The sequence below is a fragment of the Butyrivibrio sp. INlla21 genome (assembly GCF_900116875.1).
GTDB lineage: Bacteria > Bacillota > Clostridia > Lachnospirales > Lachnospiraceae > Butyrivibrio.
Window position 1 is genome coordinate 1 of the sequence record NZ_FPCC01000019.1, and the last position, 57,671, is coordinate 57,671.

Consider the following 57,671-nt stretch of genomic DNA (forward strand, 5'->3'; position numbering starts at 1 on the left):
TTTAGACAATATGTAATGACCTCCACTATGTAGCAACGTGGATTTTCCTGTATACTAAAGATGTTGAGTCAATGGTAACAGGGATTACCGCATACAAAGGGAGGTCACTAAATGAATAATACCACAGTTTACGTAGGAATGGATGTACACAAGGAAAGTTTTACTCTTTGTGATTATTTAATCGAAACAGAGAAGTCATCTCACACAAGGCGCACACCCGCTGATTACAAGGAAGTCCTTAAATATCTTGAATTCCTTAGAACTATCTACGGAAATGATACAAACTTTATATGCGGTTATGAAGCCGGTTGTCTCGGCTACACTTTATATCATCAGTTAACTGATCGTAACGTTAACTGTGTGATACTTGCACCTACCACCATGTTAGAACCACGTAGTGGTAAAAGAATAAAAACCGATAAACGTGATGCTGAACTGATTGGAAAGTGTCTTGCTCAGCACAACTACAGTCCTGTTTATGTTCCATCTGCTTCTGATGAAGAAACAAAAGAATTTCTTCGAATGCGGGATGATCATAAGCTAGCGCTTAAGAAAGTGAAGCAACAGATTCTTTCTTTTTGTCTTCGCCACGATTATCGATATGAAGGAAAAAACCACTGGACAGCAGCACATGTGAACTGGCTAAAATCATTGAAGCTTGAGTCTCTGTATAAAGAGATTCTCGATGAATATCTGCTGACCTATACAACTCTAAGTGATAAGCTTGAGCGTTTAGATAAACGAATAGAGGAACTTGCTTCCAAAGATGAATACAGAGAATCAGTTAAAAAGCTCTGTTGTTTCATCGGAGTTCAAACTCATACAGCGTTATCTGTACTAGTTGAAGTCGGTGATTTTAAACGTTTTGCTTCCGCCAATCAGTTTTCTGCATATCTTGGGCTTGTGCCTGGAGAAGATTCCAGCGGAGATGACAAGGCAAGGCTTGGTATCACAAAAGCTGGTAATCGTCATGTAAGGCAACTACTTATTGAATCATCACAGTCATACAGCAGAGGCCAAATAGGTTATAAATCAAAAGTACTTAAAGCGCGCCAGACTGGTAACACACCTAAAGTCATCGCATATGCTGATAAAGCTAATGAAAGGCTCAGAAGAAAGTTCTACAAAATGGTTCTTGGTAAGAGCAAGAAACACAATGTAGCTAAAACAGCAGTAGCAAGAGAACTTGCATGCTTTATGTGGGGTATGATGACCGATAATATAGCATAATCAGTTATAACATCGCGTTTCCGATATCAAGGCCGAGCCGCCAAGGGCGGTGCTTCGCAGCCTTGACATCTTCACCCCGCTGTTATAGTTCGTAATCAAGCAGATGTAAGATGGCTTATGCCATTTACATCTGGCCATAACAAGTAACAACTGAAGACATCTTGAAAGGGCTTCGGCCATTTCAAGGTTCGAGCTATCTACGAGACCACTATGTCGGCACAGAGAAATCTGTGATCCACGCTGTTAGAAGGTAGAGCTCACGGCGGACCATTGACCTGTCGGTAACCAATCCACGTATATCAGAGTGGCCAATGCCGGGAACTGATACTCCGAGGCTCTTTCAAGGTGCCTTCAGCAACAATTAAATAAGTTTGTGGTGATCCCTATCATTTTTTGCTTGACAGGAGGTCATTACATATCAGCCAATGAACTAAAGGGGTGTGTTTTTTAGTGTCAAAAATGATATACTATCGAGGTATAAGTTAATAAGAATTCAGGAGGAAAAGAAATTGGCTCAGAATCCTATTGTCACATTCACAATGGAAAACGGCGATGTAATCAAGGCAGAGCTATATCCCGAGATTGCACCCAACACCGTTAATAACTTTATTTCACTTATCAACAAGAACTTCTACGACGGACTCATCTTCCACAGAGTCATTCGCGGATTCATGCTTCAGGGCGGCGATCCCGAAGGAACCGGAATGGGTGGCCCCGGATACGGCATCAAGGGAGAATTTGCTTCAAACGGCTTCAAGAATGATCTTAAGCACACAGAAGGCGTTCTTTCAATGGCAAGATCAATGATGCCCAACTCAGCAGGCTCTCAGTTCTTTATCATGCACAAGAATGCACCTCATCTTGATGGCGACTACGCTGCTTTCGGTAAAGTTACTGAAGGAATGGATGTAGTTAACAAGATTGCCGAAGTAGATACAGATTATAACGATCGTCCCGTGACCAACCAGGTTATGAAGACCGTTACAGTTGAGACATTCGGTGTAGATTATCCCGAACCTGAGAAACACTAAATAAAAAAGCTTCCCTACAGTATTGATATGTACCCAGAATCCTGGACACATATCATATAAACACTGTTCGGGAAGCTTTTATTATTGCTATTCTTTACTGAACCTTAGTTCCGTAAATGGGATCTGTACACTCTTCATCAAGAGAACTTACATATGAAAGGATCAATGTATTCTCGTCGTCAAAAGCCTTTTCAAGCTTATAATACTCGGATCCCTTCTTAAACACGATAGTTTCTGAGCTGCCGCAGTATCCGTATACTTCGAGATCGCTCATAATATCGCCGCCTGTGATCCATACGGTCCAGTTACTATCGGGTATTCCGTACTCGCATTCGCTTGATCTCTGTACACCGATAACTGCCCCTCTTTTCTCATCAAACATCCACTCTCCTGACAGAGCTTCAAATGTCTGATCAAGGGTCTTTCTGTTATCAAATATCTTCTGCACTTCAGCAGGAACAGAGAAGCTCTCTCCTCTTGCCTCTGCCAGATATCCGGCAAGAACATAGACACGCTCATGTGTCATCTCTTCCATCTCTCCTGCTTCGAGCATAGCCTGCATCGTTCCGCCGAGAGCATATAATCCGGCAACCTTAGAATTGGCCTCTTTCTCGGCATTCCATGCTTTTTGTTCTTTTACAAGCTCATCCTTCTTGGAAGCATCCACTTCTTCAGTAAGCCTGTCCCAAAGAGAATTAAGCTCATTATCCCAAATATTAAAAGCATCCACCTCAAAATTGTTCATATCAGTCTGAGAGGCATTTTCTGAATTAAAGCTATCATCATGCTCCTTGGCCTTAGCCTCAACCTCGGCTACCTCGTCCTGAATGCTTTTTCCGGCCTTAGGTGTATTGTCTTTATCTTCTTTCTTATTGCTATCGGAATCGCTGACATCGCTATCATCTACATCTTCCGTGAAAGCATCTTCAACCTTTCCTACAGTAGTTTCGCCCTGAGTTGAAAATAAAAAATAGGCTCCTCCTACTACCGCAATTCCTAAGAATATAAGAACACCCAAAACCACTGTCAAAGTGCTTGCCGCACTTTTTTTACCACGTCTGCTCACTTTTTTCTCTCCTTTATAAGCAAATTATTCTGAATTAGCCCCCAAAAACATATCAGCCTACTATTATAGACTTTGCATGATAGTATCCGTCATTACCTCTCTCACACTCAACCTTTAAGTTAGTGTTGTGAACAATAACGGGACATCTCGAGAAGTTTGTTGAAGAATCAAGCTTGATCTGCATTACTCCGTTGCTTAACTCAAGGAACAATATCTCCTCTGTAGTCTCTGATGTAACACGTCCGGATACCACAGCATTGGTATTTGAATCGGTTTCAACCTTGGATGCACAAGAATCATCATCATTGATTAGCTTGGAAATATGATTTTTATCATCCTTACCCTTGTAATAAAAAGCTGTAATATGCTCATCGGGAATAAGGACTCTGCACTCGGTCGCATCAGTTGCAACATCAAGAACATATTCTTTGGTTCCGTCTGAAGTCTTAAGTATAAGGTTAGAGGTTGTTGTTCCCTTAACGACCTTACCGGAAATCTCGGTTCCCTTTGCATTTATTGTGCTCATGCTTCCGCTGCCTTCCGAATTGGCTACGGAGATTGCGTGCATATATGCATCGCTTCCTCTTGCACATACAATTTCAACTTTTTGATCAAGAACCAGATATCTTACTTTGCTAAGATCGGTTGATTCATCGATCTTGATCTCCATGGTTCCGCTGTTCGTCTTAAGATAGATCTTGGAACTTGTTGTTCCCTTAGCTATCTTACCTCTTACTGTGGAAGACTTTCCCTTATCAACGTCGGCGTTTTCCGACTTATTGCCACCTTTAAGCTTGGAAGCGTGCCAATACTCGTCATCACCTCTGTAGCATTCTGCAGTAACTTTATCTCCCTTGAAGATAAACTTTGCTTCGGAAGTATCGGTATTGGAATCAACCTTGATCTCCACAGTACCGCCGGATGTCTGAAGATATAATGTATCCGCTGTAGTCTTATCAGTAGCTTTTCCCTCGAATGTGATCTCGGTTGCGGCAACAGCCTTAACAGGCATAAAGAATGCACCGGTCGCAGCCATTAGCATTGCAAGCGTAACGCTCAATAATGCCGATAATCTCTTTTTCATAACATGTTCCCCTTTCAAACACATAAAGAAAAATTAAACTCTAATTAAATAGAATCATCAAAAATACAAAATATCTGTATTTTCACCCTCTATTATACATCATCTTGTGGCAATGTGTGCACTTTTCATCAAAAAAACATAAAAAATGCAGGTAAAAACTAACTTTTACCTGCATAATGTCAAAAAATTACCTGAATTTACCACTGTTTGATGTAAACATCACCTTCAGATTCCCCACCGGAGCCGCCTGAACCTCCTAAGCTTTGATCATTACCTCCGGAGCCGCCACCATTTTGCTTATCATCATTTCCGCCGCCCTGATCATTCTGATCTTCATCGCCGGAACCGCCGTTATTCTGCTGATCGTCTCCGTTGTTTTGATCGTTCTGATCATCGCCGTCCTGATCCTGACCACCGCCGTTTTGGTCGTTCTCTTTATCTTTCTGATTGTTCTCGTAGTCTTTCTGCTCTTTACGGCGTTCTTCCATTGCGCCTTTTTTATTGTTCTCAAGCTTTTCTTTCTGCTTGTTCTCTTTACTTCCGCCGCCACCGCCGGAACTGCCGTTATCCTGATCGTCCTGGTTGTCCTTTTTATCGTTCTGTTCATCACTTGATGAAGACTGATCGGGATTCTTGAGCTTTTCGATCATCTTATCGATATCTTCTTTTAACTGCTGAGCATCCTTATCTCTGTAATCATCACCTTCATCGACAGCCCATCCGTTTTCAAGAAGGGTATCTCTTGCCATGTTCAGGATAAAAATAGCCGTATCGATCTTTTCCTGAGTATCGAGATCGTAAAAATCTATCGTATTGCAAAGCGCGAGCGCCAGATTGATCCTTATTGAGCATTCTCTTTTGGCATCGGGATAAAGCGTAAGCGCCTTCTTATAATAGCCTACCGCGGCCTGATACTCTTTTCTCTCGTAGCTCACATTTCCGAGGTTATAATACGGAATAAAGCTCTCGGGGAAATTTAAATATAAAAGTTTACTCTCGCTCTCCGTCTTATAAACGGAATCGTCATATGCCTTTACAAAGCTGTGGTTGATCGCAACCCTTCCGATCACCGAAATAGCCAAAAGCAGTATCGGCACGGAAAAAATAATCATAAGTATGTATTTAAGAGGAGCTTTTTTCATGATCATAACCTCCCTCTTCTTACAACAAAGCAAGCTTCTACAAGCAGCATCAATGCAAGCATTGCCGCAAAAATATAATAAATATCTCTGTACTTCTCGACTCCCGTCATCTGATCATCAACCGTCTTGGCCGATTCCTTGATATAACGGATAGAGCTCTCAAGTGCGGATCTGCCGTTATTCATATTGTTATATATAAGTCCGAGATCCTTGGCGATATTCTTTAAATTATCCTCATCGATCATCGAGAGAGCCTGCTTTCCCGTTGATTCATCGATAATATATCCGTAACCGCTTTGTTTCATCTTGCCGCCTTCGCGTGTTCCGTAACCAAGAACAACTCCTGCGTCGACGTACTGCTTAAGCGCTTCGTATGAAGTAAGCTCATTACCGTTAGTTATCTCTCCGTCACTTATAAATACAAGTACGGTCTTTCTGTTCTCTTTCTTGGAAGAAGAAAGAAGCAGTGCCTCCATGTCCTTGTAAGGGAGGGACATATCACTTCCCATCGCATAAGAACTGTCAGGCGGAGCCAAAGTATCGATAAGGCTCTCAACATAATTAAGATCCTGAGTATAAGGCGAGATAACATGAGCCTGATCGTCAAAAGTCACAAGTCCGAAATTGCTTCCGACCAGTTCATCCGCAATGTACTTGGCATCCTTGATGACTCCGTCGATCCTGGGATTCTTGCCGTCATAATCCTGTGCCCACATACTGATGGTGGTATCTATGACAAACAAAACATCCAGGTTCTTAGTCGTAAACTCATACTTATCGTCTTTTATTACAGGTCTTAATCCCACGATAAACGCCAAAAGATATATCAGGGTAAGCCTTATGATCGTAAACATCTTTTCTTTTTTGTCGATATGACTCTTTCCTGCGGCATATATGGTGACTGTGGCAAGTGCCGACAGTATTAAGAGCAATATCAAAACAGGTAAAACAGGTTGAACACTCATTTTTGCAACACCAATCCCGCCAAGCTAAAGAATGCAAGGCTAATCAAACAAATAATAAACGGTACATAGGGCATATCTACGGGCTGTCTGGCCATGACGAGTTTGACAACCATTGCCTCCTGCTTCTGAATATCTTTAACGATCTCAGATACAGGCTGCTCGGGAGTTCTGATGTAGAACTTACCTCCCGTCATCTCAACTGCCCTCCTAAATTCCGTAGAACACTCTTCATAGTCATATTCGTCCGGAAGATAGAATTTATCTTCACTGGGATAAATACCAAAAATCGTAACCTTGTGGCTCTTACATGCTTTTGCCGCCTCATCAAGATCCATGATCTGAGGCATGTAATCATTGAGCTCATTGTCGGTACACATTATGATAACTCTTGTTCTGTCGGGTTCATCTATATAGGGAAAAGAAAAAAGCGCAGAGCCGAGTCCTTCTCCTATGAGTGACGATCCCTTGAGATAACTGTTATAAGTTGTTCCCGCATCAAAATACGTGAGCTTTTCCACAAGTTCGTCAAATCTTTTCTGCTCACTTTCGGGAATCTGTCCGTAATAGCCGTACTTTTCTTCAAAGTCCACACAATACTCTTTTTGAAGAGCAAAATACTCTCCGAGTTCATCAAGCTTTTGAAGCACATAATCATAATCGTCCGTAAGCGGAACGTATGTGACCGTGGAAGTATTGAAGATACTGATACCGATCCTGTCGCCCTCAAGTCCCTGAACAACGCCTTTCAGATAATCCGTGAACTCCGAATTAAGATCATAGAGCGAATAAGAAACATCGAGACAAAGAATGATATCTCTCTTCTTAACTCCGCTCATAATGTCATCGTTTCTGTAAGGTCTTGCTGCCAGAACCAATGCCGAAAGCATACTGCCTATAAGTCCCGCGGCAAGCACTATCCTGAAAACTTTGTACTGCATTGAAAGCGACTTATAAAGCTTGGTGGATCTGATCTTAGACGTATTTGCAACACGGATTCCCGATTCAAAATCCGTCTTTTTCTTTTTTTGAATGCTTACTACCAGAATGATCGTGGTTGCCATAACTGCAACTCCGAACGCGATCATCCATTTATACATCAGCTCCATTCTCTGATCACCCCTACTGCCGTGTTACACGAAGTAACAAAATCTCTGTTCTCCGATCTGTTTTCCTCGGCAAACTCCGGCACATAATACTCTTCCATAAGCTTATCAAGATGTCTGATTCCCATCTTCTTTACATCATTAAGTGTGCTCTTCTCGACATCGATACCCGTCGCCTCATGCACATATCCTCTTATCATAAGTGAAAGCTTAAGATAAGCGTCTCTCTTTGCCAGTTCCTCTTTTTCATACTGAGTTCTGAGCTTGTTGATACCGGCAATATATTTCTTTTTGATGATAAAAAGATGCTGTGGCATCGGCTTTTTATACTCGGCCGGCTTTTGTTCTTCAACCGCCTTGGGTGCTTTTTTCTTGTAAAAGATCTTATAAAGAGCCCTTATCAAAAGAAAAAGTCCCAGAGCCGTAAGCGCTATGCCAATTGCAACAACCCACCAGCTGTACTCAAACGGTGGTCTTAATGTAACCGTAGTTTCCATGTCTGTACCTTTCAAACAAAACTATCGACGAATCTATTATCTCGCTCTGAGAAGAGATTCCGACGATCGACACCCTGCTGTGCTTGGTGTTGTCGGATACGATATCGTATATCATGTTTCTCTCTTCAAGCTCCAGCTTATGAAGTCTGTCATTAAAAGAAAGAAATCTCTTTTCATATCTTCCGAGATCATTATCAAATGTATTGCCGCCCGTGAGCATGGCATCTTCTATGCCGAATGCCAAAAGATCATGCTCTGAAGTAACGGCTCTCATCACATTTCCGCTTATACTTGCGATGCCTTCCATGTCGGATATAAGAACTATTATCATCTTCTTGTGTACGACACTTATAACGTTCTTAAGCGCATCTTCGAGCGAAACTACGCCGTTGTCTCCGACATGCTTCTCATACTCATACAATAACGCTTCCAAATGTTCGGGGCCCGATTTAAAAATACTGATGGACATATTGTCGGAGCCCGGATACGCAAGCGCAAAATCGGCACCGTTTCTGCCTGTAATATAGGCAAGCGTACCAAAGGTCATAAGTGCCAGTTCCTTCTTGGATTCTCCTTTCGGAGTGTCTCCCAGCATCTTACGACCGCAGTCGCAAATGAACATAACATTGTGACGCCTGTCGGTAACGTATCTTCTTACAAGAGTCGTTCCCATTCTCGAAGAAGACTTCCAGTCTATATCGTGAACATCGTCTCCCAAGTTATATTCCTTGAGGTCGTCGAATTCCATGCTTCTTCCTTTGTGAATTGAATGGAAATCGCCGTCCAGAATATTTGAAGTTTTTCTGTTGGTATAAAGAGCAACCGCTCTTCTTATCCTGGATAAATACTCGTAATCAATATTCATAGTTTTTCTTTATCACGGAGTCTTTACGGAATTAACGATTCCGTCAATAACAGTTTCAACAGTGATATTGTCGGCTACAGCAGAGTAATTAAGACCGATTCTGTGTCTGAGCACCTGATGTCTTACAAGCTTAACATCATCGGGTGTAACATAGGTTCTTCCCTGCATAAGTGCTGCTGCCTTGGCCATTTTAAGGAAAGCGATTGAAGCACGCGGGCTTACACCGATCCTTACATATCTTCCAAGCTCAAATCCCGGAATCTGATTGGCTCTTCTGCTGGCAACAACAATACTTGAAATGTACCACTTAACCGACTCGTCCACATAAACCTGATCGACGATATCCTGCACCTTATCGATATCTTTGATTGAAAGAACCGCAGGTGTTGACTCTGAGATTGCGCCTGTCTCAATACGGCTTAAGATCTCAACCTCCTCAGCTGCTGTGGGATATGAGATAACCTCTTTTATCAAAAATCTGTCGGTCTGAGCTTCGGAAAGAGGATATGTTCCTTCCTGCTCTATAGGGTTCTGTGTAGCAATTACTATGAAAATATCTTCCGGCATACGATAAGTCTTTCCACCGATCGTAACCTGCTTCTCCTGCATGGCCTCAAGCATGGCTGACTGTGTCTTGGCACTTGAACGGTTAACCTCGTCAAGAAGCACAAAGTTTGCAAATACGGGACCGAGCATAGTCTCGAATTTGCATGTCGCCTGATTGTATATCTGAGTTCCTATGATATCACCGGGTAAAAGATCCGGTGTACACTGTATACGTGCAAACTGTCCGTCTACGGCATCGGAAATAGCCTTGGCTGCAGTTGTCTTGGCAAGTCCGGGAACAGACTCGATAAGAATGTGTCCATCTGCGATAATGGACGCAATAAGAGAGAACTTAAGCTGTTTCTGTCCAACAACTTTTGCCTCAAAGTACTCTGAAAGTTTCTTTATAACCTCCTGGGAATAGTTGAAATCCTCGGGAGTTATGTTGCTTTGCTGTTCGTTAATCTCCATAACTCTTTCCTCCAAACATTAACGTATAATAGACGCAAGATTACGCATCATTCCGGCTGCTATATCCGGTTTGTTCATTGAGTAAACGTGAATGTGGCTTACTCCGTTTGAAATAAGATCTATTATCTGATCACAAGCATATATAATGCCTGCTTCCTTCATCTTCTCAGGGTTGTCCGCAAATCTGTCGACCATGATCTTCATCTTCTGCGGAATAGTTGATCCCGACAAAGCTACGCTTCTTGCGACCTGCTTGGCATTGGTGATCGGCATGATACCGGGAAGAACCGGAACATCGATACCCTTCTCCCTTATACGATACAGGAACTGATAAAGAGTAGAATTGTCAAAAAACATCTGTGTTGTAAGGAAATCACAGCCTGCTTCCACCTTTTCCTTAAGGTGCATAATGTCCTCAGACTGTCTTGCACACTCAACATGTCCCTCGGGATAGCAAGCACCGCCGATACAAAGGCTGTCATCTACAGACTTGATATCATAGATGAGCTGTGTCGCATGGTCGTAATCATAGCAGACACGACCTTCCTTGGGAATGTCTCCTCTAAGTGCCATGATGTTCTCAATACCCTTTTCCTTATATGTGGAAATCATGGACCTCACATCTTCCTTTGTTGACGAAACGCAGGTAAGATGTGAGAGAACGTTGACGCCATATTTATTCTGAAGATCTGCCGATATGTTAGCGGTATTCTTACTTGTTCCGCCGCCCGCTCCGTAAGTCACGCTCATGAAATCGGGCTTAAGCGCCGCTATCTCGGCTGCAGCTTCTTCGACAGCTGCATAACCCGCATCTGTCTTGGGTGGGAAAACCTCAAACGAAAGAGTCACTTCCTTTTCCCTGATAATATCGATTATTTTCATACTCGCTCCTTAATAAGGCATCAAACGTTGATCTCTGCTGTTACTCCCAGAGCGTCTTTGTTCGCCTCTATGATTGGATTGACAACATCGTTTAAGAATTTCTCAACCTGATGTGCACTACATCCGACATACTTGGCAGGGTCCATAGACGCCTTGAGCTCATCGAGGGAAAGAGGGAAAGAGGGGTCTTCTGCGATGAGTTCAAGGAGGTTATTGTCTTTTCCTTCAACCTTGACTGTCTTGCCGGCTTCCATTGAAAGCTCACGAATCCTCTCGTGAAGCTCCTGCCTATCTCCGCCCGCTTTTACGGCATCCATCATGATATTCTCGGTAGCCATGAAAGGAAGTTCCGACATCAATCTCTTTTCAATAACCTTAGGATATACAACAAGACCATCCACTACATTAATACACAGATCAAGTATGCCATCCGTTGCAAGGAATCCTTCGGGAATTGAAATTCTTTTGTTTGCGGAATCGTCGAGAGTTCTTTCAAACCACTGTGAAACCTCTGTAATTGCGGGGTTGAGTGTATCTATTATCACGTATCTTGCAAGAGAGCAGATACGTTCACTTCTCATGGGATTTCTCTTATATGCCATTGCGGATGAACCGATCTGGCTCTTTTCAAAAGGCTCTTCAACTTCCTTAAGGTGCTGAAGAAGTCTGATATCCTGCGCCATCTTGGTCGCAGATGAAGCAATTCCGGCAAGTACGTTAAGTACCTTCATATCGATCTTACGGCTGTAGGTCTGTCCTGAAACTGCCATGCATCCCTTGAATCCAAGCTTTTCGGCAAGCATGGGATCGAGTTTGTCAACCTTGGTAAGATCTCCGTCAAAGAGCTCAAGGAAAGATGCCTGAGTTCCTGTTGTTCCCTTTGATCCGAGAAGCTTCATGTTATCAAGAACATAATCAAGGTCCTCAAGATCTATTGTGAAATCCTGAAGCCAGAGTGTAGCTCTTTTACCTACAGTTGTAGGCTGAGCAGGCTGGAAATGAGTAAAGCCGAGCGTGGGCTGTGCCTTATACTTGTCGGCAAACTTAGAAAGCTCTGCGATAACGTTGATGAGCTTCTTTCTTACAAGCTTAAGTCCTTCTGTCATGATAATGATGTCTGTGTTGTCACCAACGTAGCAGCTTGTTGCACCGAGGTGGATGATTCCCTTAGCCTTGGGGCACTGCTGACCGTATGCATATACGTGGCTCATTACATCGTGACGAACTTCCTTCTCTCTGGCTCTTGCAACATCATAATTGATGTCCTCGCTGTGAGCCTTGAGCTCATCGATCTGCTCCTGTGTGATGTTAAGACCGAGGTCTTTCTCGATCTCCGCAAGTGCGATCCAGAGCTTTCTCCAGGTCTTGAACTTCATATCCTGTGAAAAGATATATTGCATCTCCTTACTTGCATAACGCTCGGAAAGTGGGCTTGTATAACGATCTGTACTCATTTTAATCCTCCAAAAACTGTTTATTTTAATTTACTTATCATATTCTCCGCGGATATCTTCGCTTGGCGGATCTATCGGGTAAGAGCCTGTAAAGCAGCCCTCACAGATACCGAGATCGCCGCCTATCATCTCTTTTAATCTGTCTATTCCAAGATAAGCAAGTGAATCAGCACCGATTATCTTGCAGATATCATCAACGTTCCTGTTATAAGCAATAAGCTGCTCTCTTGCCGGAACGTCGGTTCCGAAGTAGCAAGGCCACAAGAACGGAGGTGAAGAAACTCTCATGTGAACTTCTTTGGCACCTGCATCTCTGAGCATCCTCACGATCCTGTCGGAGGTTGTTCCTCTTACGATCGAATCGTCGATCATTATGATCTTCTTACCAGCAACAGCGCTCTCAAGTGCATTTAGCTTAACCTGAACACTTGATTCTCTGTTCTTTTGCTTGGGTTTTATGAATGTTCTTCCTATATATGAATTCTTTACGAAGGCCTGTCCGTATGGGATTCCGGATTCAAGCGCATATCCTAAAGCCGCAACGTTACCGGACTCCGGTACGCCGACTACCATATCCGCATCAACCGGTGAATCCTTGGCAAGGAATCTTCCGGCTGCGATCCTGGCATCATATACGCTGATACCGTCGATGGTACTGTCGGGTCTTGCGAAATAAATATACTCAAATATACATCTTGCGTGCTTCTTGGGATCTATGCACATCGATCTGTCTGACTGAATGCCAAACTCGGGAGAAATGGTAACGATCTCACCGGGTTCTACGTCTCTTATGAATGTAGCTCCTATCGTATCAAGCGCACATGTCTCCGACGCAAGAACATAGCAGTTCTCTCTTCTACCGATAACAAGTGGCTTAAAGCCGTAAGGATCTCTGGCTCCGATGAGCTTTCTGGGGGACATGACAACAAGGCTGTATGCACCCTTTATCTTAAGCATAGCTTTTGCAACAGCTTCCTCAACCGACTTGGTCGCAAGGCGCTCTCTGGCTATGTGATATGCAATTACTTCAGAATCAATGGTTGTTTGAAAGATCGCACCGGTATAAGAAAGCTCATGACGTAGCTCCGGTGCATTGATAAGGTTACCGTTGTGCGCGAGCGCCAAAGTACCTTTTACATAGTTAAGAACAAGCGGCTGTGCGTTTTCACGCGTACTGCTGCCTGCTGTAGAATATCTGACATGTCCGACACCAATATCCCCTTTCAGGGTATCTAAAATATCCGGCGTAAAGGCTTCATTCACAAGTCCCATGTCCTTGTAACTTGAAACTTTGCCCTTAGGTCCGTTTGTGTCGCTGACAGCAATTCCGCAACTCTCCTGTCCTCTGTGTTGCAAGGAAACAAGTCCGTAGTAAATAGATTCCGCGACGTCTCCGCCGTCAAAATCGTACATACCAAAAACTCCGCACTCCTCACCAAGACGCTTGTAATTCTCAGTCCTACCTTCGTAATTCATTTGTTCTCCTAAATGCTACAAAAAAGAAATACCTCAAACACCGAACATTTTATCATCATACGGTGTCTGAGGCAATCATAAGTTATACGCCCGGATATTTATCCTCATAGCGGGATACCATGTCCAAAATTTCCTGTGCATACTCGGGATATTGGCGAGCCATATCCTCAACCTCGCTCTTGGCATTGCCTGCGACGATATCCCTGTTGTACTCCATTCTCTTTCTAAGCGATTGTCTCTGAACATTGAGACTGTGCCTTATCTCTACCTCTTCATTATGGTCCAAAAGAGCTTGCGGCTGATGTATCCAGATTTCGGGATCACGCACTCTGTAATGCCTTAGCATATACACAAGATCTCTTTGGTTTGAATCAAGCAGCCTTCTGGCATCCTCGATCCTCTCCCTCTCTTTTCTCTCCTTGAGGTATCTGTTATAAAGATCCGAAAGCTCACCCGAATTCATTACTCTGTACTTAAGGCACAGATAATCTATCAGGTTTGTGTTGTTTACGTATCTTATCTTTACCTGATTCTGCAGCATGATAAGTCTTGAGATCGACTTTCTTACAGTCTTTTGCTCAACAAGCGCACCGGTATACTTCATATATAAAGAAACTGCGGACACCGCGCTCAGTAAGATTGCTATCATATAGCCGTATACAACATTAAGCTTAAAAGCAAACTGAAGTATCATCAAAAAGACGATGACAAAAGCAAGCGACACGGCTATAACGCTTATCAGCTTCTTGGAATTTTCTATTGTATTCTCAATCTCTTCCTCTCTGTACAGATAAGCCTCATGCTCACCGTCGAGTCTTTTAAGATCGTTTCTTATCTTCTTTTGGAAGCTTTCGGCTTCATGGAGTTTCTCCGCGCCTTCCTTGGCTTGTTCCCTAAGCATCTCCATATGCTCGAACTCATCGTCCGTCATACGGTTCTTTCTTCTGTCGAACTTATCCTGTTGCTTAAGAGAATCCAAGATCTTCTGCGCACAGTCGTTGATCTCCGCCCTCTGTTCCGGCGGAAGCGCATCGATTTCCTCGATGTCTCGAAGATGGCTTGTGACATCGTTATATTCATACTCAAGAGCTTCCAGTTCTCTTGAAGCCTCCTCCATCTGCTGAAGGCAGCTTCCGATATACTCTCTTCGCTGAACCGGATCGTCCATATCAACTTCTTTTCTTGTATAGACGATGTCGTTCCAATTCTCGAGCTCAGCTTGTTGCTCCCACTCTTCGTCTCTGTTACTTCCAAAAAACTTGTTCCAAAGTCCCATCTTAAGTCCCCTCAAATACCTCTTCCAAGGCGATGTATCACGTATTGATAAAAGCTCACCTTACAGCTGCGGCAGTCTCTTTTACAAGTCCCCTGTAATCAGCCTTTAGCTTCTCGGTCATCTCTCCGACCTGAGTGTAATACTCATGCATGTTTCCTTCCGCTTTATATACGGAAAGCGCTCTCATTGTGATATTGTCGCCGCTCGCGCCGTAGAGTTCTTCGCTCTCCTTAAGCCTCTTTTCTATCTCAAGCGAAGCCTCGTAAGCAACTTCGTTCTCTGCGATATATGCAACATACTCCTTATCGTCATACTCCATTCTGACAGCCATCAGATACTGGATATAAGACTCCTTGTTGCCGCTGTCCTCATATGCCCTCATGAACATATCTTTTGCCTTGTTGAAAAGAAACAGCCTTGCGTACATAACGCCTTCGTTGTGCTCAATGCCCGCTCTCATATTGCGATCCATCTCAGGCATATTGGTTAAAAGAAATTCATACTCGCGAAACGACATATTGTATCTTCCGCTGTTCATAAGGAAATCCGCTCTTGCAAGCTTCTTCCTATATATATCCATTCCGGCGTTCTCTCTTAATATCTCCTCGGTCTCATCGATCTCTTTGCGGGTATTGTATCCGACATAATCAAGAAGTGTCCCCACAAGTGAAGCAAGGGAGCATCTCTTAGCCGCCATGCTCCTAAGTTCATCGGCCAGCCTGACCAAAGAACACTCTTTTTCTATCCAGTCAAAAAGATCCTGAACAAAGCACTCTTCGTCTATCAAAAAAGCATTGTGAACGAGGCAGTAGCACAGCTCTTCTATGCAGTAGACATTTCTGCCCACTTTTTCTATATGATATGGATTTTCTGCATATGTTCCGATGCATAGAATCGGTTTAGTCATATAAATAACCTCTCTTAAGTTGCCACATCAAATTATAAGCAACTGTATTTACAGTTCCACTACCTGCTCCCAGACTTTTCCGGTCGCGGGATAGATCTCTCCGAATCCCATATCCGTAACCTTAAAATTCACTTCATTAACGGAATTCATGTTTACGGAGAGCCTTAGCCTTGTTGTTCCGATCGGTCTGTTCTCAAGCCCGTCCAGATACAGCTGAACCATTCTCGGTTTCTTACCCGTAAGCGGTGTGACTTCTATATTCAGGATACCGCTCTGATCCATTATGATATCCATGCCTGTCTGAGCTTCGTACCAGTTGATACCTGCATCAAGGATCGCACAATACACTTCCGTTCCGCATTTCAAAAGATGTATTCCGAGATTGGACTTAAGCTTATCTTCCCCAAGGAAAACTATCTTGGAAGCCTTGTCTCCCGGTTTTATCCTCTCTCTCGCAGCGATGCTCGCGCCCTTGCTGAACATGTTGTTGCCCTGGAACACACGCCTTGTCCTGCACAAAAACTCAAGTGAACGCTTCGGCCACTTTTCTCTGAAGCCGTCGCCCAAAAGAAATACCGTAGAGATGATCTTTTCACTGCAAACCTTCTGCATTACGGTAAGGAATTCATCATCAAGCTTTTCACATGTTTTATGATAAGCGGTCACATCCTTGGGAAATCCCGCACTTCCTAGCTTGAGGTCGTCAAAGCTTTTAACGTCTATTGTCGCAACCAGAGGAGTTGTGTTCCTATTGATCGCCATCTCATACACATGCAGCTCATCAAGATCATAGTCACATGCGATGACCGAATGATTCATCAGATCGTCGGGCTGATACAGCATGTAATTGTAAAAGCTCTCTTCGTGGCTCTGGTAATAAATATTGTTCGTTTTAAGTTCAAGCGCAGAAGTCACCGCGTTTAGAACCTGTATCATTCTGTGATCGAGAGATCTTGTGGTAAACATGATAGCATCGACGTTATCAAGTGACAATTCCATGGACAGAAGCGATAAGCTTCTTTTTACAAACAGAGTTAAAAGAGCTATCGGGTCATACTCCGCATTGCCGACAACCACAGGTTTACCTTCCCTTGCACTGCTCACAAGAGAGTAAACGGGAATACCGTCTCCCTCCTCAATGTGACGAACAGCCTCTTTGCCGTAAAACCACTGGTTGACGTCATTTCTTTTGCAAAGGACGGTAGGAATGTTATAAAGTTCTGATCCCGCCAGTACCGACAGTGTCTCGGGCATGTCCGCATCAGATGCCAAAAAACTTATCTGAGAGACCTTCTCGCCCAAGTCATAGCCAAGCACAAAGCGCTTTTCATCGGAATTTCCAAAAAGCATCTTTTTATCCCTTATTATTTATTCTGTAAAAGACTCGCTTTGAAGCGGTCCAAACAACTTATTGCACATATAGTTCTTCTTATGATATTCGGAAAGCAGCTTATCGACAGTGTCATAATCCTGCAAAGTCTCTCCGATCATAATGTCGTTGATCAGATTGTATCTGCTCATTCCGGTCTGACTCTTAACTATATCGCTCTTCTGGATGGTTCCGCTCTCTGTAAGAGCATCCTCATCATCGGGCTTTTCTTCCGTAATGTAGTACTGCAGCTGCTCACCAAAGAAAAGAACAAACGCAGTTACATAGATTCCGTCGTACATCTCCTGCATTGCAAGTGAATGGTATTCGTTGTCATCCTCTGTCGCAAGTCTGTAGTGGACAGTACAACGTGTCCCCGGAGCAGTCCTGTACTCGAGCATGGTCTTGTCGCTAAAGGAAACCATATCCGGAATGATATCCGCATACTCCTGATAAAAAGGAAAATAGATTCCCTTTGTCGAAAGATCCTTAAGGAACATCTCCGCAACATCCGGATTGACACTCTCTTCGGAGCTCTTTTCCGCAGCATAATATCTTAGATATGCAAGCTTGCAAATATCCTGAAGCGGAGCATTCTGAATCGCAAGCACCTCTGTCCTGTCAAATATATACACATCGGTGATATTGCCGTGCACAAAACTGTCGTAAGCATTCTGTGCAAGAAATGCCATCTCAACCTCAGTGTTGGCACCGTTTTGAACATATGACCTGAATATCTCCGTGCGCTCTCCTATATAGGATCCGCAGTAGAGCATTTGCACGATCATCTTTTCACAGAGCGTGTATGTATCTATTCCGAATGCCTCGGCGGCTTTCCAGATATCTCTCATCTCCTTGAGTGTTCCGGAGAAGAACCTTACAAGATAGATCAAAAGCTGCTCATCATATTTACCGTTTACAAACGAATAATGCGCAACCTCTATCGCATCACCCTCGGTGGGATACATATCTCTGTCAAGAAGCCTTCCGCACATGCGAAGGATGATCTTGGCATCAATGCCATAGCAGCCGTACACAAGGATCCACTCAAGTGCTTTCTCGTACAGCCCGCCCATTACCATAAGCTCTATAAGCTCATTTCTTTCCTTGGCGGTCATATCGGTCGGATCTATATCCACAAGATATTCAGTGAGCTGCCTCGTAAAATCATTCTCATAATAAAATCTGATAAGATTATTGCGGATCTCATTTCTGCAAGATTTACGCACAAGCTCCGACTCCGCAAGATCTCTGTATCTTCCGACATTGTCCATATCGATCGTGTAAGCGTTTTTGCCAAGATCGCACAGGAACAGATCCAGGTTTTCTTTTCCCTTTTGAATATAAGGAATGGCGTAGCCCGCTATCTTGCCCGGAAGCATCATCTTTACATTGTTATAAGGAATGCTCTTAGCATATCTGTTGTCATCATGATCTATCAAAAGGACCGTATAATCGCTTCCGTACAGCGGCACATATGCACGTCCGTTTGTAACGGGATATCTCATCTCTTTTTCGCACTTATCATATACGACCAAAACGCCGCATATCTTGGGATCCTCAACCGTGATCTCGCAAGTATAGAGCGCTGTCAAAACCTTGGATGCATTCGCGGCATCCACCATCTGCTTGGTGATAAGGTTCTTGTACAGATAGCCCAGATCCTTGCCGACTCTGCCCTTATCAAGCTGTGCCATGAGATACTTCTCGATCTGAGGAACATAAGCATCGTAAAGCTCAGGATACTCATCTCTTCTCTCATGAATATATCTGTAAAGGATCGCATTCTTATCATATTCAAGATCGCTCTGATATGAGAAATACATAAGAACCATCTTGTTGATGTCGCAAGGAAGCAGTCCGTTCTCATCGGTATAAATGGACATCATATAGTACTCATACAGCCTTGTGATACGAAGCTCTCTCTCGACGCCCTTTCTATACCACTCAAACGTGTACTTGCCGGTTTCACCGCCCTTGATCAAAAGAGCTACGATAGCCTCAAGCACGTCATCTCCCTGCTTGATCTCATAGCAGGACTTAAGTATCCTAAAGAGTCTCTTGTCATAATTTCTTACTCTTGCCGACAAATAAACTATCTGATCGATAAGATTAAGACTTATCATCTGCTTTTTGGCGCCGTATTCAAGTATGCACAGCTCCTGATCTTCAAGACGCGTCAAAATAGAAGGCGAATCATTCAAAAGATTCATCGCCTCAAGGTAGAGTATCGGACTCGTGCATCCGTATGAAAACTGCTCGCTGAGCATCATCCACTTTCTTGAGCCGCTCATCGCGGATTCTTCGGAAACATATTGTAAAAGCCAAGCTATGCGCCAGTTATCCTTGTTCCTTCTGTATATACCTTCAAGCCTGTCGGAAATATCGTTGACATAGCTGTCCTCTTTACTGCACAAAGAAGAAAGGTACAGGTAATAGCTGTAAAGCTCATCTCCGGGTGCATCCTCAACTTCTCTTGCAAGCTGATCGAGTATCCATTTGCCCTCATTTACTCTTCCGGCGGTGATATAGTACTGCGCCGTGTAAAGCCTAAACGCAAGGTCTTTTTCATCGACCGCATTCATGCGTGCGATCACTTTACCCGTCTCGGAAAGCCACGCCTTAGACGATATCTTTTTACATCTGAAATTCTCATATACCTTAATAAGCTGAACTATCAGTTTCTTTTTCTCCTGATAATCAGCGGTAGGATGCTTGCCCGTAACATTCACCGATACGGTTACCGGAATGGATGTGCTTGAAAAAGCATTATAAAAAACGATCTTGCCGAAATTATTGCCTTCATGAATCTTATCGGGACGAAGTCTTACCTTGATATGACATGTGCTGCCGGTGAAATCATCCTCGGAAATATCGTATTTATCGAGCATGATAAAATCGCACTCAGGCTTTGCAAACAGCTTACTGTAGCCCCAGCCGTTGCGCGTTATAAGAATACTGTTGTCATGGAATATTCCCGTAAAATCAATAACAAGCTCTTTCTGGTCAAAAAGAAAAGCCATGGGTTGCTTCTTGTTGATCGAAATAAGGAATTCTTCGACATTCTGCTCGTTACCGGGAGATGCGGATAAGCCCCTGTAGAGACTCTCATACTGATCGTCGTTCCCCTTCAATACGGAGAGAAACTCATCCGAATAAAAGAGATTAACGGCCTCTTCCCAATCTGTCTTGGCAAGATTTGCAAAATGGAAAAGATTCTTGATATCACCGAGGCTTGAAACGATCTGCTCATGCCTTACGGTGACTACAAAAGGGAGTACATACTCTCCCTGATTGGAAACAATACGAAAATCACCCTGAAGGACATCGCCGCTGCTCAGTCCTACAGCGCTGAATCTATAAGAAACCTCATAAGGTGAGCCGGAAAATGCTTTTGTAAGAACTTCCATCCTGATATCCGTTGAACTGACAGTGCCGTCAACAAGCCTGTTTTCAGGTCCAAAGATGGTAAAAGAGCCCTCGGTGACATCACCCGGACTCATAGAAAGTTCTATACGAGGAGTTGAGAAATCCAGGCTCTTTTCTTCATATTCAAATTTTCCCTGTAGTAGTCTGTCTACTATTTCTCTCACGATTCACCCCAAAAATGTCATAATATATCTACAATAGTATACCATAAAATGAGACATGATACGACTTTGTTAACAATATCTTGTGGTAATTAAAAAAAAAATGATATTCTACCCCAAAGTTTGGAATACATTGTAGCAGATAACCATCCCCAAAACAGCCTTCCCCGTTTTAATTAAATTGTAGTAAAAAAAGGGCTTGTATCAAGGACAAGCTCTGTGTGCCAGCACATCCTTGACACAAGCTCTTTTTTTTACAAACAGGTAATCAAGCGGGGAAGGCATGCCAAAGAGTGGCAACTTCAACCGATCAATCATCCCAGCGACACGCGTCTTTTAATTGACTCCATTTTCGCGTGCTGTTTTTATAGAGAATTATCAATTTGCCAAACACATCTCGGCCCGGCGAGCACGTGTCAGCTCATCAAGCTTCCCCTCGCGTGCTTTTTTACAAAAATCCGACACGCGAATTCACTTCACCAGGCTCCATGCGTGCTCATTATCGATATCATGTCAACTTTTAACGAAAGCGCAGCACGCCCGACGCTCCCAAGCCGTTTTTCGCGTTCTTCTCTTACCTTTTTGCCTTCCCCGCTTGACTACCAAACAGTAATAAAGTGGCGAGAGTCAAGGATGTGCGAAGCGCACACTGCTTGTCCTTGACTCTAGCCGCTTTATTGCTACAATCTCATAAACCGGGGAAGGCATAACTTGTAACCACGACGCTCTAGTCTCTACAATTTCCCTAATACAACGACACAGGGACCACCCATAAAGGGCAGTCCCTGTGCACACACATGTATTTGAAACAATTATTTGGAAGGAAAACTAATTTATTACTCGGCTCTAAGCGCCTCGATGGGATCGAGCTTGGCAGCTCTCTTGGCAGGATATATTCCGAAGAACAATCCGATTCCCGTTGAAATAAACACAACAACAACCACCAGTACAGGATTGACTGTATACGGGAAGTTTACCATTGTACATGCTATCTTAGCTAAAGTAAGTCCCAATATAATACCTATTATTCCGCCAAGGAATGTAAGTATAGCCGCTTCTGCAAGGAACTGCGTAAGAATCGAAGAAGTCCTTGCTCCGAGAGATTTTCTGATACCGATCTCTCGTGTTCTCTCCGTAACCGATACCGTCATGATATTCATAACACCTATACCACCGACAATAAGTGATATTGATGCGATCAATGCAACTACCGCGGTTACGACGTTAAGGATCGTATCACTGGTTGAATCCATTCCGGATGAAGCATCAACCTTAACCGCACCTTCGCCTCTTATTCCAAGGACGTTTTCAACAACGCTCCTCATCTTGAGATTGGCTTCATCCTTGTTGTCCTTGTGCATATATGCAGTCACTTTGGTAAACATGGTGTTTACGTCTTTGTTATACGCAAGTGCCACGGTTGTATAAGGGACATCACCCTGCAAATTAGGCTCATCGCCCTCCGCATAGGCATCATCCATTGATGTGTTTTCTCTAATACCGACAACCGTGAAATCTTTGGTAATATCACCGTTGGTGATCTCTATCGTCTCACCTACCGCATTTTCATATCCGAATAATTTCATTGCGGCAACTTGAGATATAACACACACATAATTTGCTGCATCTACATCATCACGTGTGAAATATCTTCCGTACAGTATCTTATTCTGTCCGTTCTCGGAAAGCACATCGCTCCCTCCGGAAAAAGAAAGATTGTAAGATTTCTTTGTACCCTTACCGTTTCCGTAAATGGAAACCGAAGGACTAAGTCCGTAAATGCAACTCATATTGCGCTCAATAGCTTCCATATATTCCGGAGTAAAGCATTTATCAGTTTTAGCCACATCAAGTGAAATGTTTATCGTAGCAACATCAAGTGCGGCCATTTCTCCGGTAACCTTAGCCCTCAGTCCGTCACCGATAACAAGGACTGTAAGCACGGCGGCTATTCCTATTATGATTCCAAGCATGGTCAAAAGAGATCTACCCTTATTGTTTCGTATACTTGAAATCGCACTTTTTAAATATTCTCCTATTACTCCCATATTTTATACTCTCAATGCATCTATAGGTTTCATTTTGGCTGCTTTTCTGGCAGGATATATTCCAAATCCAAGACCGATACCAACCGAAATAAGTGTTGCTCCCAGAACCGAACCGGGAGTTATTATCAGCTTAAAGTGTAGTAACGAACAAACTATAAACGATAATCCTATTCCGACAATGATACCGATAACACCGCCCGAAAGCGTTAAAACCGCAGCCTCAGACAAAAACTGCGCCGTTATAGCTCCGGTTCTTGCTCCGATTGACTTTCGAATACCTATTTCTCTTGTTCTCTCTGTTACCGATACCAACATGATATTCATGATTCCGATTCCGCCAACTACAAGCGATATAACCGCTACCAATATCAAAAATGTTGACGCACCGCCAAGGATCGTATTGATCTCTTCAGACATATCCGCCATACTGTATGACCAAAGAGCGTTGGCTCCACGCAGTCCATGTGCATTCTCAAGTACCTGCGCGCATTCTTTTACTTTCTTTTGAAGAATATCCTGATCCGCAAAGAGCAGTAACATGTTCAGTTTATCGATATCGTATCCGAAATCGGTCGCAAAAGCTGTATACGGAACCTCGACCGAGACATAATAATCCATTTCTGACGCAAGTGCAGTGACCATTTCGCTGTTTATAGCTTCTCTTAGGCCGACAACAGTATATTCCGCAGTTTTACCGGCTAACGTAAGTTCGATCACATTGCCGATGCATTCATCGGTACCGAATAAGTGTTTTGCATCATCTTTCATCAAGACGCACACTTTCTGGCCTGTTTCAACCATCTGCTTCGTAAAATACTGTCCCTTGTAAACCTTGCTGCTGATGGCAAGCTCTACGGCTTCCGTTCCTCCGATCACATCAGCCTGATATGTACCCCTTGTACCCTTGGCTCTGCCCACTTCCTCAAAGTAAGGAGACACGCCCTTAAGGTCCGATACGGATTCTTCCAAAAGTCTGATATCATCAGGGCTAAAAAGCTCGGTAGTCTTGGCGTTATCGATAACAACATAACCATAGTTACCGATCAGCCCGTTAATCTCACCGTTAACATAATCAGTCATACCTTTTCCGAGCGAAACAACCGTAATTACGGCTGCAATACCGATAATAATACCAAGCATCGTCATAAAGGTCCTGTAACCGTTATGCTTCATCTGATTTATTGCACTTTTTAAATATTCTTTGACAGTTCCCATTATCACATTTCCATAGCTACAACCGGCATTCCGTCAGTGAGCGTTTCAAGATTTGTTGTAATTACTTTGTCATTCACAGAAAGACCTTCAACAATCTGAGCCTCTGTGCTTGTAGAAATACCGATCTTAACATCTTTTCTTGTCGCAACGCCGTTCTCAAGTACAAATACATAGTCTCCGTCGGCATCTGTAAGCACATACTCGTAAGGAAGAACTATAGTGTTCTCTGCCTTTTCGGCATGAATCTTATTGTTTGCTTCAACACCGAGGATAATGTCCTTATCGGGATTAGTAACCTTAATAGTTGTATCTACAACCGCAACGCCGTTGGCATTCTTTGTAGCGGAACCTGAGATCTGTGTGATCTCTCCGGTATAAGCCTTACCGTTTATTGTAATATCAACCTTCTGTCCAACCGCTAACTTGGGAAGGTCTGTCTTTGATACCTGTACGTCAACCTGCACGTCATCAAGGTTTGCAAGTGTGATCATCTTAGTTCCGGGTGCAACCGTAGCGCCTTCAACTACATCCACTGCTGTTACAACGCCGTTGAAATCAGCCTTGATTCCATCCTTTGCTTCCTGGATCTTAGCAATAGTATCTTCCTGTGTAAGCTGTACTGACTCCATATTAGCTTTGTTAGCTGATGCTGTTCCGCCGTTTACCTGAGCGGCCTTGGCACTTGAAAGATGAGCCTGTTCTTCAGCAAGAGTTGTCTTTTGTTTCTCCCATCCCTGAATCTCGGGATCGTTCTCAAGAGCATAAGATACATCTTTTATTGATTCCTGAAGTGCAAGTGACATTTGCTTGTTGCTCTCTGAAACATCACTGTCGTTGTTGTCATTCTCTCTTCTTGTGATGTAGCCGTCATTTCCGTCAAGGTAAGACTCTGCCGTTCCATCGGCAATACCGTTCTGGTTAACATCAAGCATAGTCTTATTAAGATCTGAAAGAGTCTTGCTCATTCTGCTTCTCTTCTCGGTGATCTTATCATCAAGAGCATCCATCTCTGCCGTGATGGCATCAAGTCTCTCATTGATCTGCTGAGCATTCATGCCCTTTGCATAGTCTCTGTCGGCTGCTGCCGCACCTGAGTAAAGCGCACTGTAATTACCCTTGGCCTGCTTGATGGCAAGCTGAGCATTCTTTTCCGCAAGCTCAAGCTGTGCAGCATCATATGTGTATAGCACGTCGCCGGATGCAACCTTATCACCGATCTTTACATTGAGCTGATCCACAGGTGCGGTAACATCTGCAAAATAGCTCTTACTGTCAGCACTTTCAACTGTTCCCGAAACAGAAAGAATATTCTCAATGGTTCCGTTTGCAACATCAACAGTCTGTACAGGTAATGCTGCATTCTTTCCTGCGAGAAAAGCTCTTGCGATGAAAAATATAAGAAGTAAAGCCACTATGCCGAGTACTATCCATTTTTTCTTTAATTTTTTCTTGGGCTTCTTAACTTCTTCTACCTCAAAGTCATCGTCTTCATCATAGATCTCAACGCTACTTCCCGTTGTCTCTTTGATCTCATTCTTGTTTTCAACGACGGGAGTAGTTTCTTTTTCTTCTTTTAACTCCACATCTTTCTTTAAATCTTTGTTCTCTGCCATTTCCTTTTCCACTCCCTTAAATCAATCTTCTTTGTAATCCGGATTTATAATGTCACTCTGAATCATACCGTCAGAGATTGTAATAATTCGTTTGGCCTGCTTGGCGATACCGGGATCATGTGTGATGATAATAACCGTTCTGCCCTCAGAGTAAAGTCTCTTGATTATCTTCATGATCTCTCTGCTTGATGCCGAATCCAGGTTACCCGTAGGCTCATCCGCAAGAAGTATCGGAGGTGCCTGTGCTATCGCTCTTGCAATCGCTACTCTCTGCTGCTGTCCACCTGACATTTCGTTAGGTTTGTGAGTCTTTCTCTTTTCGAGTCCCACACTGTTGAGTGCAGCATTTGCAAGTCTGTCTCTTTCCTTCTTGCCGACTCCTCTGTAAATAAGAGGAAGTTCAACATTCTCAAGAGCCGTAAGAGACTGTATCAGGTTAAATCCCTGGAAGATGAATCCGATCTCTTTATTTCTGATATCCGATTGTTCATCGTCTGTCATATGCGATACGTCATGTCCGTGTAGATAATATTTACCGCTGGTCGGTGTATCGAGACATCCAAGCATGTTCATAAGTGTTGACTTACCCGAACCCGACTGACCGATGATGGCTACGAATTCCCTCTCGCCTATCGTAAGGCTGACATGGTTCAGCGCCCTGACCTCATTCTCTCCGGGATTGTATATCTTGCTTACATCCTTTATTACTACAAGTTTTTTCATAATATGATTTCCTCTAATACATTGTTACGCGTAGTACGATAGCTGTACTATACTTGTCGTAGTAACTTTACTACTCTTATTTTCTTCTGTCAATACTTAATTTCTAAAAAATAGTAAAAATATCTACGCAGTCATTTTTCACAGTATATAGTATCAAATACCTTTCTGAGTTTCCTGTGGTTTATCTTACATATCGATATTCTAAGCTTACATTTTTGTAAGGTTTCCGAATCTCTTTATAAAAAGAGCGCCCGTACTGCTACGAAACGCTCTGTTATGCCTATGTTTTATGCTGCTTGTTCTTTTGCCGGGGCCTCTTTAATTCTTTGCTCGGCAATCTTTTTAATCACCAATTGGGTGAGAATTACGGAAGCAATCGAAAGAATGCCAAATATTATGATATAACGGATCATATTGGAAGAATCTGCTCTTTCTTTCTCCGCAACTTCGCCCAATGTTGTGCCCATAGCTGAATATCTTGCCACCTCGATCACGGTAGTTATAGCACCGTATGCATTGATCAGTACATGCATAATGATCGACGTAAAAATACTTCCGCTTGCTCTGTTAGCATAAGCGAATATAATTCCCAAAACCCATGCGTAACAAAATTGGTTTAAGTTCATATGGAACGCTCCAAACAAAAATCCCGAAACAATGGAAGCTACAATAAAAGGACAAACCTTAGCAAGTCTGTTTTGGAAAAAGCCTCTCATTAGTATCTCTTCACAGATAGGAGCGATCAGCGCAGCTTGTAAAATAAATATTACCGATGAGCTTCCGACCAGTGAATCAGCCGTGCTCGCGATAATATTTGGAACAAACAACTGCGACAATAAATCCATAAATAAAACTATCGGATAAGAAACAACAGTCAAGAGAACCGTAAGAAGTACGATCTTCCAACTGATAGGCTTAAATCCAAATGCCTGTAAAAAGCTTCCTTCTTTTCTGTTAAATGCAATAACGATAGCAAGCGCAGGTATAAGGAAACCCAGATAAGTTACAATCCCCGGAAATATAATCCCGGTGAACGCACCCACAATTCCAAGCACTAATGTACCGCCTAATCCTGCAATAATCATCAATATAAATATAGCCAATATGGCAAAAAATTCTTTTTTATTAAAAACCTTGTTTTCCACAACTCTCTCCTTTTTCAAGCCTGACATGATAGTATTTTTATAAAGCGTTAGGCGTTAGCCTGTAAATCTGTTCCCTCATGCTTAGCTATAGCCTTGATAACAAGACGAACAAGGAAGAAAGATATAATTGCGAGTACTCCTGTTATGACAGCACTGACAGCCATATATGACATATCCGCTCTGTATGCTTCTGCGCCTTCTGCCAATGATTCCCCCGCTGCTTGAACAACTTTTGTTGATATCAGCATTGCCACAAACCCAAAGCTGTTAAATACCATATGCATGATAGTAGAAGTAAACATACTTCTGCTTGCTCTGTTTGCATATGCAACAATTATACCCAAAATCCAAGCGTAACAAAACTGATTTACATTCATGTGCAGTACGCCGAATAAGAACCCTGTAAGTACTGCGGATGCCCCAAAAGGAATGAGTTTAGAGAATCTGTTTTGAAAAAAACCTCTCATCAACAGTTCTTCACATATAGGCGCCATAATTGCCATCGCGAAGAAAACAGGCAATAGCGATCCTTCAAACATTGATTCCGCGGCTTGCGCGAATACATTAGGCACAAATAACTGCGAGAGCACATTTGCAAACCATCCCATCGGCATTGCTACAAATGCAAGAAGTATCGAAAGAAATACCGTTCCTATCTTAATCTTTTTTATCCCAAAGGATTCAAGAAACTTATCTCCCTTTACAAAGCTATAGATAAGTACTATGGCAAGCATAGGAACATAAAGAAGCAATGACACCACAATGATCGGAAGATCTACCCCAACCGATGCCGCCCATGGTCCCGTAACTCGTGATACTATGACCATCACAGCCATCACTGCCGCAAACACCAGTAACAATCTGATAAATTCTGCCTTGTCTTTAATCTTGTTCATGACTTTTTTCATCTCCTCTTTTCTTTTATTTAAAAGCCTAAATCGAATAATTAACCGGTATCCTTCTGAAAGTAATCCAGTTAACCACCAGTCCTACTATAGCAAAGATAATACTTCCCGTCCATAATAGAGGCTGTCCTAAAACCGTTCCCCTTATCCAGTCCATGAACAATCTTGTTATCTCTACAATCCTGTCTGACGCCCCCAAAGTTCTGGGAATAATCAATGTAATAGCAAAATAAATAATGTAATATACCCAAAAAGCCTTTTTTCCGTATCGCATCATATTATTTCCGGCAAGGCCTTCTACCCAGTTAAATAAACCAAAAACAAGTATAATCAGTTTAACTATCATACTGCCTCTTCCGATAAGCAAAAAAGCTATGCATGCTACCACAAGTATCTCGGCAATATCCGTCATTCTTTCCAATACAAACAACTTTTTCCTTGTCATTCCAAAGGTAAGGCCTCTGGTTATCTCATCGGCCATGGTAATAAGCTTAATAAATAAATTTACTCCCACATATATTCCCGAAATCAATGTAGCAATGAGTATGCGTATATTTCCTACTCTCATGTCATCGTCTCCCGAAATAAATCCGATAAACAGCACCAAAAGAACAACAAATGAAATAATCAACAAATTATATATTTCACTCAGCTTTTTCAGTCTTGCTATTGCTTTAATGTCTCTACTCATATATATTCTCCTCATTAAACTACCATACTCTTTTTATTGAGGTTATATGCCCAAAATTCAAAGAGTGTATATAGCACTGCCGCTACAATAATAAAACCGATAACAACCCCGGTCACCGGACAGCCTTCCGTTATAAAAGCCTCTGTTCTCATCGCTATAATGTTTGATAACATTGCACTAAAAAATGCTCCTACCATAATTGTAACAAGGACCACTATTCTTCCGATTCTTTTAATCTTATGACCTACGATCAACCCCAGTGGTCCCATTACAAGCCCTAAGACAACGAATCCGATAAGGACTATAATATATTCCTGTTTAGCAACCGTTGCCAATGCGATAAGCACTATAAAATCACTTAGCACAAACATCACCTGTTTGATCATTTCTCCGATAAAAATATCTTTTCTCCTACAGCCAAGAGAAAGCGCTATGCTATCATACCAATTGGGTCCGTATACAGAAAACATGAAATTACATAAGACTATCATATAGGATCCATAACGAATTGAACTCCCTATGTTATCCATTAAGGAATCCATTACACTTCCATCAACAAATACAAGACAATTTAATACTGTTATCATCGCCAAAAATGCAAGGACAAATAAAGCCTGCTTTGTCCCCTGCACAAAATAATATTTGGCCGCTCTCTTGGAAAGTTCGCCCATTTACTCACGCCTCCTTTCTTTCGCCCATGCACATTGCGTAGAAAAGATTCTGCAGTGATACAGGCTCAACCTGTACTCCTTCGCCAAAACTCTCAACAGGCTTATCCGCAAGAACCGTAACAACCTTATTTCTTCCAAGGCTCTCGGGATTATAGATCTTAAATCCTTCCGTAGCCTTATCAACCGCATCCGTATCACCGCTTACACGATACGCTCTTGAAAGTAGCTCATCTAAGTTTTCCTGATACTTAATCTCTCCTTTATCTATGATGATAATTTTCTCAAACAATGATGCTGCTTCCTCAATTATGTGAGTACTGATGATAAAAGTTCTTCCGGTCTCACTGTACTCTTCTATAACAAGCTTGTAGAACTGCTCTCTCGCAACAACATCAAGTCCCGCAACGGGCTCATCAAGGATAGTGATGTCCGCTTTGCTTGCGAGCGCCACGATAATTGTCACAGCCGAAAGCATACCTTTTGAAAGCTTACTGATTCTCTTTTTGATATCGATATTAAAGAGTTTTATCAGTTCTTTTGCATAAGCTTCATCCCAATTTATGTAAAAAGCCCTTGCCGTAGCCAGGTATTCTTTTACCTTAAGAGTATTGGGACCAAACATCGTAACGGGTGAAATCTCTCTCGAATAGCAGATATGTGAAAGAGATTCTTCGTTCTCCCAAACAGGCTTTCCGTCTAATGTGATCTCACCTTGCGAAGCGGGATTCTGTGCAGTCAGAATGGATAAAAGAGTTGTCTTTCCCGCACCGTTTCTTCCGATGAGTCCGTAGATCTTACCTGTCTCTATTTCAACGCTTACATTCTTAAGTACGTTTTCTTTGCCGTATGATTTAACTATATTTTTTCCCGATAATATGCTCATATTATTGTCTCCTTTTTAATCTAAGGTCTTATTCTTCATTACTTTGGTCTATCATTTTCTTAAGCTCCTGCTTATCTATTCCGATAAGCTTGGCCTCAGTGATTATCTTTTTTACAAATGTCTCATAAAAGTTCTTTTTTCTCTCTTCAATTATCTTTCCTTTTGCTCCAGTCTGTACAAACATACCGATTCCCCTTTTCTTATAAAGTACTTCTTTGTCCACCAGAATGTTGATACCCTTAGCCGCAGTTGCCGGATTGATCTTATAGAATTTGGAAAGCTCTGTAGTACTCGGAACCTGCTCTTCTTCATTAAGTATGCCTCGCAGTATCTCATCCTCTATCATTTCACTTATCTGTAGATAGATTGATTTGTCTTCGCCTAAATTATCCAGCACACCGATTACCTCCTTTAGTTTATTGGTTAATTACTTGTGTAATCAACCATATAACACAAAAGATATTTTGTCAACTATTATAAAAAAAGAGGATACATACCATTTGCGGTATGCACCCTCTTTTCAGTATTTTTCAGGTGTTCAATAATATTTTTATTCTTCGGTTTTTTTTACTCCGATCATTCCTATAACATAAACGATGGCGAACCTAAGGATATTAACAAGTACAAGTCCCAGGGCAACTCCGGATAAACCAAACATTATTGCCGCGGGAATTACTATAACGGCAAACAAAGCCACATACACTCCGTTTATATATAGCTGGAATTTCTCTCCCGTAAAGGGCAAGATCACAACCATGAGCGATCCTGATATGAAATAAAGCAGCTGACCAAGGTTAGCGGTAAGGAAGAGCTTGGCTGCATCCGCGTAGACATCAGGATACTTGATCTTTACAAAAATGTCCGATACAAACATACAAGCAAAAGTTCCGATAAAAGTGATGATCAAAGCAGCTCCGGTCACAACAGAAAATATTTTTCTTGTAAGCTTTATCTTGTAATTGGTCAGATAGCTGATAAAAATGCCGTTAAGAGGTGTTGTCAAAAGAGCCACTATCTTGCCGATAACACTTGCCGTATAGAATATGGTCACTTCTTCCTCTCCGACTGTCAGACTGATAAGCAACCTGTCGGAATGTAGGATAAGCGCCCCAAGCAGGTTACTTAACGATATGAACCAAACGGACTTCATGTTGGCTCTAAAACTATCCGACAGTTTGAAGTAAGGACTCTTAAATATCCTTCCGGAAAAATAAGTAAATACCAGGCCAAACATCTCTCCCAGAATTAGTACCCAGGTCCAGCTTCCAAGATACGGATAGACAAAAAGACCTATCACATACCCTGCGGTTACAGCCGTAAAGAACAGGAAATAATCCCTAAACCGGATATCCATGCGATATTGTACATCTGCATAATATCTATATACCGTAAGTACCATCAGTATGAGAACCGGAATAAAAACTTCAACTTTAAGAATATTTTTCACGTAAAGAGCCGCATATGTGACCGGTATACATATGACAGTAACTATGAGAAGGAAGATATTGTAATCCCCATTCTCCTGTGTTCTGGCTTTTTTGGCCATCATTCTGGAATAACTGGCCGCCGTTCCGAATCCCGCACCCATGATTGATACCACGGAAATCAAAAAAAGAACGATGCCGAAGGGCTTTTTACCCATCGCGGATTCCATTCCGGGATAGATAAAAAGCTGCAACGCACCGTTATATATGACCAGCGCAAGCACGCTGAACACGAAATCCTTGGAAAACTTTTTTAAAAATCCAAGTTTATTTTTTGAAAAAAAACCTGACATTATTCCTCACACTAACACATTATCATTTATTGTAGTCAGTCTCTTTATGTCTCTGAAGCATATTGAGCTGCATCTCAAACTCACGCCTGTTGTTGATCGCAAGTGTCGATAATATAACTCCGGCAAAAAAGCTCTGAACCGCCGCGAGCATAATAAAGCAGCACACGATCAATGTAGGTATTTTGGGCACAAGATGTGTCTGCCAGTACTCTGTAAGAATAGGCACAAAGAATACAACGGCTACGATTGCAAGAAGCAGTGCAAAGAATGAGAAGAAGCCAAAGGGCTTATAATCTCTGTAAAGTCTTGCGATCGTTCTAAGTACCTTAAAGCCGTCAGCGTAAGTATTGAGCTTACTCTCTGAGCCTTCAGGTCTGTCTCTGTAATCAATGACCACGTTATCAATCTGCATGTTGTTATAAACAGCATGAATGGTCATCTCTGTCTCAATCTCAAAGCCCTTGGAAAGAACGGGGAATGTCTTAACGAACTCATAGCTGAATGCTCTGAAGCCCGTCATGATATCCCTTACGTTACAACCAAAAAGTCTGTTGATACTGCCTCTTACAAGATTGTTTCCAAAGTTATGGAAAGGTCTCTTGTTCTCCTGATAGTATGTTGAGGAAAGTCTGTCACCGACTACCATATCCGAATTGTGATTAAGTACAAGGTCAACCATCGCAGGGGCTGAATCCATGGGATAAGTATCGTCTCCGTCTACCATGACATATACAAGAGCATCAATCTCTCTGAACATACGTCTTATAACATTGCCCTTGCCCTGCATATATTCGTTTCTTACAACAGCGCCCTCGGCCTCAGCAATCTCTGCTGTTCTGTCCTTGGAATTGTTGTTGTAAACATAGATCGTAGCCTCGGGAAGCGCAGCTTTTGCGTCGCGAATAACCTTAGCTATAGTCTTCTCTTCGTTGTAGCACGGAATTAATACCGCTATCTTATCCATAGAAACCTCTTAAATAAAATGTTTTATATTATCAGCGTATCTGCCCGTAAGCATATTCGCTCATATCACTGTCAGCAGGATAAACTGCTCCGTCAATAACCTGTTCTCCGAGTGCTTCTACACCAACTCTATAATCAAAATAGTCCTGAGCACCGCAAGCATACTTCGTATCGGTTGTCTTCACAGTTTCCTTGTATTTGTATTCAGTCTCTTCAGGAGTCTTGACCCATACCGTAACCCTGTATTCCTTAACTCCTTCAACAGGCTGCCATGTAAAATCAACTTCATGGTGATCATCCACCTGATGTGATGTACCTGCTACAACCTTGGGAGCTGCCGGTCTGTTTCCCTGTGTATTGCCATATGCAAAATCACTCCACTTGCTGTAGCGCCTGTTTGCACCTTCGCCTTTATAAGCTCTTACCTGTACTCTAAAATCAAAATAATCCTGAGAGCTTGCGACATACTTAGTCTCAACGGTATTGTAATAGTCTGTAGTCTGACCATATACCTTATAAGGCTTATAGCTTAATTCGTCATCTTTGTAGAATTTATCCTCAGCTAAGACCTCATAACCCTCTGCGCCTTCAACGGGAGCCCATGTAAACTCCACATTCATGGCATTCTCACCCACATGTAATACACCGGTATTAACCTTAGGTGTAGGGAGTAATTCTCCGGGGGCCTGGTTATCCGCTTTAGCAGGCGAACTGCTAACATTCTGCGCAGGCGCACTTTCTGCTTTTACAGCGGGTTTAGAAGCTGTTGTATCTGTTGCTTTTTCAGCAGTTGTATCAGCCGCCTTTACTTCAGGCTTAGAAGCAGCTTCGGAAGCTGTAGATGTTTCCTCCGTAGCTTCTTCCGGCTCCTCAGACTCTGAATCCTCATCCTCGGTCTCAGGCTCTGATGCTTCTTCCGAAGATTCTGCAGCAGGTGCCTCGTCCTCTATCTCATAGTTCTGATCTTCAAGATCTACACTAGAACTACAGCCCGGCAATATTGCCACTGCCAGACATGTAAGCAATATAACAAATCTTCTTTTCATTTTCTCTTTCCTTCTAAAAAATAAATCACGTTAGTTTTATTGGTTTTACTTATCGTATGTCTGACCGTAAGCAACCTTACTCCAGTCGCTGAAAGTCTTGTCTTCGTCCTCTGCTCTGAAGGCTCTTACCTTGATCTGGAAATCGAAATCATCCTGAGCAGATGCTACAAACTTGGTATCAGTGGTGATGAAGTAATCTCCGTCTTTCTCAAGCTCTGTATATCCGGGCTCATAAGGAGTATACTCCTTAGCATCTTCGGCCTTACTCTGAATATCTACCTCGTATCCGTCAGCGCCGTCTACGGGATTCCATTCAAATTCCACATCAATGGCTTCGCTGCCCTCTTTCATCACTCCGCCCTTTACTATAGGCGCAGCAAGTCCCTTGGACTCTTCCTCTGAAGCCTTCACTTCAACATCGCTTGATGAAGTATTTGTGCTTTCATCAGTAATTGTAATTGTAGGATCCTGCTGTGATGATTCATCATTTGCGGCATCCTTCTTCTTACCGCATCCTGAAAGCATTCCTATCATCATCACACAAGTAAGTGCTAAAACCAGTTTTCTATTCATTCTAATTTACCTCCTTAACCTAGTATAAGCGACTAAAGTATAACATATATTTCCCAATTGTACAAAACAAGCCACTTTCAAAGCATGCAACATTAAAACTATTGTATTTTATAGACATAGATTGTATACGGAGAATTCTCTCCGGTATAATCGCCCATTAATACAAGCGAAAGGTCATCCGCATTAGATAAATCTATTCTTGAAAAAATATATTTACATCCCATATCTCTGAGCGCCGCCGTATCAGCATACAAAGTATTATCTGTAACACCTGTCATACTCTTCGTCGCCATGACGATCGAATCGTCGGTTCCCGAATACAGATAGCACCTTGCTCCCCAATCGTCAAAATACGCTCTTATGGCTTCTTTTTTATCAAGTGCGGGAGCAATTACCTTTCGGAAGCTATCCTTATAACTCTGCGGATAAAAACCGAGATATCCGTCAAGCGTCGAAATGCCGTTATATTCAAGGATCGCGGGATGCATGCCGTAAGCCACACTCCACTCACCGTCCGCATATCCTATATCTTTCTTTATTTTTTCAAAGAGCCCTGTAGAATAAAACTCTCTGAAATTAAGCTCATCGTTTTCATTTCCAAAAACCTGCGCTCTCACCGTATGGTGCGCCGTGGTATAAAGATCGTTGTATCTTCCCGGAGTCAAAAGAACTATCGCGATTGCCGCAAGAACCGCTGCATACTTAACTATCGCATGAACCTTCACTCTGTAAACAACGATAAAGAACATCAAACACCAGATAACAGGATTAAAAAAGATCGTCCTGTTAAACTGAAATCCCTTAAGCGGCGGCACAACAGTTCCGAGTATTTTATTCACCGGTTCAAAGTAATACAATCCGTAGACAACCGCATTTAAAGCGATCATCAGCGCTCCGAGATTGTAGATATCTTTAAATATTCCGCGCGCATTCTTTTTCACGATATATCTTATATTCAGGAAAAAGAAATAGATAACGCACACAGGCATAACAAAGAATTTATGCACATCATCCGCATGCATCATTCCGTTTACAAAAGCATCTGCGATCAGATGTACAACGTCTTTTCCCGGCATAAATCCCGGATCCATAGTCTCTCTTATCGTGACTGTATCAGAAAAGAGCATCATGTCAAAGAGTCTGTACTCCATGATCACATAACCGATAGTGAGAACGAGAATTGATTTAACAAGTCCCACGGGAATTTTTTTATCCTTGATCCAAAGCCATATTATCGCAAAGAAAAGATATCCGATTATAAAAAATCCAAAATAGGAAAAATAAGATATAAAAGGATATAAGAAAATAAGCAAAAGATATAACGGAGACTTTCCGTATCTTGGCGAAAAATATATTCTTCTGAGAAGAAAAACTATAAGCGGGATTGATGCAAAAGAAATTCCGAATGCGGGAAACAGATTTAGAACACCGTATAAAAGGCCGACGAGAGTTGCAATGTTAGCTGCTTCCGCAAAGCCTTCATCTTCGTTTCCTGCGCGGGTGTTCTTATTGTCTTTTCCGCTACGATCTTTTAAAACATCAACAATAAGAAGCCTCATCGAGAAAACTGCGATAAGAACCTTTAAAACATATCCTATAACATATGCCGCAAAAGGCGGGAATATCATATACAGAACCGTATATAAAGAAAACTCGCTTGGAAGCACATCTCTTGATATGCCTCCAAGGAACGGAGCAGATACTCCGTGGGCAAAAAAAGTGCCCGTATTTTTGAGCATTGCAAATTGTGCAACGAATAAATCGAGATTATCGTGAACGGCAATATAACTGTTGTCGCCGATGATGGCATAGAAGATTGCAACAGCCAATACAAATAACGCTACCAATATCAACGAAATATGTTTTTTTAATGCCGCCATGAATACTCCCCTACATCATTTGATATTATCGTCTGAGTTGTTCTTATTACCGATCTTCATTCGCTCGTGACCGCCAAGTTTGTTTGCTGCTTCCTGATCGCCGCGGAGAATAGCATTTACGATCTGCATACGGAAGCCGGCATCGATAAAGTCACAGTGCTTACAGAAAGGATACTCCTGTCTTCCCTCTGCGATTTTCTTTCTTACAGCCTGGAACTTAGGGCTTCCCCACGCTTCCTTAAGACTCATCTTGGTAAGATCTCCAAAGTCTGTGGTCTCAAAGTTATCGCAGCAGCAAAGTCCCATCTTACCGTTAGGCATGATCCACATATCTGTGAAAGGAAGAAGGCAAGTTTCCTTGATAACCTTCTCCGTAGCCTTCTTATTGGGCGCACTTCCCGCTCTGTTTGTAAGAACCTCCTGAAGATATCTCATCTGGATCTGGATATCGAGATCCTTAAACTCCTCAGGGTTAGCCTTTACATAATCATAAAGCTCCTGAATATTCTTATGAAGCTTCATCTCCATTGAATAGTTGTTTATGATGAGCTGGTTGATGTAAGGAGCAACCTCTTTTACCTTATCGATAGTAAGGATAAGTCCGTTGGTCGACATGAAGATAAAGCTGTCCGGAAGCTTCTCTCTTGCGTATTTATGTCTCTCTACGATCTTGGTATCAAGAAGAGGCTCGTTGTTACCGTAAAGTGTAAGATGTCCCTTGTATCCCCAATCGGCGAGCTGATCGATAATGTTCTTATAAAGGTCGTCATCAATCTTGGCAAGAGGTCTGCACTCCGCATGAACATTGGCTGTACAGAATGCGCAAGTCGAATTACATCTGTTGATCGTCTCTATATTTACAACGTTGGGCATCGGAACCTCAGGTGCATTCAGGAAATAATCGCAGTATGCCTTTTGCGATTTGCTTCTTGTAAAGAACTGAAGCTTAAGGTATGCATTACTTGCAAGCATCGGGAAATGCTTTCTTGCAAACCAACCGAATTTTCCCATAAAACTGTTTACTCTGATAGGCATATAAAAATCTCCTTTAAAACCTAAAATTTACTCACTCTTTTTTTGATAAAGAAAATACGTCGTATTCGTATCATGTGTGACGAAATCTTCTTGAAGTACAAGCTCATAATCATCAACCGCTTCGGCAGGCCTATCTACAGACAAAACAAAATCAGCCTGTCCGTTACGGGTATAGCTCTTTTGCCACTCGATAACTTCTTCTATATTGAGCGTCTGTGTCTGATAATAATAGCAAATGGGCATTGTGTTTGTAACTGTATACAGTCCCGCGTCGAATCCGTATTCATTCATTATTCCGGGATTCTCGATTCCGCTCTCAAGTACATAATCCCTAAACTTGAACAACCAGATATCATCCTTTTTAAGCTTCATCGCCGGAACGTTTGGTGATATGAAATACGCTGATGCTCCGGTTATAAGAAGAGCCAAGAAAATCAAAACAAAACCAAACGTACTTGCAAGATCTCCAAATTCTTCTCTTGATAAGTGCTTGTATAGGCCCTCTATAACATATCCTACGGCCACCGAGCAAAATACCGCAAAGGCATTTATCGGGAACGGATAATATGTTATGCTGACGCCGCCTATAAAGATCACAAGTATCAAAAATAACATCAGCACCGCTATATTGACGTACTCTATAATCTTAAGCGGAAGCAGCACAATATCTCTTTTTACAAGTTTATATCTGTCCTCATGAACAAGCGATGAGATAAGCGCCACCGTAAAGTATAACGCACCTGCAAAAATAGTCAAATACACGAATTTATTATCGAAAAAGTGATCGGTCATTATATCCCAGATCTTGTACAATCTCTGCCCGATCGTCATGCTTTTAGAATACTCAAATACATTCTTGTAAATGTAAACGCGATACCAATCGTCAATCGCAGAGTTAACTCCAAAGTATACAATCCCGGGGATGAAAGTAATCACCATTCCAAGAAGGAACACAAAGCAGCTTATTATAGCCTTTTTAAGTGCTCTTACGCCGCTTCCTATTATGTCTCCGAAGAACACCATCGCCATCCATGCAAAGAAAAATCCAAGTGAATTAAACTTGATATGGAAGACACAGCCGGCAAGCACGCCACCCAATAACACAGTCCTGTACGGCATTGTATCGGGATAGGTATCTCTGAAATGTCGCAGTGATAAATACAATCCCCAAACAATAAACGGGAAAAGAAATTCCTCCGCACTTCCGCCCCAGTAAAAACATTTGGCCGTATAAATACTTAGTGCCGTAAAAGGCATCATAAAATACGGAACCACATCGGATCTTAGATAGAGCTGAATAATGCGAAGCAAACCTACGCATACAAACGTCGCCGCGATCACTTCAAAAATATATACTCCAAAAAAAGTCGTCGAAGATATCAGCGAAGCCAAACCATAGATTGTATACAGGAAAATACCTTTCTGATCAAAGAGATTCTTGTATGGCACATACCCTCTGAACATGCATTTTCCCATCGTAAAATAGCTGTTGGCGTCATCCCAAAGATTAAACGCATACAAAAATGATGACTTGGAGCATATGGTTATAACGACAAATGCGGTCACAAATCCCACGATCCATGCCGTAAATCTGTCGCTCCTATCATCGAGTCTGTCGTATTTATTTAAGTTTATGTAAGAAAAAACGTCCACTTAGCACCTTCAATCCGCACGCTGCAAACGGCAAGTAATAAATATAGTATCTCATTGCATAGCGGGAAGAACCTTCCCAGAATTCGTGAAATACTATGCCTCCGAAAATAAGGATGAGCATAAGCATCTCGGAATCGGTAACACTTTTTTTTCTAAAAATACTTAAAAGATATATCAAAACGCCAAGATAACACAAAGTCATAAAGACGTTCATAATCCACTTTAAAACTTCGGAGCCTCTTCCGTAAACAAGGCTTGTTCCGAGCGTCGACGTATCATGATGGCGACTTACAAGATCGAGATTGTGAGTTGATATACATACCGGATCCGCCCACTGTGTAAGGTATTTCCTTACAAAAAACTTCCCGCCGTGAAGAGGTCTTTTTACAAATCCCGAAAGCGTCTCTTTAATGTTTTCTATCGCTGCGGCCTTGGTTCTGTCGGTATCATAATTGTTCTCGCCAAAAACATGATAGTTATATCCGTTGTACCAGCCATCCTCAAGATCGCTCTCCTGAAGTCCCATAGCTATATGCGATACCGAAGGACTTCCCTTAGGAATCTCTGTTAGCCCTGTAAGTCGGCAATAATGTGCGTTTACGGCTGTATCGATCAAAAGCATGCCAACGAGCATAAAAGCTGCGATAACGATCCTTCGTGTCAGACTATGGCTGATAATCCTTGAACCCCACGTCTTTTCAGGTGCAATTCCTTCCGAATTTTTCACCGATTCCTTCTCACGGATCTCACTCATAAACAACATCATAATAAGAGCTATAAGTGTAATCTTGCAGTTAGTTTTCAGCATTATGGAAAAAGAAATAAACGCCCCGGACAAGAGTCCGTATCTAAATTTCTTTCTTTTCATAAACAAGATCAATGCATACAGAGCCGCTGTCTGCGGACCCATGCTGAGTATATCACCGTAAATATAGGTAACATAATTATAAAAAAACAGTGCCCCACATGATAGAAGTGCCACTATACCGCAAATATCCTTATCTTCAAAGCATTCCCACGTAATCTTGTATATCAGCCATATCGTGATGACTATGGAAACAAGCTGCAAAAGATCCCAGGCAAGATAATTGCCCACACCGAACACGTTGGTTACCAGCTCGCCAAACAACACATATCCTAGCTGGAAAGGCCAGATAAAAAGATATCCGCCCGTTGTTGTAAGTTCGCTGTAATCGCCTGAAACAAAGCTGATTATAATATCATCCAGAGTTTTTGAATCATTAACGGGCAGCGGTCTTATAGCAAATATCAGCATAAAACAATACGCCGCAACAAATATCAGACCTGCCGTCATCCACTTTTTATAATGACCAAACACATTCTTTTTTTGCAAAAGAATAAAGATTGCAAGTACAGCAGCAAGTGATATTAAAAGAAGCGGTATATTTTCTTTTCCGTAATGCGGCCAGTCGACCTGAATCTCACCGTCTACATCATAGTAGATCGTTGTAAGAATGCTGCATCCAAGTGTCAGCGCCGCAGCTATGATAAGGCAAAAAACAATTATTTTGTTAAAGGCACTCTTAAGCTTCAACTTTAGAAATACCTCCGTTTATAACTCGAACAAAATCTATAGCGGTGTAAATATACGCAGCCACATAGAATATCGAAACAACCTTCATGTCAAAGATATCCGTATGGAAAAGCGTGATACTGTAAGTTGCAAGCGAACACAGATTGGCAACTACCATAGGCACAATAAGCTTCTTTCTGATCATAACAGCAAAAGGTGTAAGCAAAAGAAGCATCGCATAATCATACCTTTCATGCATTCCGGGAAGAAGCATAAGGCATGTCCACGCAAGAAAGATCGCAAGATAAAGAACCGTATTTCTGTCTAAGCTTTCTTTTTTCCTGTAGCAGAAAAGAGCTAACACGGCAAGCACTACCAAAAGTGTAAGCACTGCAGGTACAGTCAATATCTCATCGTAAGGATCAAGTCCCCAATTGTAGATGTTTGGGAAATATGAGACCATTCCGTAACCTTCGGATTGAAGTTCACCTGTCTGACCAAGGTAAGCAAAATAAGTTGCCCTGAGTCCGTGACCTGCCAATACCTCGGGAAGTCCCGCAATAAGATATACAACGGGAATCCAGAAAAAGTTAATAATGCTTAGTTTCTTTTTTCCGGAAGAAACTTCGTTTGATTCTGATGCAAAACCATCCGTAAGATACAAAATAACAAGCACCGGTAAAAAGATAATGCTCTGAAGTTTAAACGCAAATGATACAGCGTACCAAATAAATGCGGCTCTGTATCTTTGACGCAAAAGTTCATATAGTGAAATTATCAAAAAGCAGGTATAAACCGCATCAACCTGCTTCCAAAGGGCACCGTTGAATACAACAAAAGGAAGGAAAAGAGTTACTCCTCCGATAAATAACGAAGTTTCTTTTTTCCCTGTAAGTAAAAAGAAAATTTTGTAAATAAAAAATGCAGATACTAGCTCGCACACAAACGGGATCATTGAAAGCGGAACCCAAGGCTCAACGGGAAGAAGTGAGCAAAGAGCATAGATCACATTAAACGGAACATAGTAATCACCGGGTGCATTCTCAAGCCCCTTAACTATTCCGTTTGCTCTGTAAAACTCAACCCACTCTCTGTAATATGAGTCATAGTCCGGTGAAAGCTCTGTATTGGGTGCAAGCTTAAGTCTTATGATAAAAGCTGCGATAATAAACAGCCCAAGTACTATCCAAAAAAGGTATTTGTCTAATAGTTTTTTCTTCATATGCCTCCCCTCAGGCACCGGAACATTGTAATAACAGTCCGGTATTATTCGGGAAAATCGTATTTAACCTTGTCCTCTACGCTGATATCCTTACCGACCTGAACTTCGTTAAGTACAAGTCTTGTCTTGGCTATAACGGTATGTTTCTGTCCGGCTTTTAAAGTAACCACATCTCCGGGCTTTATCTCTGTCTTAACTCCGTCAACGATCGCAGTTCCCTCACCTATCATTACAGTCCAAACCTCATCTCTCAGATCATGACTGTGATAGTGAAGTCTGTGACCGGGTAAGAGTTCAACTCTTATAACAAGAGCTCCCTCCTGAACATCTGTGACGGTAAAGCTTCCCCAAGATTTCTCTGCGTATCTTATATGCTGGGTCAACTTTTCTACGTAAGGTTTAATGTAGCTCGACTGTGTTTTGTCCGAAACAAGTATTCCGTCGTTTGAAGCCGCAACTATCATATCCTTAAGTCCCATTGCGATAATGGGAATATTAAGCTCATTTATGATATTGCTGTTCACACATGCATCATCCATATCGGCTTTACCGATTATGTTTTCATGCATCTCTTCAGCAAAGGTATTCCATGAGCCGATATCTTTCCACTCACCGGAATATCTTACAACGCCGATCGATTTCTCATTTTCTCCGACAGCGTAGTCAAAACTTATCTTTTTGCAATCGCCGTAATGATCGTAAAGATCCTTGTAGTCCTTAAAATCTATGAGCTCATGCGCTCTGTTTAAAATATATGAAAGCTTAAATGCGAAAACTCCGCAGTTCCAAAGTGCGCCTTCTTCGATATATTTCTGCGCTGTTGCAACATCAGGTTTTTCTTTAAATGCCGATACCTTGCTGATATGATCGCCTGTCTCGGGCTGAATGTAACCGTATTTCTCACTTGGATATGTAGGAACAACACCCATGAGATTTAAGTTATAATCACCTGAAGCAACCATCTTGCCAAGATCCTTGAAGCACTCAAAATAACCAAGTTCAACATAAGGATCTACGGGACAGATGATAACCGGCTCATCCTCTCCGACATTAAGTTCATCCTTGAGATATGATGCGGCAAGTGCTATAGCGGGAAATGTATCTCTCCTCATAGGCTCAACACATACGGAAACCTTGTCACCAAGCTGATTATGAATTGCCGAAACCTGAGTCTTACTCGTAGCTATAGTGATCGTAGCATCGGGATCAACTGTTTTTATCTGACGATAAACACGCTGAACCATTGATTCAAGATCATCTTTATCACCTGAATTGTCAGGATGAAACATCTTTATAAACTGTTTGGATCTGACGTCATTGGATAAGGGCCAAAGCCTCTTTCCGCTTCCGCCTGAAAGTAAAACTATATTCATTGAAATTACCTATAACCTCTAAAAAATCTAGACACCGAAAAAATCGATGTTGCATGTATATCATTTAAATGCGTTTACGCACTCGATAACGCGCTGCTGCTCTTCCTTAGTCATTCCCGTGTATATCGGAAGAGATATGACTTCATTGGCATACGCTTCGGTTATCGGAAGAGTTCCCTCCGGAAGTCCGAGATATTCATAAGCCTGAGCTCTGTGAGGAGGAATCGGATAATGGATAATAGTCATTATGCCGTTCTCTTCAAGATAAGCTTTAAACCTGTCTCTCTCAGCGGCCTTGTTATCACCGCTTTCTGTCTTTACTCTAAGAACATATTGATGCCAAACGCAAGTAGCACCCTTGGCAACAATAGGCTTAATAACCTTGGGATTGTTTATTCCCGCATCATACACGGCTGCAAGCTGTTCTCTTTCTTTTGTAATATCATCCATGTGAGTAAGCTTAACTCTAAGAAGTCCCGCCTGCATCTCATCAAGTCTTGAGTTTGCTCCGACAACCATGTTGTAATAGCGCTTTTCACTTCCGTAGTTACGATAGATCTTAACCAGTCTCGCAAGCTCCGGATCGTTAGTTGTAATAGCGCCCGCATCTCCAAAAGCACCCATATTTTTGGAAGGATAGAATGAGAAGCATCCGATGTCTCCGAAGCTTCCGGTCATCTTTCCGTCAAAACAAGCACCGTGTGACTGTGCACAGTCCTCTACAAGTTTTAAGTTATATTTTTTGCAGATAGCTGTGATCTTATCCATCTCGGCTGCCTGTCCGTATAAATGAACAACCAAAATAGCCTTGGTCTTATCCGTGATCTTCTCTTCGATCTTGTCCGCATCTATCTGATAGTATTCATTGGGTTCAACAAATACGGGTGTAGCATCATTGATGGTGATACCCATTACGCTTGCGATATAAGTATTTCCCTGGACTATAACTTCATCGCCTTTTCCGATTCCGAGCACTCTGAAAGCAAGCCAAAGTGCATCAAGTCCGTTGGCGACACCTACGGAATAATCCGTTCCGACATATTTCGCAAACTCGTTTTCAAAGTTCTCTACTTCTTTTCCGAGAATATACCATCCGGATCTGAGAACCTCCAAAGCTTTCTTTTCATATTCTTCCTGATATCTTTGAAAACCGCGGTCCATGCGGCCCTGCATTATCTTTTCCATAATTGCCTTTCTTGATCCTTTATGACAAATACTATTCTCACTCTTTATTTTTATCTAAATCCGAATCATCGGAGCGATGAACCTCATCAATGATGAACGGAGGGCGATTACGTGACTCTTCAAGTGTACGCCAGATGTATTCTCCGAGCATTGAGAGCATTAAGAATAAAACTCCAAAGCCAAAGAACAATACCGTCATCTCCGATGCGTAACCAAGGATAGGTGTCTGCTTGGTTACTTTTTCCGTTATCACATAAATTATTCCGATCAAAGACAAAAGTGCAAAGATGCTGCCGAGTGTTGCCATGCACCTGATTGGGAAATATGAAAAGCTCATCATTGAATCGATCACGAGCTTTATTTTCTTTCCGAGTGTCCAACGAGACTTTCCGATCTCTCTGTCTTTTCTGTGGAAGTAGATCTTCTCGGTCTTAAAGCCTACCCACATAACCTGAAGTGTAAGCGATGAATTCTTTTCATCCATCATCTGAAGGACTTTGATAACCTGCCTGTCTATAAGATAGCAGTCGCAGCCACCCTGAGGCATGTCTTTATTAATAGTCTTTCTTACAAGCCAATAATAGCAGCCTGCAAAGAATTTCTTTACGGGATTCTCGTCTCTTTCTCCTCTGATAGCGAGAACGACCTTATTTCCGCGCTTCCAGCTCTCGTACATCTCAAGGATAAGTGTGGAATCTTCCTGAAGATCCGCCTGCTTGGTAACCGCACAATCACCTGTGCATACCGAAAGTCCTGCAAGGAGAGCCGCATGCTCACCAAAGTTTCTTGAAAGCTTGGTTGCGACCACGTTTTTATCCTGCGCAGCGATCTTGTTTATGATCTCCCAGGAGTTGTCTCCGGAACCGTCGTCAACAAATACTATCTCATAGTCGCCGATCTTTCCGAGAACCTTTTCCTTAAGGTCTTCATATAAAAGTTCCAGTGTATCAGAGTTGTAATAAACCGGAATAACAATAGAAAGTTTACTCATAATTTCTTTTACCCATTAATTTCCTTTATAAATTCATCGTAGTCACGAATATATTCGCTCTCGATGTAATGCTCGCTTGCAAGGCACAGAAGAACCGAATCGGGAGAAAAATCATACATTTCCTTCCAGACCATGGGGCCCAAATAAAGTCCCATTCTGGGTTTATCCAGAACAACAATTTCTCTCTTCTTGCCGTCATCTATAAGAACTTTGCTGCTTCCGCTCACATTTATAAGCACAAACTTGGTATATCTGTTAGCGTGAAGTCCTCTCTTGATATCTCTTTCAGAGCCGTAAATATAGAACACTCTCCTGATATCAAAAGGTATATCAAAGCCCGAGCCTTCCGCAACAACAAGGTTACCCTTATCGTCACCAAACTCCTTAAACTCAAGAACTTTGTAGTTCTCTTCAAAATCACTCTTCATGTTTTATCCTCTCAATTACCACATCTTTTTTGTTATACCATGTTGCCATATTGGTGTTGATCCAATAATCGGCAAACTCGGGATCGGTTATGTCTTTATAAAAGAGCATGTCCGGCGCATCCGTATACTCTTTCAAAACTGCCGTCTCTACAGAAGTATCTTTTAACACCTTAAGTCTTTCGTTGTTCTCTTCTTTGTATCTTGCGGCATTTCCCGTTGCGATCTCATATAACGCGGAAGTCGCGGTATAGTAATGCGGATTGGGAACCACGCAAAGTGCTGAACCGTAAACAAGTATAGCGGCAAGCACCAAGATTACCGATGAAGCTTCCCCGGAAAAAGAATCATCGTCTGATGCCGTAAATGCGGCACCTGCTTTATCCTCCCACTGGCCTCTGATCCAGGCAGTGAGATAAAAAACAGTCATGACTGCAAAGAACACAAACTCCATCCATGCAAGTACAACAAGTCTTCCTTCATCGAAATTCGACACCGCATAGTATGGCGGAGTCAGGTTGGACGACACCATACCGTAAGCAAACAATATAAAAACAAACGGATGGCGAAGCTTATTCTTAAGTTTTCCGGCAAGCACCCAAAAAACAGGAACAAGGAAAAGCAATACTACAAGCGTCTCCCATCTCACCATCTCATCCATAATAACATTAAAAGTTCCGTATAACGATAGCAAAACAGCCTTTATCGGTCCATTTCCCGTAGTTTCTGCACTTCTGATCTCTATTCCGGGTGATGTAACGCTAAATCCAAAGCCTATTAAGTTGATCAAGGCCGGAATCCAAAGAAGCTTTATATATTTTTTCCCGATTTCACCAAGCCCTTCCACGCCTATCTTGGAGAACTTGTTCATCATACAGATAAAAATAACAAGAACCGAAACGATCGCAAGTTCAAGAGCAGTCAGGTAGTTGGCACCTCCCAAGGGAAAAGCCCATATACATGCCCATATGAATTTACCCATGCATGCTTTTTTATTCTCATCATAAAGAATCCTGATAAGAAGTCCTACCCAAAAGAATGCCATTCCAAAAGTAAAAACATAATTTACGGCGCCGCTCCACCAGTAAAATCCTTGATTTCTCGCCTTACTATCTTTAAGAAAGTGGATCATCATGATAAGCGTTGCCATAGAAACCACATTGGTAAGGTGCTTATCAAATTTCCATGCTCTGACAAAAAGCGCATTAAAGAAATAACATACTCCGAAAACAAGCATTGCGATAATTATGAACGGAACAAGAAAGTAAAACTGTTCACCGAATACCGCGGGACATAAGCATGTCAATAATGCCGAAAAATAATAGCCTTCGTAATTATAATATATCCAGATAGCTTTCTTAAAGGCTTCAACTATTGTTCCAAAGAAATTTCCCGTAGCGGCGAAATACAGATGAGGTTCGCGCGCCATGGAAAAATCATCCGCTGACGGGAAATCATAAAAGCCCATGATAAGCAAAGGAATAAGACTTAATGCAAAGATGCATATCATAACGATGCCGAGAGACTTATATGATATTTTCTTTTTTAAAAAAGGTAATTTATAATCCAGCATTTTTAACCGTAATACTCCTTGTACCACTTGGCAAATCTTCGAAGTCCTTCCGTAAGTGACGTGGATGGCTTAAATCCAAAATCATTTTCCAGCGCAGTAACATCCGCGTATGTTACTTCTACGTCACCCGGCTGCATGGGAACCAGCTCTTTGTGTGCCTCGAAGTCATAGTCCGCAGGAAGTACTCCCGCAGAAATAAGTTCTTTTTGAAGTATATCAACAAAGTCCAAAAGATTTACGGGATCATTGTTTCCGATATTGTATACCTTGTATTTAACACCGTTCTCATTCTCATCGGGAGACTTCTGCATCACGTTTATGATACCCTCAACGATATCGTCCACATATGTGAAATCTCTTTTGCAATTACCGAAGTTAAATATCTTAATGGTATCACCGTTTACCAGCTTGTTAGTAAAGCCAAAGTATGCCATATCCGGTCTTCCGGCAGGTCCGTAAACGGTAAAGAATCTGAGTCCCGTCGAAGGGATTCCGTAAAGCTTTGAATATGAATGCGCAAGAAGCTCATTGGATTTCTTGGTTGCAGCATATAGAGAAACCGGGTTATCAACCTGATCTTCCACACTGTAAGGAATCTTCTTGTTGCTTCCGTATACGCTCGAACTCGAAGCATACACAAGATGAAGAACACCGCTGTAATCCGGCATCTTTTTGTCATAGGAATGTCTGCATGCTTCGAGAATATTGTAAAATCCGATAATATTTGATTCGATGTAGGCGTCGGGATTTTCTATCGAATATCTTACGCCGGCCTGTGCTGCGAGATTGACTACGACCTCGGGCTTAAACTCATCGAATATTTTTGTTATAAGTTCTTTGTCGGCGATGCTTCCTTCAACAAGCTTAAACCTGTTCTCATCACCGCCTGTTATTTCAAGGATTCTCTTAAGTCTGTCTTTCTTGATCCCGACATCATAGTAATCGTTCATGTTGTCGATTCCGAGAATCTTTGCATCACTGTATCTGTTTAAAACCGCGATCACAAGATTGGCGCCGATGAAGCCTGCCGCTCCTGTGATCAGTATTCTTTTTCCTGTTAGATCTATGTTCTTACTAAGCATTTATTTTGCACCTTTTCCGAAAAATACCACATAAAAAGTTTTGGCAATTATCATAAAGTCTTCAGTAAGACTCCAGTTGTCGATATATTTAAGATCGAGTTTTACTACCTCATCAAAATCCTCTATATCGCTTCTTCCGCTGATCTGCCAAAGTCCCGTAAGTCCGGGAGTCATGGAAAGTCTTCTTCTGTAGTATCCGTTATATCTTCTGAATTCCTCCACCGTGGGTGGTCTTGTTCCGACAAGGCTCATGTCGCCTTTTAATATATTGAGAAACTGTGGGAATTCATCGAGACTTGTCTTTCTGATAAAGGCCCCAACCTTGGTGATCCTGGGATCATTCTTCATCTTGAACATAAGTCCCGTCATCTCGTTCTGAGACTCAAGTTCCTTCTTGCGATCCTCGGCGTCAACATACATCGATCTGAACTTGTAGATCTTAAATCGTCTTCCGTTCTTGCCTATCCTCGTCTGTGAAAAGAAAACAGGTCCGGGCGAATCAAGCTTGATCGCCGGCGCAAGGAAGAGTGTGATGATTCCTGTTATGACCAGTCCTATAAGCCCAAAGATAATATCGATGCTACGTTTTATAAACAGGCGCTTATAGCTTGTTCTGTTCATGGAATATGTGATCACGGAATAATCCATGAAGTCTTCAAACTGCGTATTGGCCTTGCCTATGCCAGGAAGTCCGAGGCTGTACCTTGTCGTGATACCCATCTCCTCAAAACCTAAGATAATATCCTGTATATTCTTCTGAGGAATATTGGGAGTATTGATGAACACCTCATCAAACGGATCTGTCAAAAGTCTCGCCGTAAGGTTCTCGATTCCCTCATGAATATGTACTCCGTCTATGTACCACTCGCCGGTTGTCTGTCTGTTTCCGCCCTGCGCATGCAAGCCGTCTGCATCAGCACTCTCCGGTTCAGTATCCGCCGCATAGGCCCTTACTATCTTGTAACCCAGAAACTCAGCGTTTGATGTCAGCTTCTTGATCGTGCTCTCCATCAAGTTTCTCTCTGCAACCACAACAACTCTTACAGCGTTAGAGTCACTTGATATCGCTTTTCTGAAAAACACCTTGAAAGCTATTCGTGCAAAATAGGTCAAAAGAACATCAAGTAATACAAAGTAAAACCAAACAAGTCTTGAAATATTCCACTTAAACAAGAAAACAACAAGCACCAAAGCAATGATCATCACTCCGATGAATCTGACAACACTTAAAAATTCTTTTGCGTAGCCTCTGATGCAAAAGTCTCTGTTCCAATCAGCAAAGAAATTATATACAACACAAAACAGAAGAAAAACTATGCACACCATGTAATGTGCCATTTTATCTTCGTCTAAAAGTTCTACCCTCTTTTCACCGTTGAATCTGATGAATGTAGCAAGTACGTAGGATACTATGATACACATCATGTCAATAAGCCATAATATGTATGTTTGAAGTGTTTTGTTATTATTACTCATAATCCGTATTATTATATCACAATTTTGGGCTTTTTTGACCCGCCGGAGCATAGTACTGCGCATAAAACAAGCAATGCAAGGATTCCTACCCATACACCGACGCTTATGACCTTCTTTTCATACTCCATCGTTGCGATATCTTCCCCGTATTTATACATAGGAGTCTCTGCATCCTTATAACCGATGACGATATCTCCGTTTTTCTTAAGTTCTTTTACATAATTCTCAGACAGATACTCAGCTTCCATTCCAAAGCTGACTCCATCCTCACCGCACTCTCTGTCTCCGTAAAGTGCTGTAGGCGGCACTGTTGCAAGCAAGAAAATAAGTGCGGCCGCAAATCCCGAAAGAACCGCTCCCGTGACAGCTTTAATAAGTCGTCCGAAATAGGTTCCCGCAATCTTCGATCCGTCCGTTTCGTCTGTCTCTTTTTTGCTTACTTCATCCGAAGCTTTTGCGTTTTCTTTATTGAGGTATGAATATAACATCCCGCCCATAAACACATAAGCAAAATTCTTAAATCCAAGATTGTATAAAAATGGTTCCCACATACCGATGAACAACATTGCCATAAGTACTGCAAGTTCAGCCCTTTTATCTTCTTTAATCGAGGTATTTACAAACCAAAGAGTCAAGGAAGCGATCACGATAAAAGCGACGATTCCAAGCTGAAGAAAAAGATACATCGGTGCCATATCTATTCCGTAGGTCTTTAAATTGGGCATCGGATTATTTAATCTGATTCCGAATAATGACAAATGATTGTTGCTCCAAAAATATTTGGCCAGCATAAATCTTGAGTTAAACACTGTTCTGTTTAAGAATTCAAAAATATTTTCCGGAAGAACAAGAGGAAATATTATAGACACCACGCAGGTTAAAGGAAATGCCGCATAGCATATTATCTTTTCAAAAATTCCGATTTTCTTTCTTACCGCAAGCCAAAAATTGCAGATAAGAAATACCATACAGGTGATGATTCCGGATCTTGAGCCGGAATACATAAAGATATACAGATTAAAGAACAGTGCCGCAACCGAGATAAGACTGATATATGAGAGCTTTTTCTTTCTATCAAGGTCACTTTTCATAACAGTCTTAGTCAAAAGATATATGACCATCATCGTAAGCATGAGCACATTCATCTGAAGCGTATTTGGATGAGCATATCCAAAAGCATGTCTGAACATAAGCCCCGCACCGGATCTTTCCTGCGGATAATAAACTTCCGGAAGAACTCCGAATACGCCAAGAACTATCTTTCCGAGTATAAGAGTTCCCGCTGTCACAGCGCCCACGGTAATTGCCTTCTTTACAGAGACTCCCTTCATTCCAAGTAGCATTGTAAAACAGACGAGAAGTCCTTTTTCACCTGTAAAGTGATACACCAAAAAAGAAAGCGCAAAAAGAAACGCCATTACACCGTACTCTTTGACAGTGTGACGGGTCACAAGAATCTTGCATGCAAAAAGAAAAAGTCCAAGAATAAGACTAATGTTGTATAAGGTCATTCCTTCGTAAAGGCCAAGTGCTCTCGCACCCACCATAACAGCAAAATAGAGAAGGTATAAGCCTTCTCCTATCTTGTCTCTGTTTAAATTAAACTTATCTATCATCTCTATCACAGTCATATATCAACCTTCCGCCAACAGCCGCCAATCTTATCTACGCTTTAACGCTCCGCTAAACAGGTAGCAAAAGAACTTGGTGTTGGTGACAAAATATCTTGAAAATAATCTCTTTGGATCCTGGAACAAGCGATAGAGCCACTCAAATCCAATCTTCTGGATCCATACAGGTGCTCTTTTTATTGTGCCTGCGTGGAAGTCAAAGCCTGCACCGACGCCCATCATAACGCCCTTAACCTTATCCTTGTGAGTAAGCATCCACTTCTCCTGCTTGGGTGCACCAAGGCCTATCCATACTATATCGGCTCCTGAAGCATTGATCCTCTCAACATCCTCAGCATCTTCCTCCGGAGAAAGAGCTCTGAACGGCGGTGAGTACATCCCTCTTATATCTATTCCGGGATATTTCTCCAGAAGTTTTTCTTTAAGTGCATCAAGTGTCTTCTGCGATGCTCCGTAGAAATAATGAGAAGCCTGTCCCTCTGCCGTATCTCTGAACATATGCTCCATAAAATCAGGTCCTGCAACTCTGTCCGCGCCGATATATCCTTCTTTTCTCTGAAGGTTGGCTATGGGCGCGCCGTCCGCAAATGTATATGCCGACTCATTAAGAACATTTTTGTAATCCGCATTTTCTCTGGCCATAACGGCTGTATGCACATTGGAAAAGCAGATATATTTACCCGATAACTCTTTTAAATGTCCAAGTACATGGAAAACCGCTTCTTCTGTCCTGGCGATCGCGTACTTTACTCCGAAGACTTCAAATCTCTCGTTTCTGACAAATGCAGGAATTGATGCATGATCATCTATATCAGTTATAATTCCGGCTTTAACATCATAATCTCCGCTACTGATTCCATAGTATGTTCTAATGCCGAGTTCTTCCGCTTTCATTGCGATATCTTTTGCATTGGCTTCATTACCGGCAACATCCTTTATAAGAACATCATCGTACTTACCTTCACCAAAAGAAGCTGTGATTTTTTCAACATCCGCGTCCTTGGCGGAAACGGTAAGTACCTTTCTGTCTCCGAGGCCATTGTGTGTATCCAAATATCTTTTTCTATAGATAAATCTGAAAACGAAGCTGTAAATTATTGCAAAAGCGAAGAATAATCCGATAACCGGTCTTGATGCCTGAACGCTTATCTTAAACGCATACAGGTACAAAAGAGAAAGCGCCATAAGAATACATTTCCCTTTGATGACAGTCATAAGATTCTGAACCGGATCCTGCACAAAAACATGCTCTTTTTTATTGTCGTAAATAAGAAAGATGATCACATGAAAAATACATACGGTGATTGTCATCTTTACATACAGACCGTCAAAAAAAGTGTGCGCAACAAAAAACTGACCTCTGTATCTGATCGCAAGCGCAGTTATCATCGCAAGTATAAGTGCGATCTCATCAAGTATGAATATTCTTTTTACCGGAAAATTCTGTTTCTTGTAGGTGTTCATAATCTACTCCGTAGGGGATTAGTTACAGCTTAGTCCTTTTTAGCATCTTCGATCACAGCGCCACATGCGCATCTCTTGATACCGTCGTTAGCAACCGCATTAAAATCACAGGTACTGCACTTATCAAGTTCTTCTTTGGTAACCTTTCCGTCTCTAAGATCACGTACGATCTTAAGTTCATACATTGAATAAGGTTTCTTCATAAAGAGTGCCTTCAGCTTATGACGGAAAACCCACCACATGGGAACCCAGATATATTTATGCATCGCGGGAGATACCGAACCTATCATCCAGCAGCTTCTGTCGCAGTGTCTCACAACATTTCTGACACGTTCTGCAGCTTCGCTGTTCCAAAGCTCATCCCATGTCTGTTCGTTGAGATTTCCCATAACCTCTTTATCCTTGGTTCCGTTACAAGGCATAACGTCTCCGTATGGATCAATAAAGAATGTGTCAAAGCTCATGTCACAAGGAAGAAGTCTCTTTTGTCCGTAAATATAGTTGATAAGGCCATGGTTAAAATAGGCTCTGAACCATTTTTTAGGACTGTTTGACTTAAGCAACATGTTTATAAGCTTCTCAAAATTTTCAGCAACCATAGGTCTGTCTTTAATTATGTTCTTAGCTTCAACAAAGTAAAAACTGTTGTGAAGAGACGCGGTTGCAAACTCCATATCGAGTTCATCCGACAATTTGTAGAGTTCTGTAAGGTCAGGTGCATTTCTATCCTGAACTGTCATTCCGAAACCAACATCCTTAAGTCCCATCTCGCGCAATTTTTTGAGAGTTGTATATCCTCTGTTAAAGCCGTCGGGAAGGCCTCTTATCTCGTTGTTGGTCTGCTCAAGCCCCTCAATTGAAATACGGATTCCGATATCGGGAAATTCTTTGCAAAGGTCTATTATCTTGTCGGTAAAAAAGCCGTTTGTAGAAATTACTATTCTGTCGCTTTTTTTCCTAAGTTCTCTTACGATATCCTTGATATCCTCACGGATAAAAGGCTCTCCACCCGTAATATTGGTAAAATACATCTCGGGTAGTTTCTTGATAGTCTCTATTGAAATCTCATCCTCAGGTTGTGACGGCGCCTTAAATCTGTTGCACATATTGCAACGTGCGTTGCACCTATATGTCACTATAACCGTACCATTTAACTTCTTTGCCATTTCTTAATCCCTTTTAATACTTATAAATATCTTAGGTTTAGCCAAAACCTACCTTCATAATACCATTTCGGCTTATGAAAGTGTTGTCTTTTTTATTTTAGAATTGTAGATAACTGCGGCAAATACGTCTACACAGTAAATAAAACTCATAATCGCGTAAAGTACCGCGCTGCCGGAAGGAAGCACATTCTCCTTTTTTGCGGCAATCGCTGCGCAAAGCCCGATACTTCCGGAGTAAATAATGGTGAAAACATCGATCAGGATCACCACTATTACCATTCCGATTCCCCATATACTCAAAAACAGAACACTGAATATTGCAAATAAAAAATAGATGACATAAGCCGGTATATGAACCAGCTTTACGATCTTATTGGCTTTTGCAAGCTCTTGCGCCCCATACTTTCCTTTTATGGTCTGAATAAGTGTAACGATAGACAATGTAAACGATACCAAGGCCGCACATATCGGAACGGTAAATAAAAGCTCCGGACCGATACTTGCCGATAAAACCGGCGCTATCGAAGGCATTGTAAACATAAATATAAAACAAAAAGCAATTATGTATGGAAATAACATTATAAACCAAAATCTTTTACTACTCATAAATAAAAACCTCTTTCCTTTTTAAACAATATACAATCAGGTCACACCTTAAAATCTGCGATCATAACGGGCTTCCCCGCAACAGCAAATGCGGGAACAAATGCTGACGCGCTACCGTAGTAAGCATCGTACTCTCTCGCCACATCGTCGGCGCGGCGTGGTGATGCGGACACGATTTCTATTATCCCCTCTTTTTCCGTTTTATGCAAAATATCAAGAATATCCCCGTACATATCAGTGCCTTCCGGTGCTTCGCCCGGACTTGGATACAATAATACGGATACTTTAAGCTTACCGCCTGCGTTTCTTATAATCTCAAGCTTATTATTTAAAAGCTCCGCAAAAGAGCCATCGCATTCCGCCGGTTCATTTGCACCGATACAAACAAGAAGCTTCTTCTCGTTTGGCCCGGCACCGCCATGTACATCATCAACATATACTTTGCCACTTTGCACGGGACCTATGACGGCGTCACGTACTCTTATCTTATTTTCCCAGATATCCTTAGTCTTCTCACCGGCAAACGCGGTAAGTACTTCAACATAGCGTCTTTTGATATTCTCTGACTGCACATAAACAATATCCGCATATACAACACCGGGAGCTGTAACATAATGTCCCATATTGTAGATGTCCGTTTTGTCATTAACACCAATCTCAGCCGTATCCGCGATCGGAACATATATTACTTCATCCGCATATTTTCTCACATTTTCCGCGTAAAATGAAGTGGGCACCGTAAGGCAAGGATTAGCGCCGTCATATGGGTTATGTATATATACGGTCTCGGGAGCATGCAAGGAAATATCATATCCGGCCCAGTCCGCATAATCTATGCCGCTGGGATAATCTTTCAAACACGTAGCATCCGCTATCTCTTCGTCGCTCATATTAATATTGCCAAGAAACGTCTTCTTCATAAGAGGAAGCGGAACCACAAATACATCTGTTTTTTCATCGGATACAGCCATTTGATAATACTTGTCAAAAGACTTCCACTCACGCGGACCGATACTAAGAAAGAGAACTTCTTTCCTGTCATAGATATTCTCTTTTACAGCTGCTGCCACCTTATCAAGCGCAGCCCTGCTTTGTGAAAAAAGAGCTTTCCCGTCTTCCTTTTTTCCATCGAAAGTCATGTCTCCTTCCAAGTTGCCTATCGCACTACACTCTTCCCAGAGTGCGTCACAAAAGGCTTGCAGCGCATCTACAACATTAAGAGTGCAAGGTCTTTTCTCGCCTTTCACATTCTCTGTCAGTGTTCCGAAATCCGCCGCCAGCTGCTGAAGATCTGCAACATCCTGTGTAAGGTCATCCGGAAGAGCTTCAACAACATCAAGCAGTCTCTCCATCTCGGCAAGACATTCTTTTGCTATTGTCTTTAGAGAACCGCTCTTATCGGGAGCGACACGCTCAAGCATCACTTCATCAAAAACAAATCTCGAAAGAGACTGTCCGCTCAGCTCCTCCATCTCTTTTTTCTGACCTTCAAAGAATGGATAGTTATGACCGTCCCAAACCTTTTTTAAAGCGCAGTAATCTCCGTATCTTTTCCTAAGCATCTCATTGTAGCGGGCAGGCATGGGTATCGTCGTATCTTCAAACGGAAGTCTTATGCTCTTTTCATACAGAGATTTATTCTCTCCCACTCTGTTTCCGTTTTTTAAAACCCAAGGAAAAATCTGTCCGACAAGATTTGATTCTTCAGGCTTAACCTCGGCCATCATCTTCTCGGCTGCTCTATAAAGCTCTACAGCGCTATCTCTTTTTCCTTCATCGTCTATATAGTTTTCTGCTTTGGCGAGAAGAGTCATTACTTCCTTATCTCGCGCCTTCTCTTTTTCCTCATCCTCATAAAGATAATCCTTTATAAAAATGTCGACGCCCGCAAGATACGGGAAATTGTTGTGTGTATCAAGATAGCTTATGTCAAAGCACATCTTGGAATAATTGACAACTCTTGCAAGAAAGAGCCAGTGATTTTCTTTTCTCTCATAGTCGTGTATCACATAATTATCGGGAAGTTCTTCATCCGCAACCTGTCTGAACTTCTCATAGTCATCCCTAAGCATGCAGATATCCAGATCATCGTCCCACGGCACATATCCTCCGTGCCTTACCGCACCGAGAGCCGTCCCCCAATCGGCATAATATCTGATCCCATGCTT

48 protein-coding genes (1 of these 48 running past the window's edge) are annotated in these 57,671 nt (G+C 42.0%); 2 read left to right on the forward strand and 46 right to left on the reverse strand.

The annotated features are described in order from the left end of the window. The first annotated feature begins 111 nt into the window (after positions 1 to 111). Positions 112 to 1,230, forward strand: coding sequence for an IS110 family RNA-guided transposase (locus BM377_RS11135; RefSeq protein WP_092246871.1), 1,119 nt, complete (start codon positions 112 to 114; stop codon positions 1,228 to 1,230). Positions 1,231 to 1,769: 539 nt separating this feature from the next. Next, positions 1,770 to 2,261 carry a peptidylprolyl isomerase gene (locus BM377_RS11140; protein WP_334292995.1) on the forward strand — a complete coding sequence of 164 codons (492 nt, stop codon included), beginning with the start codon at positions 1,770 to 1,772 and terminating at the stop codon, positions 2,259 to 2,261. Positions 2,262 to 2,355: 94 nt separating this feature from the next. Here the strand turns inward: BM377_RS11140 and BM377_RS11145 are convergent, their stop codons facing one another. The 46 genes from BM377_RS11145 to BM377_RS11370 form a co-directional block, all read right to left on the reverse strand. Then, complete coding sequence (locus tag BM377_RS11145) at positions 2,356 to 3,327, reverse strand: lysozyme inhibitor LprI family protein (RefSeq protein WP_092248160.1); 972 nt, start codon at positions 3,325 to 3,327, stop codon at positions 2,356 to 2,358. 52 nt (positions 3,328 to 3,379) lie between these two features. Then, positions 3,380 to 4,411 (reverse strand): hypothetical protein, encoded by a 1,032-nt coding sequence (locus tag BM377_RS11150; protein WP_092248163.1) that lies wholly within the window; start codon positions 4,409 to 4,411, stop codon positions 3,380 to 3,382. Between the two features lie 197 nt (positions 4,412 to 4,608). Further along, positions 4,609 to 5,553, reverse strand: a complete 945-nt coding sequence (locus tag BM377_RS11155) for a tetratricopeptide repeat protein (protein WP_177223869.1) — start codon at positions 5,551 to 5,553, stop codon at positions 4,609 to 4,611. Positions 5,554 to 5,555: 2 nt separating this feature from the next. Then, entirely contained in the window at positions 5,556 to 6,518 is a 963-nt protein-coding gene (locus BM377_RS11160; protein ID WP_092248169.1) for a vWA domain-containing protein, read from the reverse strand. Beyond that, entirely contained in the window at positions 6,515 to 7,624 is a 1,110-nt protein-coding gene (locus BM377_RS11165; RefSeq protein WP_143104502.1) for a vWA domain-containing protein, read from the reverse strand. The genes BM377_RS11160 and BM377_RS11165 overlap by 4 nt, the downstream gene beginning before the upstream one ends. Continuing rightward, positions 7,615 to 8,118, reverse strand: a complete 504-nt coding sequence (locus tag BM377_RS11170; protein WP_092248175.1) for a hypothetical protein — start codon at positions 8,116 to 8,118, stop codon at positions 7,615 to 7,617. Before BM377_RS11170 ends, BM377_RS11165 begins: the two co-directional genes overlap by 10 nt. After that, positions 8,084 to 8,983: a DUF58 domain-containing protein gene (locus BM377_RS11175; RefSeq protein ID WP_092248178.1), complete on the reverse strand. Its 900-nt coding sequence runs from the start codon at positions 8,981 to 8,983 to the stop codon at positions 8,084 to 8,086. The genes BM377_RS11170 and BM377_RS11175 overlap by 35 nt, the downstream gene beginning before the upstream one ends. Positions 8,984 to 8,995: 12 nt before the next feature. Continuing rightward, complete coding sequence (locus tag BM377_RS11180; RefSeq protein ID WP_092248181.1) at positions 8,996 to 10,000, reverse strand: AAA family ATPase; 1,005 nt, start codon at positions 9,998 to 10,000, stop codon at positions 8,996 to 8,998. Positions 10,001 to 10,018: 18 nt separating this feature from the next. Then, positions 10,019 to 10,882: a methylenetetrahydrofolate reductase [NAD(P)H] gene (gene metF / locus BM377_RS11185; protein ID WP_092248184.1), complete on the reverse strand. Its 864-nt coding sequence runs from the start codon at positions 10,880 to 10,882 to the stop codon at positions 10,019 to 10,021. A gap of 20 nt (positions 10,883 to 10,902) precedes the next feature. Next, on the reverse strand, positions 10,903 to 12,336 hold the full coding sequence (gene purB, locus BM377_RS11190; RefSeq protein ID WP_092248187.1) for an adenylosuccinate lyase: 1,434 nt from the start codon (positions 12,334 to 12,336) through the stop codon (positions 10,903 to 10,905). A gap of 30 nt (positions 12,337 to 12,366) precedes the next feature. Next, positions 12,367 to 13,812: an amidophosphoribosyltransferase gene (gene purF / locus BM377_RS11195; RefSeq protein ID WP_092248190.1), complete on the reverse strand. Its 1,446-nt coding sequence runs from the start codon at positions 13,810 to 13,812 to the stop codon at positions 12,367 to 12,369. An 82-nt stretch (positions 13,813 to 13,894) separates the two neighbouring features. Beyond that, a complete protein-coding gene (locus BM377_RS11200; protein ID WP_092248193.1) occupies positions 13,895 to 15,088 on the reverse strand; it encodes an AAA family ATPase in 1,194 nt (397 codons plus the stop codon). Between the two features lie 55 nt (positions 15,089 to 15,143). Continuing rightward, entirely contained in the window at positions 15,144 to 15,995 is an 852-nt protein-coding gene (locus tag BM377_RS11205) for a hypothetical protein (RefSeq protein ID WP_092248196.1), read from the reverse strand. Positions 15,996 to 16,043: 48 nt separating this feature from the next. Further along, on the reverse strand, positions 16,044 to 17,345 hold the full coding sequence (locus tag BM377_RS11210; RefSeq protein WP_092248199.1) for a DUF5716 family protein: 1,302 nt from the start codon (positions 17,343 to 17,345) through the stop codon (positions 16,044 to 16,046). An 18-nt stretch (positions 17,346 to 17,363) separates the two neighbouring features. Further along, complete coding sequence (locus tag BM377_RS11215; protein ID WP_092248202.1) at positions 17,364 to 20,957, reverse strand: DUF5717 family protein; 3,594 nt, start codon at positions 20,955 to 20,957, stop codon at positions 17,364 to 17,366. Positions 20,958 to 21,790: 833 nt separating this feature from the next. Further along, entirely contained in the window at positions 21,791 to 23,002 is a 1,212-nt protein-coding gene (locus BM377_RS11220) for an ABC transporter permease (protein WP_092248205.1), read from the reverse strand. 3 nt (positions 23,003 to 23,005) lie between these two features. Continuing rightward, on the reverse strand, positions 23,006 to 24,217 hold the full coding sequence (locus BM377_RS11225; RefSeq protein WP_092248208.1) for an ABC transporter permease: 1,212 nt from the start codon (positions 24,215 to 24,217) through the stop codon (positions 23,006 to 23,008). Positions 24,218 to 24,219: 2 nt separating this feature from the next. Next, positions 24,220 to 25,830, reverse strand: a complete 1,611-nt coding sequence (locus BM377_RS11230; protein ID WP_092248211.1) for an efflux RND transporter periplasmic adaptor subunit — start codon at positions 25,828 to 25,830, stop codon at positions 24,220 to 24,222. Between the two features lie 21 nt (positions 25,831 to 25,851). Then, entirely contained in the window at positions 25,852 to 26,553 is a 702-nt protein-coding gene (locus BM377_RS11235) for an ABC transporter ATP-binding protein (RefSeq protein ID WP_092248214.1), read from the reverse strand. Positions 26,554 to 26,840: 287 nt separating this feature from the next. Continuing rightward, positions 26,841 to 27,698 carry a type II CAAX endopeptidase family protein gene (locus BM377_RS11240; RefSeq protein WP_177223870.1) on the reverse strand — a complete coding sequence of 286 codons (858 nt, stop codon included), beginning with the start codon at positions 27,696 to 27,698 and terminating at the stop codon, positions 26,841 to 26,843. A 47-nt stretch (positions 27,699 to 27,745) separates the two neighbouring features. Next, complete coding sequence (locus BM377_RS11245) at positions 27,746 to 28,594, reverse strand: CPBP family intramembrane glutamic endopeptidase (protein WP_177223871.1); 849 nt, start codon at positions 28,592 to 28,594, stop codon at positions 27,746 to 27,748. Between the two features lie 37 nt (positions 28,595 to 28,631). Continuing rightward, positions 28,632 to 29,294: a hypothetical protein gene (locus BM377_RS11250; protein WP_092248223.1), complete on the reverse strand. Its 663-nt coding sequence runs from the start codon at positions 29,292 to 29,294 to the stop codon at positions 28,632 to 28,634. Between the two features lie 14 nt (positions 29,295 to 29,308). After that, on the reverse strand, positions 29,309 to 29,965 hold the full coding sequence (locus BM377_RS11255; protein WP_092248226.1) for a hypothetical protein: 657 nt from the start codon (positions 29,963 to 29,965) through the stop codon (positions 29,309 to 29,311). A gap of 4 nt (positions 29,966 to 29,969) precedes the next feature. Continuing rightward, positions 29,970 to 30,848, reverse strand: a complete 879-nt coding sequence (locus BM377_RS11260; protein ID WP_092248229.1) for an ABC transporter ATP-binding protein — start codon at positions 30,846 to 30,848, stop codon at positions 29,970 to 29,972. A gap of 28 nt (positions 30,849 to 30,876) precedes the next feature. Then, a complete protein-coding gene (locus tag BM377_RS11265; protein WP_092248232.1) occupies positions 30,877 to 31,245 on the reverse strand; it encodes a GntR family transcriptional regulator in 369 nt (122 codons plus the stop codon). Between the two features lie 153 nt (positions 31,246 to 31,398). Beyond that, positions 31,399 to 32,625: a lipopolysaccharide biosynthesis protein gene (locus BM377_RS11270; RefSeq protein ID WP_092248236.1), complete on the reverse strand. Its 1,227-nt coding sequence runs from the start codon at positions 32,623 to 32,625 to the stop codon at positions 31,399 to 31,401. 22 nt (positions 32,626 to 32,647) lie between these two features. Further along, the gene (locus BM377_RS11275) at positions 32,648 to 33,589 is read right to left on the reverse strand and encodes a glycosyltransferase family 2 protein (RefSeq protein WP_092248239.1); all 942 of its coding nucleotides are present in this window, start codon (positions 33,587 to 33,589) and stop codon (positions 32,648 to 32,650) included. Positions 33,590 to 33,620: 31 nt separating this feature from the next. Further along, a complete protein-coding gene (locus tag BM377_RS11280; protein WP_092248242.1) occupies positions 33,621 to 34,634 on the reverse strand; it encodes a hypothetical protein in 1,014 nt (337 codons plus the stop codon). A 45-nt stretch (positions 34,635 to 34,679) separates the two neighbouring features. Next, positions 34,680 to 35,207 carry a hypothetical protein gene (locus BM377_RS11285; protein ID WP_092248245.1) on the reverse strand — a complete coding sequence of 176 codons (528 nt, stop codon included), beginning with the start codon at positions 35,205 to 35,207 and terminating at the stop codon, positions 34,680 to 34,682. Between the two features lie 98 nt (positions 35,208 to 35,305). Next, positions 35,306 to 37,087: a DUF6044 family protein gene (locus tag BM377_RS11290; protein ID WP_092248248.1), complete on the reverse strand. Its 1,782-nt coding sequence runs from the start codon at positions 37,085 to 37,087 to the stop codon at positions 35,306 to 35,308. 15 nt (positions 37,088 to 37,102) lie between these two features. Then, positions 37,103 to 38,122 carry a radical SAM/SPASM domain-containing protein gene (locus BM377_RS11295; protein WP_092248251.1) on the reverse strand — a complete coding sequence of 340 codons (1,020 nt, stop codon included), beginning with the start codon at positions 38,120 to 38,122 and terminating at the stop codon, positions 37,103 to 37,105. A 27-nt stretch (positions 38,123 to 38,149) separates the two neighbouring features. Continuing rightward, positions 38,150 to 39,775, reverse strand: coding sequence for a hypothetical protein (locus BM377_RS11300; RefSeq protein WP_092248254.1), 1,626 nt, complete (start codon positions 39,773 to 39,775; stop codon positions 38,150 to 38,152). Next, on the reverse strand, positions 39,744 to 41,330 hold the full coding sequence (locus BM377_RS11305; protein ID WP_092248257.1) for a glycosyltransferase family 39 protein: 1,587 nt from the start codon (positions 41,328 to 41,330) through the stop codon (positions 39,744 to 39,746). The genes BM377_RS11300 and BM377_RS11305 overlap by 32 nt, the downstream gene beginning before the upstream one ends. Next, a complete protein-coding gene (locus BM377_RS11310) occupies positions 41,320 to 42,531 on the reverse strand; it encodes a hypothetical protein (RefSeq protein ID WP_092248260.1) in 1,212 nt (403 codons plus the stop codon). Before BM377_RS11310 ends, BM377_RS11305 begins: the two co-directional genes overlap by 11 nt. Positions 42,532 to 42,575: 44 nt before the next feature. After that, the gene (locus tag BM377_RS11315) at positions 42,576 to 43,904 is read right to left on the reverse strand and encodes a sugar phosphate nucleotidyltransferase (protein WP_092248262.1); all 1,329 of its coding nucleotides are present in this window, start codon (positions 43,902 to 43,904) and stop codon (positions 42,576 to 42,578) included. 60 nt (positions 43,905 to 43,964) lie between these two features. Continuing rightward, positions 43,965 to 45,089, reverse strand: a complete 1,125-nt coding sequence (locus BM377_RS11320) for a DegT/DnrJ/EryC1/StrS family aminotransferase (protein WP_092248265.1) — start codon at positions 45,087 to 45,089, stop codon at positions 43,965 to 43,967. Between the two features lie 37 nt (positions 45,090 to 45,126). Then, positions 45,127 to 46,080: a glycosyltransferase gene (locus BM377_RS11325; protein WP_092248268.1), complete on the reverse strand. Its 954-nt coding sequence runs from the start codon at positions 46,078 to 46,080 to the stop codon at positions 45,127 to 45,129. An 8-nt stretch (positions 46,081 to 46,088) separates the two neighbouring features. Further along, positions 46,089 to 46,508: a sugar 3,4-ketoisomerase gene (locus BM377_RS11330; protein ID WP_092248272.1), complete on the reverse strand. Its 420-nt coding sequence runs from the start codon at positions 46,506 to 46,508 to the stop codon at positions 46,089 to 46,091. Further along, complete coding sequence (locus BM377_RS11335) at positions 46,498 to 48,078, reverse strand: hypothetical protein (RefSeq protein ID WP_092248275.1); 1,581 nt, start codon at positions 48,076 to 48,078, stop codon at positions 46,498 to 46,500. The genes BM377_RS11330 and BM377_RS11335 overlap by 11 nt, the downstream gene beginning before the upstream one ends. A 2-nt stretch (positions 48,079 to 48,080) precedes the next feature. After that, a complete protein-coding gene (locus BM377_RS11340) occupies positions 48,081 to 49,160 on the reverse strand; it encodes a GDP-mannose 4,6-dehydratase (RefSeq protein ID WP_092248278.1) in 1,080 nt (359 codons plus the stop codon). Further along, positions 49,161 to 50,636: a sugar transferase gene (locus tag BM377_RS11345; RefSeq protein WP_092248280.1), complete on the reverse strand. Its 1,476-nt coding sequence runs from the start codon at positions 50,634 to 50,636 to the stop codon at positions 49,161 to 49,163. Between the two features lie 11 nt (positions 50,637 to 50,647). Then, entirely contained in the window at positions 50,648 to 52,267 is a 1,620-nt protein-coding gene (locus BM377_RS11350; protein ID WP_092248283.1) for a hypothetical protein, read from the reverse strand. 30 nt (positions 52,268 to 52,297) lie between these two features. Beyond that, positions 52,298 to 53,731: a WecB/TagA/CpsF family glycosyltransferase gene (locus BM377_RS16535; RefSeq protein WP_242948161.1), complete on the reverse strand. Its 1,434-nt coding sequence runs from the start codon at positions 53,729 to 53,731 to the stop codon at positions 52,298 to 52,300. Between the two features lie 29 nt (positions 53,732 to 53,760). Further along, positions 53,761 to 54,897 carry a radical SAM protein gene (locus BM377_RS11360; RefSeq protein ID WP_092248285.1) on the reverse strand — a complete coding sequence of 379 codons (1,137 nt, stop codon included), beginning with the start codon at positions 54,895 to 54,897 and terminating at the stop codon, positions 53,761 to 53,763. Positions 54,898 to 54,969: 72 nt separating this feature from the next. Then, positions 54,970 to 55,503, reverse strand: coding sequence for a DUF6652 family protein (locus tag BM377_RS11365; RefSeq protein WP_092248288.1), 534 nt, complete (start codon positions 55,501 to 55,503; stop codon positions 54,970 to 54,972). Positions 55,504 to 55,544: 41 nt separating this feature from the next. Continuing rightward, positions 55,545 to 57,671, reverse strand: the 3' portion of a protein-coding gene (locus BM377_RS11370; RefSeq protein WP_092248291.1) for a LicD family protein. It continues 123 nt past the right edge of the window; only the last 2,127 of its 2,250 coding nucleotides appear in the window; the start codon falls outside the window, past its right edge — the gene reads right to left on this strand; its stop codon occupies positions 55,545 to 55,547.

Excerpts from the sequence above, each read along its gene's own strand:
- purF (WP_092248190.1), bottom strand. The coding sequence starts at position 13,812 with ATGAATTACGAAGGTAGGACTGAGAATTACAAGCGTCTTGGTGAGGAG.
- BM377_RS11360 (WP_092248285.1), bottom strand. The coding sequence starts at position 54,897 with ATGGCAAAGAAGTTAAATGGTACGGTTATAGTGACATATAGGTGCAAC.
- metF (WP_092248184.1), bottom strand. The coding sequence starts at position 10,882 with ATGAAAATAATCGATATTATCAGGGAAAAGGAAGTGACTCTTTCGTTT.
- BM377_RS11295 (WP_092248251.1), bottom strand. The coding sequence starts at position 38,122 with ATGCCTATCAGAGTAAACAGTTTTATGGGAAAATTCGGTTGGTTTGCA.
- BM377_RS11175 (WP_092248178.1), bottom strand. The coding sequence starts at position 8,983 with ATGAATATTGATTACGAGTATTTATCCAGGATAAGAAGAGCGGTTGCT.
- BM377_RS11330 (WP_092248272.1), bottom strand. The coding sequence starts at position 46,508 with ATGAAGAGTGATTTTGAAGAGAACTACAAAGTTCTTGAGTTTAAGGAG.
- BM377_RS11310 (WP_092248260.1), bottom strand. The coding sequence starts at position 42,531 with ATGAAGAAAAAACTATTAGACAAATACCTTTTTTGGATAGTACTTGGG.
- BM377_RS11320 (WP_092248265.1), bottom strand. The coding sequence starts at position 45,089 with ATGGAAAAGATAATGCAGGGCCGCATGGACCGCGGTTTTCAAAGATAT.
- BM377_RS11135 (WP_092246871.1), top strand. The coding sequence starts at position 112 with ATGAATAATACCACAGTTTACGTAGGAATGGATGTACACAAGGAAAGT.
- BM377_RS11180 (WP_092248181.1), bottom strand. The coding sequence starts at position 10,000 with ATGGAGATTAACGAACAGCAAAGCAACATAACTCCCGAGGATTTCAAC.
- BM377_RS11345 (WP_092248280.1), bottom strand. The coding sequence starts at position 50,636 with ATGAGTAATAATAACAAAACACTTCAAACATACATATTATGGCTTATT.
- BM377_RS11150 (WP_092248163.1), bottom strand. The coding sequence starts at position 4,411 with ATGAAAAAGAGATTATCGGCATTATTGAGCGTTACGCTTGCAATGCTA.
- BM377_RS11260 (WP_092248229.1), bottom strand. The coding sequence starts at position 30,848 with ATGAGCATATTATCGGGAAAAAATATAGTTAAATCATACGGCAAAGAA.
- BM377_RS11255 (WP_092248226.1), bottom strand. The coding sequence starts at position 29,965 with ATGGGCGAACTTTCCAAGAGAGCGGCCAAATATTATTTTGTGCAGGGG.
- BM377_RS11335 (WP_092248275.1), bottom strand. The coding sequence starts at position 48,078 with ATGCTGGATTATAAATTACCTTTTTTAAAAAAGAAAATATCATATAAG.
- BM377_RS11340 (WP_092248278.1), bottom strand. The coding sequence starts at position 49,160 with ATGCTTAGTAAGAACATAGATCTAACAGGAAAAAGAATACTGATCACA.
- BM377_RS11280 (WP_092248242.1), bottom strand. The coding sequence starts at position 34,634 with ATGAAAAGAAGATTTGTTATATTGCTTACATGTCTGGCAGTGGCAATA.
- BM377_RS11225 (WP_092248208.1), bottom strand. The coding sequence starts at position 24,217 with ATGGGAACTGTCAAAGAATATTTAAAAAGTGCAATAAATCAGATGAAG.
- BM377_RS11315 (WP_092248262.1), bottom strand. The coding sequence starts at position 43,904 with ATGAATATAGTTTTACTTTCAGGCGGAAGCGGAAAGAGGCTTTGGCCC.
- BM377_RS11325 (WP_092248268.1), bottom strand. The coding sequence starts at position 46,080 with ATGAGTAAACTTTCTATTGTTATTCCGGTTTATTACAACTCTGATACA.
- purB (WP_092248187.1), bottom strand. The coding sequence starts at position 12,336 with ATGAGTACAGATCGTTATACAAGCCCACTTTCCGAGCGTTATGCAAGT.
- BM377_RS11365 (WP_092248288.1), bottom strand. The coding sequence starts at position 55,503 with ATGAGTAGTAAAAGATTTTGGTTTATAATGTTATTTCCATACATAATT.
- BM377_RS11210 (WP_092248199.1), bottom strand. The coding sequence starts at position 17,345 with ATGCTTTTTGGAAATTCCGATGAAAAGCGCTTTGTGCTTGGCTATGAC.
- BM377_RS11235 (WP_092248214.1), bottom strand. The coding sequence starts at position 26,553 with ATGAAAAAACTTGTAGTAATAAAGGATGTAAGCAAGATATACAATCCC.
- BM377_RS11170 (WP_092248175.1), bottom strand. The coding sequence starts at position 8,118 with ATGGAAACTACGGTTACATTAAGACCACCGTTTGAGTACAGCTGGTGG.
- BM377_RS11200 (WP_092248193.1), bottom strand. The coding sequence starts at position 15,088 with ATGGGACTTTGGAACAAGTTTTTTGGAAGTAACAGAGACGAAGAGTGG.
- BM377_RS11205 (WP_092248196.1), bottom strand. The coding sequence starts at position 15,995 with ATGACTAAACCGATTCTATGCATCGGAACATATGCAGAAAATCCATAT.
- BM377_RS11230 (WP_092248211.1), bottom strand. The coding sequence starts at position 25,830 with ATGGCAGAGAACAAAGATTTAAAGAAAGATGTGGAGTTAAAAGAAGAA.
- BM377_RS11270 (WP_092248236.1), bottom strand. The coding sequence starts at position 32,625 with ATGTCAGGTTTTTTTTCAAAAAATAAACTTGGATTTTTAAAAAAGTTT.
- BM377_RS11155 (WP_177223869.1), bottom strand. The coding sequence starts at position 5,553 with ATGAAAAAAGCTCCTCTTAAATACATACTTATGATTATTTTTTCCGTG.
- BM377_RS11165 (WP_143104502.1), bottom strand. The coding sequence starts at position 7,624 with ATGGAGCTGATGTATAAATGGATGATCGCGTTCGGAGTTGCAGTTATG.
- BM377_RS11285 (WP_092248245.1), bottom strand. The coding sequence starts at position 35,207 with ATGAATAGAAAACTGGTTTTAGCACTTACTTGTGTGATGATGATAGGA.
- BM377_RS11140 (WP_334292995.1), top strand. The coding sequence starts at position 1,770 with ATGGAAAACGGCGATGTAATCAAGGCAGAGCTATATCCCGAGATTGCA.
- BM377_RS11250 (WP_092248223.1), bottom strand. The coding sequence starts at position 29,294 with ATGAGTAGAGACATTAAAGCAATAGCAAGACTGAAAAAGCTGAGTGAA.
- BM377_RS11245 (WP_177223871.1), bottom strand. The coding sequence starts at position 28,594 with ATGAACAAGATTAAAGACAAGGCAGAATTTATCAGATTGTTACTGGTG.
- BM377_RS11160 (WP_092248169.1), bottom strand. The coding sequence starts at position 6,518 with ATGAGTGTTCAACCTGTTTTACCTGTTTTGATATTGCTCTTAATACTG.
- BM377_RS11350 (WP_092248283.1), bottom strand. The coding sequence starts at position 52,267 with ATGACTGTGATAGAGATGATAGATAAGTTTAATTTAAACAGAGACAAG.
- BM377_RS11275 (WP_092248239.1), bottom strand. The coding sequence starts at position 33,589 with ATGGATAAGATAGCGGTATTAATTCCGTGCTACAACGAAGAGAAGACT.
- BM377_RS16535 (WP_242948161.1), bottom strand. The coding sequence starts at position 53,731 with ATGAACACCTACAAGAAACAGAATTTTCCGGTAAAAAGAATATTCATA.
- BM377_RS11290 (WP_092248248.1), bottom strand. The coding sequence starts at position 37,087 with ATGGCGGCATTAAAAAAACATATTTCGTTGATATTGGTAGCGTTATTT.
- BM377_RS11220 (WP_092248205.1), bottom strand. The coding sequence starts at position 23,002 with ATGGGAGTAATAGGAGAATATTTAAAAAGTGCGATTTCAAGTATACGA.